The 52,597-nt window shown below is 71.7% G+C and carries 48 protein-coding genes (1 of these 48 running past the window's edge); 33 read left to right on the top strand and 15 right to left on the bottom strand.

Features of this window, described 5'->3' with window-relative positions; all coding sequences use genetic code 11:
* Positions 1-202 precede the first annotated feature (202 nt).
* Together ACIBCM_RS31035 and ACIBCM_RS31030 are read left to right on the top strand one after the other, a co-directional pair.
* A complete protein-coding gene (locus ACIBCM_RS31035; protein ID WP_399249050.1) occupies positions 203-469 on the top strand; it encodes a hypothetical protein in 267 nt (88 codons plus the stop codon).
* A 112-nt stretch (positions 470-581) separates the two neighbouring features.
* The gene (locus tag ACIBCM_RS31030) at positions 582-1,250 is read left to right on the top strand and encodes a lysophospholipid acyltransferase family protein (protein ID WP_399249048.1); all 669 of its coding nucleotides are present in this window, start codon (positions 582-584) and stop codon (positions 1,248-1,250) included.
* 97 nt (positions 1,251-1,347) lie between these two features.
* On the opposite strand, the gene ACIBCM_RS31025 is transcribed toward ACIBCM_RS31030, so the two are convergent.
* On the bottom strand, positions 1,348-2,574 hold the full coding sequence (locus ACIBCM_RS31025) for a S8 family peptidase (RefSeq protein ID WP_399249046.1): 1,227 nt from the start codon (positions 2,572-2,574) through the stop codon (positions 1,348-1,350).
* Between the two features lie 173 nt (positions 2,575-2,747).
* Entirely contained in the window at positions 2,748-4,085 is a 1,338-nt protein-coding gene (locus ACIBCM_RS31020) for a PLP-dependent aminotransferase family protein (protein ID WP_399249044.1), read from the bottom strand.
* A 325-nt stretch (positions 4,086-4,410) separates the two neighbouring features.
* On the opposite strand from ACIBCM_RS31020, the gene ACIBCM_RS31015 reads away from it, so the two are divergent.
* From ACIBCM_RS31015 to ACIBCM_RS31005, 3 genes are all read left to right on the top strand, one after another.
* Positions 4,411-4,905 (top strand): DinB family protein, encoded by a 495-nt coding sequence (locus ACIBCM_RS31015; RefSeq protein WP_399249042.1) that lies wholly within the window; start codon positions 4,411-4,413, stop codon positions 4,903-4,905.
* The gene (locus tag ACIBCM_RS31010) at positions 4,902-5,552 is read left to right on the top strand and encodes a LysE family translocator (protein ID WP_399249040.1); all 651 of its coding nucleotides are present in this window, start codon (positions 4,902-4,904) and stop codon (positions 5,550-5,552) included. Before ACIBCM_RS31015 ends, ACIBCM_RS31010 begins: the two co-directional genes overlap by 4 nt.
* Positions 5,553-5,865: 313 nt before the next feature.
* A complete protein-coding gene (locus tag ACIBCM_RS31005; protein WP_399249038.1) occupies positions 5,866-6,372 on the top strand; it encodes an RICIN domain-containing protein in 507 nt (168 codons plus the stop codon).
* 302 nt (positions 6,373-6,674) lie between these two features.
* Here the strand turns inward: ACIBCM_RS31005 and ACIBCM_RS31000 are convergent, their stop codons facing one another.
* Positions 6,675-8,030: an esterase-like activity of phytase family protein gene (locus ACIBCM_RS31000; RefSeq protein ID WP_399249036.1), complete on the bottom strand. Its 1,356-nt coding sequence runs from the start codon at positions 8,028-8,030 to the stop codon at positions 6,675-6,677.
* Positions 8,031-8,711: 681 nt separating this feature from the next.
* Positions 8,712-11,741, bottom strand: a complete 3,030-nt coding sequence (fxsT, locus tag ACIBCM_RS30995) for an FxSxx-COOH system tetratricopeptide repeat protein (protein WP_399249034.1) — start codon at positions 11,739-11,741, stop codon at positions 8,712-8,714.
* Positions 11,742-11,926: 185 nt separating this feature from the next.
* Here fxsT and ACIBCM_RS30990 point away from each other — a divergent pair, with 185 nt between their 5' ends.
* The 4 genes from ACIBCM_RS30990 to ACIBCM_RS30975 all read left to right on the top strand — a co-directional run bounded on the left by ACIBCM_RS30990 (position 11,927) and on the right by ACIBCM_RS30975 (position 15,429).
* On the top strand, positions 11,927-12,748 hold the full coding sequence (locus ACIBCM_RS30990) for a class I SAM-dependent methyltransferase (protein ID WP_399249032.1): 822 nt from the start codon (positions 11,927-11,929) through the stop codon (positions 12,746-12,748).
* A gap of 38 nt (positions 12,749-12,786) precedes the next feature.
* A complete protein-coding gene (locus ACIBCM_RS30985) occupies positions 12,787-14,133 on the top strand; it encodes a TIR domain-containing protein (protein ID WP_399249030.1) in 1,347 nt (448 codons plus the stop codon).
* Positions 14,126-14,512, top strand: a complete 387-nt coding sequence (locus ACIBCM_RS30980) for a hypothetical protein (RefSeq protein WP_399249028.1) — start codon at positions 14,126-14,128, stop codon at positions 14,510-14,512. The genes ACIBCM_RS30985 and ACIBCM_RS30980 overlap by 8 nt, the downstream gene beginning before the upstream one ends.
* 470 nt (positions 14,513-14,982) lie before the next feature.
* Complete coding sequence (locus tag ACIBCM_RS30975) at positions 14,983-15,429, top strand: MmpS family transport accessory protein (protein WP_399249026.1); 447 nt, start codon at positions 14,983-14,985, stop codon at positions 15,427-15,429.
* A gap of 281 nt (positions 15,430-15,710) precedes the next feature.
* On the opposite strand, the gene ACIBCM_RS30970 is transcribed toward ACIBCM_RS30975, so the two are convergent.
* Positions 15,711-17,021, bottom strand: a complete 1,311-nt coding sequence (locus tag ACIBCM_RS30970) for an MFS transporter (RefSeq protein WP_399249023.1) — start codon at positions 17,019-17,021, stop codon at positions 15,711-15,713.
* 188 nt (positions 17,022-17,209) lie between these two features.
* Here ACIBCM_RS30970 and ACIBCM_RS30965 point away from each other — a divergent pair, with 188 nt between their 5' ends.
* Both ACIBCM_RS30965 and ACIBCM_RS30960 read left to right on the top strand, forming a co-directional pair.
* Complete coding sequence (locus ACIBCM_RS30965) at positions 17,210-17,749, top strand: TetR/AcrR family transcriptional regulator (RefSeq protein WP_399249020.1); 540 nt, start codon at positions 17,210-17,212, stop codon at positions 17,747-17,749.
* A 705-nt stretch (positions 17,750-18,454) separates the two neighbouring features.
* Entirely contained in the window at positions 18,455-19,285 is an 831-nt protein-coding gene (locus ACIBCM_RS30960; protein ID WP_399249018.1) for a hypothetical protein, read from the top strand.
* A 300-nt stretch (positions 19,286-19,585) separates the two neighbouring features.
* On the opposite strand, the gene ACIBCM_RS30955 is transcribed toward ACIBCM_RS30960, so the two are convergent.
* Positions 19,586-20,803: an amidohydrolase family protein gene (locus ACIBCM_RS30955; protein WP_399249016.1), complete on the bottom strand. Its 1,218-nt coding sequence runs from the start codon at positions 20,801-20,803 to the stop codon at positions 19,586-19,588.
* 111 nt (positions 20,804-20,914) lie between these two features.
* On the opposite strand from ACIBCM_RS30955, the gene ACIBCM_RS30950 reads away from it, so the two are divergent.
* The 15 genes from ACIBCM_RS30950 (at position 20,915) to ACIBCM_RS30880 (ending at position 37,215) form a co-directional block, all read left to right on the top strand.
* Positions 20,915-22,318 carry an amidohydrolase family protein gene (locus ACIBCM_RS30950; protein WP_399249014.1) on the top strand — a complete coding sequence of 468 codons (1,404 nt, stop codon included), beginning with the start codon at positions 20,915-20,917 and terminating at the stop codon, positions 22,316-22,318.
* Positions 22,315-22,956, top strand: coding sequence for an orotate phosphoribosyltransferase (locus tag ACIBCM_RS30945; protein ID WP_399249012.1), 642 nt, complete (start codon positions 22,315-22,317; stop codon positions 22,954-22,956). Before ACIBCM_RS30950 ends, ACIBCM_RS30945 begins: the two co-directional genes overlap by 4 nt.
* Positions 22,953-24,272 (top strand): Zn-dependent hydrolase, encoded by a 1,320-nt coding sequence (locus tag ACIBCM_RS30940; RefSeq protein WP_399249010.1) that lies wholly within the window; start codon positions 22,953-22,955, stop codon positions 24,270-24,272. Before ACIBCM_RS30945 ends, ACIBCM_RS30940 begins: the two co-directional genes overlap by 4 nt.
* Positions 24,269-25,684, top strand: coding sequence for a dihydroorotase family protein (locus ACIBCM_RS30935; protein WP_399249008.1), 1,416 nt, complete (start codon positions 24,269-24,271; stop codon positions 25,682-25,684). The genes ACIBCM_RS30940 and ACIBCM_RS30935 overlap by 4 nt, the downstream gene beginning before the upstream one ends.
* Positions 25,681-27,195, top strand: coding sequence for an MmgE/PrpD family protein (locus ACIBCM_RS30930; protein WP_399249006.1), 1,515 nt, complete (start codon positions 25,681-25,683; stop codon positions 27,193-27,195). Before ACIBCM_RS30935 ends, ACIBCM_RS30930 begins: the two co-directional genes overlap by 4 nt.
* A 174-nt stretch (positions 27,196-27,369) precedes the next feature.
* Positions 27,370-27,927 carry a YybH family protein gene (locus tag ACIBCM_RS30925; RefSeq protein WP_399249004.1) on the top strand — a complete coding sequence of 186 codons (558 nt, stop codon included), beginning with the start codon at positions 27,370-27,372 and terminating at the stop codon, positions 27,925-27,927.
* Between the two features lie 196 nt (positions 27,928-28,123).
* Positions 28,124-29,047 (top strand): DUF1028 domain-containing protein, encoded by a 924-nt coding sequence (locus ACIBCM_RS30920; RefSeq protein WP_399249002.1) that lies wholly within the window; start codon positions 28,124-28,126, stop codon positions 29,045-29,047.
* Positions 29,044-30,132: an LLM class flavin-dependent oxidoreductase gene (locus ACIBCM_RS30915; protein ID WP_399249000.1), complete on the top strand. Its 1,089-nt coding sequence runs from the start codon at positions 29,044-29,046 to the stop codon at positions 30,130-30,132. Before ACIBCM_RS30920 ends, ACIBCM_RS30915 begins: the two co-directional genes overlap by 4 nt.
* Before the next feature lie 25 nt (positions 30,133-30,157).
* Positions 30,158-31,774: an ABC transporter substrate-binding protein gene (locus ACIBCM_RS30910; RefSeq protein ID WP_399248998.1), complete on the top strand. Its 1,617-nt coding sequence runs from the start codon at positions 30,158-30,160 to the stop codon at positions 31,772-31,774.
* Between the two features lie 75 nt (positions 31,775-31,849).
* Positions 31,850-32,875, top strand: coding sequence for an ABC transporter permease (locus tag ACIBCM_RS30905; RefSeq protein ID WP_399248996.1), 1,026 nt, complete (start codon positions 31,850-31,852; stop codon positions 32,873-32,875).
* Positions 32,876-32,881: 6 nt separating this feature from the next.
* The gene (locus ACIBCM_RS30900) at positions 32,882-33,730 is read left to right on the top strand and encodes an ABC transporter permease (protein WP_399248994.1); all 849 of its coding nucleotides are present in this window, start codon (positions 32,882-32,884) and stop codon (positions 33,728-33,730) included.
* Positions 33,727-34,533: an ATP-binding cassette domain-containing protein gene (locus ACIBCM_RS30895; RefSeq protein ID WP_399248992.1), complete on the top strand. Its 807-nt coding sequence runs from the start codon at positions 33,727-33,729 to the stop codon at positions 34,531-34,533. The genes ACIBCM_RS30900 and ACIBCM_RS30895 overlap by 4 nt, the downstream gene beginning before the upstream one ends.
* On the top strand, positions 34,530-35,465 hold the full coding sequence (locus tag ACIBCM_RS30890; protein WP_399248990.1) for an ABC transporter ATP-binding protein: 936 nt from the start codon (positions 34,530-34,532) through the stop codon (positions 35,463-35,465). The genes ACIBCM_RS30895 and ACIBCM_RS30890 overlap by 4 nt, the downstream gene beginning before the upstream one ends.
* Positions 35,462-36,640 (top strand): M20 family metallopeptidase, encoded by a 1,179-nt coding sequence (locus ACIBCM_RS30885; protein WP_399248988.1) that lies wholly within the window; start codon positions 35,462-35,464, stop codon positions 36,638-36,640. Before ACIBCM_RS30890 ends, ACIBCM_RS30885 begins: the two co-directional genes overlap by 4 nt.
* Entirely contained in the window at positions 36,634-37,215 is a 582-nt protein-coding gene (locus ACIBCM_RS30880; RefSeq protein WP_399248986.1) for a TetR/AcrR family transcriptional regulator, read from the top strand. Before ACIBCM_RS30885 ends, ACIBCM_RS30880 begins: the two co-directional genes overlap by 7 nt.
* A 111-nt stretch (positions 37,216-37,326) precedes the next feature.
* On the opposite strand, the gene ACIBCM_RS30875 is transcribed toward ACIBCM_RS30880, so the two are convergent.
* Complete coding sequence (locus ACIBCM_RS30875; RefSeq protein WP_399248984.1) at positions 37,327-38,442, bottom strand: serine hydrolase domain-containing protein; 1,116 nt, start codon at positions 38,440-38,442, stop codon at positions 37,327-37,329.
* A gap of 172 nt (positions 38,443-38,614) precedes the next feature.
* Here ACIBCM_RS30875 and ACIBCM_RS30870 point away from each other — a divergent pair, with 172 nt between their 5' ends.
* The 5 genes from ACIBCM_RS30870 (at position 38,615) to ACIBCM_RS30850 (ending at position 42,670) form a co-directional block, all read left to right on the top strand.
* Complete coding sequence (locus tag ACIBCM_RS30870; RefSeq protein ID WP_399248982.1) at positions 38,615-39,172, top strand: YybH family protein; 558 nt, start codon at positions 38,615-38,617, stop codon at positions 39,170-39,172.
* 8 nt (positions 39,173-39,180) lie between these two features.
* A complete protein-coding gene (locus tag ACIBCM_RS30865; protein ID WP_399248981.1) occupies positions 39,181-39,993 on the top strand; it encodes an alpha/beta fold hydrolase in 813 nt (270 codons plus the stop codon).
* Between the two features lie 459 nt (positions 39,994-40,452).
* On the top strand, positions 40,453-40,929 hold the full coding sequence (locus ACIBCM_RS30860) for a hypothetical protein (protein ID WP_399248980.1): 477 nt from the start codon (positions 40,453-40,455) through the stop codon (positions 40,927-40,929).
* Between the two features lie 190 nt (positions 40,930-41,119).
* Complete coding sequence (locus ACIBCM_RS30855; RefSeq protein ID WP_399248978.1) at positions 41,120-41,614, top strand: hypothetical protein; 495 nt, start codon at positions 41,120-41,122, stop codon at positions 41,612-41,614.
* 129 nt (positions 41,615-41,743) lie between these two features.
* The gene (locus tag ACIBCM_RS30850; RefSeq protein WP_399248976.1) at positions 41,744-42,670 is read left to right on the top strand and encodes an SMI1/KNR4 family protein; all 927 of its coding nucleotides are present in this window, start codon (positions 41,744-41,746) and stop codon (positions 42,668-42,670) included.
* Positions 42,671-42,704: 34 nt separating this feature from the next.
* Here ACIBCM_RS30850 and ACIBCM_RS30845 read toward each other — a convergent pair whose 3' ends face one another.
* The 3 genes from ACIBCM_RS30845 to ACIBCM_RS30835 all read right to left on the bottom strand — a co-directional run bounded on the left by ACIBCM_RS30845 (position 42,705) and on the right by ACIBCM_RS30835 (position 46,596).
* Positions 42,705-43,538 carry an ATP-grasp domain-containing protein gene (locus ACIBCM_RS30845; protein ID WP_399248974.1) on the bottom strand — a complete coding sequence of 278 codons (834 nt, stop codon included), beginning with the start codon at positions 43,536-43,538 and terminating at the stop codon, positions 42,705-42,707.
* Between the two features lie 371 nt (positions 43,539-43,909).
* Positions 43,910-45,028, bottom strand: a complete 1,119-nt coding sequence (locus ACIBCM_RS30840; protein ID WP_399248972.1) for a hypothetical protein — start codon at positions 45,026-45,028, stop codon at positions 43,910-43,912.
* Between the two features lie 323 nt (positions 45,029-45,351).
* Positions 45,352-46,596, bottom strand: coding sequence for an MFS transporter (locus ACIBCM_RS30835; protein WP_399248970.1), 1,245 nt, complete (start codon positions 46,594-46,596; stop codon positions 45,352-45,354).
* A gap of 26 nt (positions 46,597-46,622) precedes the next feature.
* On the opposite strand from ACIBCM_RS30835, the gene ACIBCM_RS30830 reads away from it, so the two are divergent.
* A complete protein-coding gene (locus ACIBCM_RS30830; RefSeq protein WP_399248968.1) occupies positions 46,623-47,147 on the top strand; it encodes a CGNR zinc finger domain-containing protein in 525 nt (174 codons plus the stop codon).
* 170 nt (positions 47,148-47,317) lie between these two features.
* Here the strand turns inward: ACIBCM_RS30830 and ACIBCM_RS30825 are convergent, their stop codons facing one another.
* Positions 47,318-47,893: a GNAT family N-acetyltransferase gene (locus tag ACIBCM_RS30825; RefSeq protein ID WP_399248966.1), complete on the bottom strand. Its 576-nt coding sequence runs from the start codon at positions 47,891-47,893 to the stop codon at positions 47,318-47,320.
* A gap of 57 nt (positions 47,894-47,950) precedes the next feature.
* Positions 47,951-49,381, bottom strand: a complete 1,431-nt coding sequence (locus ACIBCM_RS30820; protein WP_399248964.1) for an MFS transporter — start codon at positions 49,379-49,381, stop codon at positions 47,951-47,953.
* Positions 49,382-49,534: 153 nt separating this feature from the next.
* On the opposite strand from ACIBCM_RS30820, the gene ACIBCM_RS30815 reads away from it, so the two are divergent.
* Complete coding sequence (locus ACIBCM_RS30815) at positions 49,535-50,119, top strand: CGNR zinc finger domain-containing protein (RefSeq protein WP_399248962.1); 585 nt, start codon at positions 49,535-49,537, stop codon at positions 50,117-50,119.
* 37 nt (positions 50,120-50,156) lie between these two features.
* On the opposite strand, the gene ACIBCM_RS30810 is transcribed toward ACIBCM_RS30815, so the two are convergent.
* The 3 genes in view from ACIBCM_RS30810 to ACIBCM_RS30800 are tightly spaced (at most 55 nt apart) and all read right to left on the bottom strand, a layout consistent with a single transcriptional unit that may run on beyond the window.
* The gene (locus ACIBCM_RS30810; protein WP_399248960.1) at positions 50,157-51,755 is read right to left on the bottom strand and encodes a polyamine aminopropyltransferase; all 1,599 of its coding nucleotides are present in this window, start codon (positions 51,753-51,755) and stop codon (positions 50,157-50,159) included.
* Positions 51,756-51,761: 6 nt separating this feature from the next.
* Positions 51,762-52,199: a DUF350 domain-containing protein gene (locus ACIBCM_RS30805; RefSeq protein WP_399248958.1), complete on the bottom strand. Its 438-nt coding sequence runs from the start codon at positions 52,197-52,199 to the stop codon at positions 51,762-51,764.
* 55 nt (positions 52,200-52,254) lie between these two features.
* Positions 52,255-52,597 carry the 3' portion of a DUF4247 domain-containing protein gene (locus tag ACIBCM_RS30800; RefSeq protein WP_399248956.1) on the bottom strand. It continues 59 nt past the right edge of the window, so 343 of the gene's 402 nt are visible here — the last part of the coding sequence; the start codon falls outside the window, past its right edge; the stop codon is at positions 52,255-52,257.

Genomic DNA, 52,597 nt, shown 5'->3' with positions numbered 1-52,597 from the left:
CGCTGGGGGTACCGCCCGTGCCCGCAGGGCACAGGGGGAGAGGTGCCGTAGCTGTCGTCGTGCGCCCGCCGGAGATTGCGGGACAGCCCTTAGGGCGTTGTGCGGTGCCCGGTGCCGCTCCCCGGGACCGGGCGCGGATACGGAGGGGGTTGGTCCGCTCCATGTCCGGGCCGGTGTCAGAGGCGGCTGGGAGGCTTGGGGCATGGATGAGCTGATGCGCGGGCGGGTGTACGGAGCCGACCACGACGACCCCGACCCGGGACCCCGCCGGGGGCATGTCTACCGGGAGCTGGTGGCCGGACCGCTGGACGGACTGCTGCTGGACGTCACGGGCTGGACGGAGGAACAACTGCATGAGGGCGCGGCCCTGCGCACGGAGATCGGGAGTTTCGGACCGGGCGGACGGGCGGTGTACGGGCCCAGGGCGGCGGATCCCCGGCGGTGGGACTGGCAGGGCGACACCCACTGACCGGGCCGCCCGCCCCGGAACACCCACTCCGGATGAGTAGGCGTACTCAGGTCCCGGGGCGCCCCCGGTAGGCAGGGTGGGGGCAGTTCACCGACACCGACAGGACACCACGATGCTCAGCAGCGCCGCCCACCGCCTCTACCCCCTCTTCGGCACGATCACGGTGACGCTGGACGACGGCGCCGTGATCCCCCGGGGGAGCATCCTCGCCCCCAACCACACCTCGCTCGCCGACCCGGGACTGGTGCTCGCGGCACTGCACCGGCTCGGCGTACGCCCGGTCGTCCTCGCCACGGCCGGCCTGTGGAAGCTCCCCCTGCTCGGGCAGGCGCTCACCCGTGAAGGCCATATCCCCGTGCACCGCCGGACGAGCCGCGCCGCCGAATCCCTGGAACACGCGGCCGCGGCACTGGAGGACGGGGAGATCGTCCTCATCTACGGGGAGGGCGGCCTGCCCGATCGCCGGGACGCGGCCGACCGCGGGCCCGAGCGCTTCCGCAGCGGTATCGCACGGCTGGCGCTGCGCACCGGTGCCCCGGTCGTGCCCCTGGGACAGACCGGAGCCCGGCGGCTCGCCTCCGGCTCCACGGTCAAGCAGCTGGCCGGAGTGGTGACCGCCCCGCTGCGCCGACCGCCCCTGCATGTGCATATCGCCCGGCCGGTCCAGCTGCGCGGCGACCTCGACAGCGCGACCGGTCAGGCGCACGCGGCGGTCACCGGGGCCTGGGAGAGCGCGGTGCGTCTGTCCGGGGTCAGCGCGCGGTCCCGGGCGGGCGGCTGACACACCGGAGCGCCGGGCACGGAAGGGCGGTGCCCGGCGCTCCTGGTCCTGGTCCGGCCCGGGTCCTGCTCTGTTCCTGATCCAGGTCCCGGGAGAATCAGACTCCGCCGGTGTAGAGCAGACGGTTGGGGGACGACTTGGTCACGGTGAGCACATTCTTGGTGGACTGGTCGGCGAGCCAGTAGGCGATCTCGGTCGGGGGAGCCGACGGCCGCGCGGCCTTGTAGAGGACGGCGACTCCGGCGACATGCGGGCCGGCCATCGAGGTGCCGTCCAGGGCCGTGCTGCCGCCGTTGAGCCTCGCCGACATGATGGCGCGGCCCGGGGCGTAGAGCCAGAGGCAGGATCCGAAGTTGCTGAAGTCGGTCTCCTTGTCGGCGGCGTCGCTGGCTCCGACGGTCAGGGCCCACCGGGCGCGTGCGGGCGACACATCACAGGCGTCCTTGCCCTCATTGCCCGCGGCGACCACCGGCAGGACGCCGTGGTCGGCGACGGCGGTGACGGCATTGTCGACGGCGAGATTCGGTTCGCCGCCGAGGGAGGCGTTGAGGACGGCGGGCTGCCGGGCGTTGCGCGCCACCCAGTCGAAGCCGGCGATGATGCCCGACCAGGAGCCCCTGCCGTCGCAGCCGAGGACCCGTACGCTGACCAGGTTCACCTGACGGGCCACGCCGAAGTTCGCGCCTCCGGCCGTGCCCGCGACATGCGTGCCGTGGCCGTTGCAGTCGGCGCCGGCGCGGCCGTCGCCGATGGCGTCGAAGCCGGGAACGGCCCGCCCGCCGAACTCGGGGTGCCGGTAGTCGATCCCGCTGTCGACCACGTACACCGTGGCACCCGCACCGGTGCCGTTGACGGTGAACTGCTGGTCGAGCGGGAGGTAGGGCTGGTCGATCCGGTCCAGCCCCCAGCTTGCCGCCGGGGCGCGGGCAGCGCTCGGGGTGACGGGCCCCGCCGACGCGATGGCGTCCTCCTCCACGGCCTCGACGGCCGGCAGCGCGCGGACCGCCGCGAGCTGCACGGGGGTGAGCTTGGCGGCGAACCCGTTCAGCGCGGTGGTGTAGGTGAAGAGAGGCTTCACCGCGGGCACGGACTCCTTCATCGCCGACTGGGGCGTGGTGCCCTTCTTCACGGTGATGATGTACTGCCCGGGGATGGGCGCCGCCGCACGCCGCAGGGGTGCCGGGTCGGGGCCGGGGGCACCCGCCGTGACACCCGGGGCCGCCGGAGCGGCCGAGGCGGGGGAGGACAGGGTCAGAGGGGCGGCCGCGGTGACGAGCGCGACGGCCGCCGCGGCACAGGCGCGGAGCCTTGCGTGTGGTGACATGGCTGCGAGAGAACCAAACCAAGATCCACAAATCCACTACCGTGCGTAGTGTTCGGTACTTTCCGTGACGGACAACTCCAACGCCGCCGACTCCCGGGAGGGGGCGGGAACGGGCGGCGGTTCCCGCCCCGTTCGGGCGGTCGCGCGCCCGGGGCCGTCCCGGGCGCGCGGTCTCAGTCGGTGACCAGATCGTCCGGCGCGGACCGGGCGAGTCCGGCGAGCGTCGACAGCGCCTGCGCCAGCACCTCGGTCCGCGGTGACGCGAGGCCGAGCCGGATCGCGTTGGGGGCGATGGAGCGGCCGACGCCGAACGCCGCAGCCGGGGTCACCGCGATGCCGTGGCGCGCCGCCGCGGCGACGAAGGTGTCCGCGCGCCAGGGGCGGGGCAGCTCCCACCAGCAGTAGTACGAGTGCGGATCGCTGCGTACCGCGAAGCCGGAGAGCTGCCTTCCGGCGATCTCCTGGCGTACGGCGGCGTCCCGCTGCTTGGCCCGTACCAGAGCCCTCACCGTGCCGTCCGCCTGCCAGCGGCACGCCGCCTCCAGCGCGAACCGCATCGGGGTGAGGCCGGACGAGCGCAGCGAGGCGGCGATGCCCCCGAGAACGGCGCCGGGCACCACCGCGAACCCGAGGGTCAGACCGGGGGAGATCCGCTTGGACAGGCTGTCCACGAGGATCGTCCGCTCGGGTGCGGCCGAGGCGAGGGGCGGCACGTCGTCGCGGAGGAACCCCCATATGCTGTCCTCGATCGCGGGGATGCCCAACGCCTCCAGCATCCCGGCGAGCCGGCCCACGCGCTCCTCGGGCATGGTGAGTGACAGCGGATTGTGCAGCGTCGGCTGAAGGTAGACGGCGTGCAGTGGTCCCTTGCGGTGGGCCTTCCCGATGGCATCGGGGACCAGTCCGGAGTCGTCCACGGCCAGTGGCACCAGGGTGACGCCGAGCCGGGCGGCGATGGCCTTGACGACCGGGTAGGTCACCTCTTCGACGCCGAGCCGGGCGCCGGGCGGTACCAGCGCGGCGATGACGGCGGAGACCGCCTGCCGCCCGTTCCCGGCGAACAGCACCCGCTCGGGGTCGGGTCGCCATCCGCCCCGCGCGAGGACATCGGCCGCCGCGTCGCGCGCCGCGGCGGTGCCGGCGGCCCCGACCGGCCGCAGTACGGACGCCAGGGTGTCGGGGCGCAGCAGACCGGTGAGCCCGTTGGCCAGCATCCCGGACTGTTCGGGCACCACCGGGTAGGTGAGCTCCAGGTCGACCCGGGAGTCCCCCGGTTCGCTGAGGGCGGGGCCTGCCGGGGGCGGCGCGGCCCGTACAAAGGTCCCGCGGCCCACCTCCCCGACCGTGAGCCCCCGCAGGGCCAGTTCGCGGTAGACGCGGGTGGCGGTGGAGTTGGCGATATTGCGCTGCCGGGCGAACTCCCGCTGCGGCGGCAGCCGGTCACCCGGTCTCAGCCGCCCCGTCCGGATGTCGGCGGCCACCGCGTCGGCGACGCTCCGATAGTCCCTCATACCCCGCTCCTCCCGTAGCGGGCCCATCCCATCACATCATTGCACCGAGTGCAATGTCTGATATTGCGCCGAGTTCGGAGGATGGATTACTCTCATGACGCCTTGATTCCGGTCCCTGGGGTCGGGGTGATGTCCGGAGATGCGACGCCCGAAGATGGTCAAATGGGCGGTATCTCATCTGTAGGAGCGAGGGCGAGGAAGGGGCCGTTGAGTGATGAGCGCGACCTCACGGGCTCCCGTGGGCCGGTCGGCCCGCCTCCATCCCGTGCAATGCACTCGGTGCAATTTCTCTTCCCTGCCGTCCGGGCGGGACCAGGCGGCAGACGTGCTCCGGGAGTACGCCGGGCGGTGGCGGCGGGTTCTGGCCGACCCCTCGGTCACCCGGCGCCGCGTCGGCCCGCTCGCCTGGTCGCTCCTGGAACACGGTTGCCACGTCCGGGATATGTGCATCCTGTTCCACCAGCGGCTGGACACTACCCTCGGCACCGCCGCTCCGGCGCCGCACCCGGGTGAGCCGGGCGGCTCCCCGGAGATTCCCGGGCTCTACCGTGACGAGGACCCCTGGCGGGTCGCCGGGGAACTCGGCCGCGCCGCCGAGTCCCTGGCCCGCCGCTTCGAGTCGCTGAGCGACGGGGACTGGGAGCGCGGTGACCCCAGATTCAACGACCCCGGGCTCACCGTCGGCTTCTTCACCGGCCACTTCCTCCATGACATCGTCCACGACCTCGGGGAGGTGTCCCGCTCCGGCGGGCGCGGGGCGGACACCGGTCCGGGAAACACCCGGCCCGGCACGCCGGGAGCCACGGAGGAACGGACATGACCCAGTGGAGCGCGGTACTCGGCGTCACGGCGATCGCCCTCGGCATGGTGCTCACCCCCGGGCCGAACATGATCTATCTGGTGTCCCGCAGCATCACCCAGGGCCGGCGCGCGGGATTCATCTCGCTCGGCGGTGTCGCCCTCGGGTTCATGGTCTATCTGCTGGCCACCAACCTCGGTCTGTCGGTGGTCTTCCTCGCGGTTCCCCAGCTCTTCGTGGTCGTCAAGCTGGCCGGTGCCGCCTATCTCGCGTACCTCGCGTGGAACGCGCTGCGGCCCGGCGGTCTCTCCGTCTTCGCGCCCCGGGACGTCCCGTACGACTCTCCGCGCAGACTGTTCACCATGGGGCTGATGACCAATCTGCTCAACCCCAAGATCGCCATCATGTATCTCTCGCTCGTCCCGCAGTTCATCGACCTCGACGCGGGTCGTGTTCTGCTCCAGGGCCTGGTGCTGGGCTTCGTCCAGATTGCCGTGAGTGTCGCCGTCAACGCGGTCATCGTGGTCGCGGCCGGAACCATCGCGGTCTTCCTCGCCCGCCGGCCGTCCTGGCTCCAGGTCCAGCGCTATCTGATGGGGACGGTGCTCGGCGGGCTGGCTGTCTCCCTGGCCGTGGACACCTCGGCACCGGCCAGAGCCGGGGGCTGACCCCGGCCGGGGCCGATAACCGGCCCGCGCGCGGTACCGGGCGGCGACCGCGGCTCACGCCGGGCGGGGGACCGGTAGCCCGCTCCGGGCGTGCCCGCGATCCGGCCCCGGGAACTCCGTCTCCCGTATCGGCCCCCGGGAATCCCGCCTCGGGAACCGGCCCCCGGGGCTCGCCGCCGGCGCGGTGCCTTGGCGCTGTTGCCCTGTTTCCCCTTCAACCAGGCGACAGGGAAACGCTGTTCCCGGCCCGGTCGGCACGCCGAACATCGGGACAGACGCAGCACCGCGTCACCGAACCGGCCTGGAGGTCGACATGAACACGTCCCGCACCCGGCGAATCGCCGCCCGCACACTGGTTCCGGCACTGGCGCTCGCCGCCCTCGGCGCCATCACCCCCGGTGTCACCGCGACGGCGGGGGCGTCCGCCCCGGCCGCCGCGACGCAGCGCGCCGAGGGGGAGGAGACCTACCGCAATCTGCACACGGGCCTGTGCATGGACGACAGCGACGGCGGGGGGCTGCGTGGCTACCACTGCCTCAACAACAATCACCAGAAGTGGGTCCCCACCCGGCACGGGGACGGCACGCGCCAGATCGTCAACGTGGACACCTCCCGCTGCCTGGACGACAGCCGCGAGGGCTTGCGCACCTGGCGCTGCAACGGGCTGAGCTACCAGCGGTGGACCATCGTGGACATGCCCGGCGGCGGCATCGGATTCAAGAACCAGTCGACCGGCGCGTGCATCACCGATCCCGGCGGGCACAGGCCGCTGATCGCCCGTCGGTGCTCGGCCGGTGCGGAGGACCAGAACTGGAGGTGATCCGGCGGCGGGCCGCCACCCACTGACGGCCCGTCATGACCGGGCGCCGCCCGCTGTCCGGACCGCCCGTCCCGGACACCGGCGGCTCCGCCCGATGTGCCACCGGCTCCCCGGCCGGTGGCACATCCGTGGGTGCGGAGGCGCGCCCGGGGCACCTCACCACGCTGAGCCCGCGCCGTCACGAGGACCCGGTCTCACGGGGCGCCGTCCCGGACGGAGCCGTACCGATCGCCGTAACCCGGCCGGATGGAGCCGTACCGATCCCGCCGCAGCCCGGGCGGCCGGACCACCGCCGCCGGACGTCAGCGGCGCAGGGGACGAGGCAGCTTCACATGGGTGATGCCGGTGTTGAGACCGCTGTCCACCAGCCGGCCCCGGTCGTCGAAGGCTCCGGGACCGTCCGTCATCCCGAAGTCGTTGTCGTTGATCAGCGCCAGGGTGTCGCGGCCGACGACCGCCACACCCTCGATCTTCCCCGGCACCCCCGGGACCTTGCCGAGATCGACGACCAACTGCTTGGCCAGCACCGGTACGCCCGCCCCCGGAAGGTCCTCGATCTGCTCCAGACTCGGCGAGGTCCGCGGATCGTCCCAGCGGCTCCCGAGGATGCCCTCGCCCTCGGGCAGCCTCACCCGGTGCAGCCGTGACGTCCTGTCGGTGCGCTCCTGCACCAGGACCGTGTTCTCGCCGACCGCGACGAGCGCGGAGAGCTTCAGCTCCGAGGGATCGGTCTGGGCGGGATCGACGACGTCCACCGGGTCGAACCGGTACGAGTACTCCGCCGTCACCTCCGCGTCCTCGGGCGAGAACCGCAGCAGCCGCACATTGCGCGACGCCTCGCCCGCCGCCGCGTCCGGCACCAGCAGCGGACTCTGCAACGCCATCACCAGATCCCCGCCGGGCAGCAGGGTCAGCGCCTCCAGACCGCGGTTCTGCTTGCGCTGGAGCAGGATCGACGGCAGGGCCTCGACGACCGGGTAGTCCGCGCCCCGCAGATTCAGGCCCTCGGGCACATAGCGCGCCAGCACCCGGCCGCGGGCGGAGACGTGCACCAGCGAGGGCCCGTACTCGTCGACGAGCCAGAACGTGCCGTCCTCGGCCCTGACCATGCCCTCGGTGTCGAGACCGTTCGGATCGAAGGCGAGCGGCACACTCGCGTTGTAGTTGAACGGGGCCTCGTCCCGCGACCGCTGGTTCGGCAGACCGGTGACGGGTTTCCCGGACGCCGTGGTGACGGGGATCGCCCGGAGCACCCGCACCCGCTGGCCGGTGACCCGGACCCGGACGATCGCCGGGTTGAACTCCGGTACGGCGAAGGTGCGGCGCTTGACTCCGCCGACGGTGATCAGGCCGTTGGGGCCCCGGTCGGTCAGGGCCCAGAACTCGTTCGGTTTGCCGGTCGGGTACATATCGCTGCCGGCGCCCAGATGAACACCCCGGTCGTTGTCGACCGACCCCGGGATCAGGGAGTTGCTGAACTCGGCGAGGGGAATCTCGTCGAGCACGGCGGAACTCACCACCCGCGGCTGCGCCGACTTCCCGGGGGTGGTGGTGCCCGTGGCGGTCGCGGCTACTGCCATGGCCACGACACAGGCGACCGGTACGCCGAGGGTGATGGAACGGCGCAGCGGCTGCGGCAGACGTACGTGGGGGGACATCGGGCCTCCTGGTGGGGGTCAGGTGGTTCGGTACGGGCGGGCGCACGGGAACCAGGGGCTCCCTGCGGACACGGGAGAGCTGTGGGGGTGAGTACTCCGTGTGTGTTCCGCGCACCCGTGGGAGAACCCTGCCCTGCGCGCACCACCCGCGGGGTGCGTTCCGGCAGTTTCGGCCCGATCTCTCATGTGGGGGCGGGGTGATTCGGGCGTTGCCCGACGGTGCGGGCAGGGGTGTTGTGACGCCCGTCCGTGGTTCTGCGCGGCGTGTGTGAAGGGCCGGCTCTCCACCCGGCGGCGGGGTGGGCGGACGGGCGTCCGGGGGATCGGCGGCTCTCCGGAACCCTCGCCGACCGGGCCGTTCCGCACGGCGGGCCCGTCGCGCGGCGCACGCGGCGACGGTTGGCGACGGCCACCGGGGGCCCGGGAAGCGGATCCGGAACCGGTCCCTCACCCCGGGACTCACCGGACACAGGGCTCCCCTGACGGGGTGGCGGGCCCCCGGGGAACGTGAGAGGGATCACGCGGTTGACTCCCGGACGCCCCGGGAGGGGCCAGTACCAGCCGTAAACCGCCGGAGCCGGACACCTCACGGCGGGCGGAGCCGACCGTGGGCGACCCCCGTGCCGTCGTCCGCGGGCCCTCCCGCTCCCCGGCCTCGCCCGGGGTGCGCGTGCGGCCCGTTCAGCGGTCGATGGTGGTGGCCTGCTGGTGGATGTGGAGCGGAATGTACAACGGCACCGGGGCGCCGGACGGTTCCATGGACTCCGGTTCCCTCCGCCCGGTGCCGTTCGCCCGGATCACCGCCGTGCGGGGGTGATCCGGGCCGTAGGCGGCCACGGCGATCCCCAGAGCGCGCGCGAAGTGCTCACCGGCATGGTCCCCCGGGCCGGCGGCGGACGCCAGGACGCCGAGGTTGTTCTCGATCACGGCGGCCCGGCTGTGCCCGGAGCCGTACACCCGTACGGTGGTCTCCCGCGCCCGCAGCAACTCCGCGCGGGCGGCGCCCGGGTCGTCACCGCGCCCGAGGAGAACACCCCGGGCATTGCGGATCGCGGCCACCCGGGGGTGATCGGCGCCGTAGAGCCGCGTGGCGCTCCGCAGGGCCGTTTCCAGAAGGGCCGCCGACTCACCGAGGTCGCCGACCCGTTCCAGGCAGGCACCGGCGTTGGAAGCGATCACCACCATCCGCGGATGGGAGTCGTCGTAGAGGTCACGCCCCGCCGCCAGGGCTCCGCGGTGCTGGACGAGCGCGCGGGGGAGGTCGCCGTCGTCGTGCAGGAGATTGCCCAGCCCCGTACGGATCATGGCGACCCTCGGGTCCCCGGCGAGCCCCAGCCGGGCACAGATACGGTCCGCCTGCTCGTACTGCCTGCGCGCGGCGCCGTGGTCGCCCCGGACGTGCAGGGCGGCGCCCAGATTGATCCGCACCGCCACGGTCCGGTCGTGGTCCTCGCCGTAGACGGACTCCAGGGTCGCGAGCGCGCTCTCCAGCTCCTCCCGGGCCCGTGCCGTCTCGCCGCCGAGATGGAGCGCCCCGGCGAGGCTGTTGCGGCGCAGGGCGACCCGGCTGTCCCCCTCGCCGAACGCCTCGGTGCTGAGGACGAGCGCACGGCGGAAGCGGTCGCGGGCCCGGCCGATATTGCCCTGGTCCTGTTCGACGCGGCCGAGGATGCCATGGGCCTTCGCCAGGACCTCGACCGGGACATCGGTGGCGTGGGCGTGGGACAGCGCCTCCGTGAGGCGTTCCTTCGCACCGCGCAGATCACCCTCCTCCTGTAAGAGGCGGCCCATGTCGATGAGCGCGGTGACCAGGAGCGGTGAGGGGGCGGAGGAGTCGTCGGCCCGCAGCGTGCCCTCCACCTCCTCGAAGGTGAGCCGTGCCTGTGCCGTTCTGCCCAGGTCCTGGAGCAGCCGTGCGTAACCGATGCGGGTCCGCAGCAGGTTCTCCTCACCGCCGGGCTCTCCGCGCAGGTCGGGGGAGCGCCGGATGCGGTACGCGGCCTCGAACAGGTCCTCGGCGGTCTCCAGGGCGGCCCGGGCGTGCAGGAAGACGGCGGCCCGGTCGAGAAGGGCCGCCAGGTCCCGGCCCGCCGCCCCCTGCGGCGCGGCGAGGTGCCGCACCGCCAGCACATGCGGGAGCAGGCGCTCGCACACCGTCATGCTCCGGGGCTCGCCGCTGTCGGCGGGGAAGACCTGGAGCAGCCAGGCGACCGCGTCAGCGGCGACGGCCGCGGGCGGGCGGTCCGTACCCTCCGCGCGCCGGCGCACGATCCACTGGACGAGCCGGTGCATCGAGAGCGACTCGGGCGTGGCGTTCACCATGGAGAAGCGGCGCAGCGCCTGAACGGCGGCGTAGTAGCGCGGTGGTGAGGACACCGTCGCGGACAGGGGCGCGGGCAGAGACGGCGCGCTCTCCCGCAGAATACGGCGGGGAACCCCGTCGGGCGCCAGCACCGAGCAGAACAGCAGCAGCCCGTACGCGTCCGGGGACTTCTCGTGGATACGGTCCAGCGACAGCATCCAGGTGTTGGCGACCGTCTGGCTGTAGCCCAGCGGCGGCCTGGTGGGAAAGGCGTCCGCCGCGCTCGACGCCAGCAGGTCCAGATACTCGGCGACCGTGATCTGCGTGGCCTCCACGAAGGCCGCGGCCTGTTCCAGGGCCAGCGGCAGGAAGCCCAGCCGGGTGGCCAGATTCCCCCGGTCCTCGTCGCTGCTGTCTGCGATGCGCTTCGCGAGGAAGATCATGGCCTCCTGACGGGTCAGCACATCCAGGGGCACGGGCGCGGCGACCCCGCCCCAGTTGGGATTCCTGGAGGTCACGAGCACATGCCCGCCCTGCGGCAGGGGATAGAGCGCCTCCGGCTCCTCGGCGTTGTCGAACACGATCAGCCAGCGCCCGAGCCGGGCCAGTGCGGCGAACAGCGCCTCGACCTGGCTGCGCCGGCCCCCGGCGACACCGATACCGAGTTCCCCGGCGAGAGCGGCGAGGTCCGCCGCCAGCACCGCGGGCTGCTCGGCGGCCACCCACCACACGAGGTCGTAGGACGTGGCGTGGCGGTGGGCGTACTCGATGGCGATCTGGGTCTTGCCGATGCCGCCGAGACCGTGGAGGGCGGCCTGCACCACCGTGGCCGAGTCGTCGAGCTGGGCCGCGATACGGCGCAGGGTCCCGAGCCTGCCCGTGAAGTTGGGGTTGCGCGGGGGCACCCGGAAGATCCTCGGCGGTTCCGCCGGGAAGCGCGGCCCCTCGGGTGCCCGGTGGACGGCCCGGGGGAAGGCGGGCGCCCGTTCGGGGCGGGCGCTGCGCTCGGCCACCCCGCGCAGCAGGGCCGTGACGGCCTGCCCCTCGTCGCAGTCGGCGAGATCGATGTGCTTGCGTGCGCGCAGCACGAGCGGCAGTTCGCAGTCCTCCACCCGAAGACAGATCAGCCGTTCGGCGGCCCCCGAGTCGTCGAGGAAGGCCGCCGTCCACTCGTCCCGGCTGACCGGACTCGCCAGATAGGCGACGGTCACCACGGCGAGCGCGTGATGACAGCGCTGGAGCGCGTCGTTCTTGCGTTCGACGAGATTGTCGCCGGGCCTCAGGTCCCAGTCCTGGACCATCGTGCGATAGCCGTTCTGTTCGAGCTGCCACGCCGCCCACTCCGCCCACGCCTGGTCGGCGGGGTGATAACTGATGTAGAAATCCAGCCGTTCCGGGACTTGCTCCACTCCGGGACCCCTTCTCCCTCAGCGCCCTGCCCCGTACGCGTCGAACGCACCGGGCCGGAAAAATGGAACATCCGGCCATGCCCTCCGAGGACGCTGCCCGCGGAGCGCGGAACCATTACCGTGGGGGGCCATGGACGCCGAGTCGTGACCGACACGGCCTGTGACGATACGGGGGCACCTTCGGCATGGCCCATCGTGACAAGGACGACCAGCCCGCCGCCTACACTTTCGGCGATTCCGACATCGCGGCCCGGCGGCTCTCCACCGTCGCGGACGTCTTCGCTCCCAGCAGCGCCGCGTTTCTGCGCCGGTCCGCGCCACGGACCGTGCGACTCGCGGTGGATCTCGGCTGCGGCCCCGGCCACTCCACGCGGCTGATCGCCGGCACCGTCACGGCCGAGCAGGTCGTCGGTCTCGACCGCTCACCCGCCTTTCTCTCCCTCGCGGAGGCCGACTCAGCCGCCCGGATCGGCTTCGAGCAGCACGACGTCACCGAGCCGCGGCTGCCGCTGGCGCAGAGCCCGGACCTGATCTACGCCCGGCTGCTGCTGTCGCATCTGACCGACCCCGTCGACGTGGTGCGCAACTGGTGCGCCCAACTGGCCCCCGGAGGGCGGCTGTTGCTCGACGAGGTTGACCGGATCGCCACCGAGCACCCCGTGGCCCTGGACTACCAGCGTGTCGTCGACGGCATGCTGAGGCACAACGGCCAGCGGCTGGAGATCGGCAGCACCCTCGCCCGTATGCCCGACCCCGACGGCACCGTCCGCAGGGACGAGAGCCTGGTGGCGGTGCGGCCCCCCTCCCGCAGCGTCGGCCGGATGTTCGGCCTCAATCTGCGGGTCTGGCGCGAGGACCCCTATGTCGCGGCGACCTTCGGCACCTCCTGGCTGATGGAGCTCCAGGAGCGCCTCGACGCCGCGGCCGAGGGGGAGATGGAGCTGCCGGTCACCTGGACCATGCGCCAGCTGGTTCTGGAAACCTGTCTCCTGGGCATGCTGAGGTAATCGCGGGTCCGGTTTCGCGTCTGCCCAGGGAGGGGGATGTGCGGCGTGAGTTCTTCGTCAGTCATCACCCCCGGGACGCCGTCTGGGCCGACTGGATCGTGGCGGAGTTACGGGCCTCGGGACATGACGCCGAGCTGGACCGCGACTGGGAGGCCGGGAGCAACACCCTCCTGAACATCGTCGGCGCCGTCCGGCGGCGCGAGGGCGTCGCCGTCCTCTCCGCCTCGTACTACGAACCCCTGTGGGACACCACCCTGCACTGGACGTCGGTCCTGGCCGCGCAGAAACGGCTGATCCCCCTGAGGATCGACGACGCCGAACGGCCGCCCGTGCTCGGCGCGCTGGTCGCCCCCTCGCTCGCCGGGCTCGACGAGAGCGAGGCCCGCCGGGTCCTCCTGGGCGCCGTCGACCCGCGGCGGCGCGAGAGCGGCCCCCGTCCCTTCCCCGGCCGCGCCCGGGCGGACGCCCCCGCACCGGTCCCTTCGCCCGACGCCGGCCGGGCGGCTCCTCGTACGACCGGCCCCGGACCATCGGACGCCCCGTCAGAGGACGGCGGTACGACCGTCTCCGCCGGACTCGCCGACGGCACCGCCCTGCTGGTGGGCGTCGACACCTACGATCTGCTGCCGGACGTCCCGGCGATCGCCCGCAACCTCACCGGGTTACGGGAACGGCTGCTCGCCGCCGGGATGCCCGCCGGTCACTGCACGGTCCTGCGCAACCCGGGCGACCCGCGTGCCGTCCTCGACGCACTCCAGCACACCGCCGACCGCGCCTCACTGCACAACGGGACGCTCATCGTCTACTACGCGGGCCACGGCGCGCCGCACCCGGTGGACGGCACCCTGCTGCTCTCGGTTCCGGACTCCCGTCCCCATACGCCCCACAGCCATCTGCCCTTCGCCCAACTGCGCGAACTCATCGCCGCGTGCGCCGCGCCCCGCCGGCTGGTGGTGCTCGACTGCTGCTTCAGCGGAGCCGCCCTGGACGTCCTCGCCGGGCCTCCCGGCGTGCCGGCCGGCGTGGAAGGCGGCTTTGTGATGACCTCCTCGGCGGCCACGGAACTCTCCCACGCCCCGGCCGAGGACCCGCACACCGCGTTCACCGGCGCGCTGCTGTCCGTACTCATCCATGGAATTCCCTTCGGGCCGCCGGTCCTGGACGCGGAGAGCCTCTACCAGGCGGCCAAGAGCATCTGCCGTCGGTACGGACGGCCCCTGCCCCACCGCCAGTCGCGGAACGCGGGCGACCGCATTCCGCTGATGGACAACCCCTGGCACCGGGGAGCCGGGCCGTCCCCGGTGCCACCCCGGCCGACCACCCCGGACGCGGTCCACCGGGGCACCGCGAACCCGCCCCGGGCGGGAAGGGACAGCCATGGATGAGCGGTTCGAGATCCGTGTCGACGCCCCACCGGGAACACCGGCCGCGCTGCGGCGCTGGCTCTCGCGCGACCCGGGGCTGACCGGTCTGCTCTCCACCCACTGGACGAGCGAGGCGTCCCCACGTGATACGGAGACCCTCGGCGACTCCCTGACGGTCCTGGGCATCGTCCTCTCCGGCGTCCTCGCCCTCCCGGCCTTCGCGGACAGCGTCCGCCGCTGGTTCGCCACCCGGCCGCCGTCCTCCCCGGCGATCACCGTCCGCCGCGGCGACACGGTGGTCACACTGCCGTCCGGTGCCTCGGCGGACGAGATCATCGCGATTCTGAGTGCTCTGGACGGCCCGGCGCCCGATCCCGGCGGCGCACCGGACGGCGACTGAACGCGGGTGAGGACAGCGGCCGTCCGGGGCGCGGCGGTTCCGCGCAGCCTCGCGTCCCCGCGACGGTGGTTGTACCCCTTCGGCCGGGGGTTCCGACAACAACCCCTTCACGGCTGATGATTGACTCTGCGTCAGTTGGGTGGCGGTCACCGGGCTGAGCAACGTACCGGATGGCCGGGCGCCCGGTCTCGGCGCCGGCGCGGAGCTGAGGCGGGACCCCGGCGAGGCCCGGCGGCTGTGCGACGATCCATGAACCATGTGCCCCGCCGCGGCCCGGTTGGGGGGCGCCGGCCGGGTGCCCGGACCGGCTCAGCACCGCGGCGGGGGTGGCCTCCCCGGGGCATGGACCGGGAATCACCCGTCTGACCTGGTACTGAGCTGGAGCGGTGGGTCATCGGCCCGGTTTGACTTCCGCCTGTGCCGTGCGGTTGTGTGCGCATTCCAGTGTCACGAATTCCGGGGGGTAGCTCATGCGCCGTTCCATCCGTTCCATCCGTTCCGTCACCGTCGCGACCCTGGCCGCGGCCGGGCTGGTCTTCGGCCTCAGCGGCTGCTCCGATGTCAAGGAGGCGGCGAAGGACGAGGCCGTCGACCAGGTCGACAAGGCCGTGAACGAGACGTACGAGGTCACTTACGAGGTCACCGGCAAGAGCGTCGACTCCATCGAGTTCACGGCCGCCGGCGGTACCGCCTCCAAGCCCGCGATGGAGACCGTGGACAAGCCCGCGCTGCCGTGGAAGAAGACCGTGACCCTCAGAGGGATCGTTCCTCCGTCCGTTATGCCCATCGCCCTCGACGCGGGCGCGGACGCGCAGGTCACCTGCAAGATCACCTACAAGGGCAAGACGATCGCCGAGCAGTCGGGCGCGGGCCTGGCCGCCGCCGGGGGCTGTGTGGCGGTGTCGCCGATCGTGTAGGCCGTGCCGTCGACGGGTCGGCGACGTCCCGTCCGGCCCGCGGCCCCGTCGCACATGTGTGCAGCGTTGCAGGACCACTCCCGTACGTCCCGTGCGGGGGTGGTCCTGTGCCGTGGGCCGCACGCCGCCCGGCCTTCGGGCGGACGGCACCGTCGTGAGGCAGCGGTCCAGGCGGTGGAACGCCGACGCCCCGGTCGTGCGTGCCCGCCGGGGCGCCGCCGGGGCGCGGGCAGCCATTCACCGTCCCGGACAGGGCCCCGCACCGCCCCGGCCCGTAACGGCTACCCGTCGGCGCGGGCCGTGGACGGGGTTCCGCCGTCCACGCCCGCCGGGGGCCGCCCGGAGGCCGGCCGGCGGGACAGCCGGTGGCCCAGCTCGGAGATGAGCAGGGCGACGGCCGCGAGTCCGGCCGCGATGAGCGGCAGCGAGCCGGCACCCGCCCAGACGATGCCGACCGCGCCCACGACCCCGGACAGCGAGATCGCGAGGTACAGGATCGCGGCGTTGAGCGCGATCAGCACCGGGGCGGAGGCCGGATCGAGCGTGATCAGCCGGTGCTGCTGGGGTGTGGTGATGGCGAACGCGCCCACCCCGTACACCGCGATCACCATGAGCGCCGGGAGGAAGGCGCCGGTGGCGGGCGGAAAGAGCAGCAGACTCGCGGCCGTCCACAGCAGCGCCACCGTGACCACCCCGCGTCCGCCGAAGCGGTCCGCGAGCCATCCGGCACCGAGGTTTCCGAGGGTGCCGATGACGCCGAGGGTGAACATGAGTACGGCCAGCCGGTCGCCGCTGCCGCCGGTGGCGGGTTCGAACACGACGGCGATGTACGTGTACGGGATGTAGACGGCCGTGAAGCCGATCAGCGTGGTCGCCAGAATGGCCGGCACCCGGCGGTCCTTGAGCGGAGCGAGGCGCTGCCGCAGCCCCAGGGGCGCGGACACCGCCACCCGCGCGGGCACCAGGGCCCGGATACCGATCAGACCGAGCAGGGCGAGTACGGCCACGAACCACATCGTCGCGCGCCAGCCCAGGATGCCGCCCACGGCGGTGCCGAGGGGCGCGCCCATCGCCGTGGCCGCGGTGAACCCCGTCGTGACCACGGCGATGGCGCGGCCCTGACGGTCCGGCGGGACCAGCGCCGCCGCGGTGACGGCGGCGGTGGGGACGAAGAGTCCGGCGCCCGCGGCGGCGATCATCTGGGCCGCGAGCACGGTGGCGAAGGTGGGGGCGAGCGCGGTGGCCGCATTGCCCACGAGATAGACGGCGACGGCGAGCAGCAGGACGCCGCGCCGTGCCCGCCGGGCGGTGGCCGTGGCGAGTACCGGCGCAAGCACCGCGCAGGTCAGGGCGAACGCCGTCACCACCTGGCCCGCGGTGGTGACGGAGACACCGAGGTCGCTGCCCAACTCGGGCAGCACACCGGCCAGGACGAACTCGTCCGTTCCGACGGCGAAGGTGGCGAAGCCCAGCACGGGCACGGCCCAGCGGGAGGCTCCGGGCGCGGGAGGGCGGTCACGGGGTGTGCGGGCAGGTGGCTCCGGGGCGTTCTCGGATACGGCTCGGGTGGTGCCGGGGAGCTCGTGGTCCATAACCGTCCAGTCGTGGGTGCTTCGCGGGTGTCCGGGCGAGGTGCGGCCGACCGGGCGGAGCCGGGCGGCGGGCAGACGGGCATGGGCGGGGCGCGGAAGCCTCCGCCATATTTCGGTACCGATCGGTACCGTATTGAGGACGGTACTGAATGGTTCCGTTTTTCGTCAAGGTGGACTACGGTGGGCCCATGGCCACACACGCCAGAGAACGGCTCATCGAGACCGCCAAGGAACTCTTCTTCGCGGAGGGCATCCGCGCGGTAGGGGTCGAACGCCTGCTGGCCGACTCGGGCGTCGGGCGCGCTTCCTTCTACCGCCACTTCGCGAGCAAGGACGAACTGGTCGTCGCGGTCCTCGAAGAACGCGACGCCGCCTGGCGCCACTGGCTGGCGGAGGAGGTGGAGGCCCGGGGCCGCGAACCGCTGGCCGTCTTCGACGCCCTGGAGCAGGACAGCGAGCAGGGGAACTACCGGGGCTGCGCCTTCATCAACGCCATGACCGAGTCCGCGGACGCCGACGGCCCGGTCCACCGCCTGGCGTCCGAACACAAGCACGCGGTCGCCGACTACATCGCCGAACTGCTCGCCGAGGCAGGGCAGCGTGACTGCGACGCCCTGGCACGGCAGTTCGTCCTGCTGATGGACGGCGCGACCGTCACCGTCGTACGGGAGCGCAGCGCGGAGCCGATCCGCAACGCCAGGGCGATCGCGGCGGGCCTGCTGACCTGACACCCGGCGGGGGCGCCGCTCGGTGAACGGCGCCCGGTGCGCGGGCCCTCCCATGCCCGGGGTGCGACTTCCGGAGCGAGGGGAACCGTGGTCACAGCGGGGGCGTACGGACCCGTCGAACGCGTCTGCGTGAGACCGGCACCGCCGGGGGCCCGGCATCGGGAGCCGTCCGCGCCGGAGGCGGTGAGGGCTACCCGCTGGTCGCCGGGGGCCGGGGCGCGCGGCAGCCGGACCGCGCCGAGTCGCGGAAACACAGCGACCGGGGCCGTCCCGGGTCGTGATGTACGGCGTACCGGAGAGGCGGTTCTGGCGGCCAGGTGTTCGGTTCGCCCGGACGGGCCGGGAGTCTCCTGCCCGCCGGCGATGTGTGTCCGGGAGCGCCGGGGGCAGCGCCGTGGCGGAACGAACAGCGGGTGTGTGTACGGGCGGAGGTACGGCCGACCGGTGTCGGTGTGGCGGGGCCCGGGAAGTCCCCGGGCCGTGGGAGACCGGTGAGGTCAGTAAACCACCGGCCCGTCGCCGCCCGGTCACCGGCCACTGACGGGCCGCCGGATGAAGACCGTCAGCCCGCTCCGGGGGCAGTTGTGCGGGGAGAAAACGGCGCCGGAGCGCACGGTCGCGGGAGGCCGAGATTCCACACGAGTATGTACCGGTCCCCGTTGGTGAGTAGAGTCCGGCCCGTAACCACACACAGAGGAGCCCCCCGTGCCTCAGCAAGAGAACACCGACCTCAAGGCCGAGTACGCCGACAAAGTCCGCGCCGACCTGGAACGGAACACCGCGGAGCAGGACCGCATCCGTGCCGAGATCGACACCCTCCAGACGGAGTTGACCACCCTGGAGAAGGACCACGAACTGCTGCGCAGCATGAGCGCGGCCCTGGGAGACGCCACGCAGGTGTCGGCGGTGCCCTCACCCCGCCGTGGCAGGAAGGCCGTCGGCGGCGCACCAGCCGCGAAGTCCCCGGCCGCGGGCAAGCCGGCGGCCGCGGGCAAGCGTGCCGCGAAGAAGGCACCCGCCAAGAAGACGGCCGTGAAGTCCACGGCGGCGAAGGCGACGGCGGCGAAGCCCGCGGCCGAGCAGTCCGGTGCGAAGAAGCCGGTCGCCAAGAAGCCCGCGGTCAAGAAGCCCGCCGCGAAGAAGTCCGCGGTGAAGAAGCCGGCGGACGCCAAGGCCGCGGCGAGCACCGCAGCGGTGAAGGCCGGAGCGGGGAAGGAGCCGGCGGCCAAGGCACCGGCCCTCGGCGATCTGATCCACGGTCACCTCGGCACACAGACCGAGCCGCGTACGGCCCGCGAGATCGCGCAGGCTCTCACCGACGCCCACCCGGGCCGTAACATCAGCGACAACCTCGTGCGCACCACCACCGAGCGCCTGGTGGCCCGCAGCCGCGTGGAGCGGGTCAAGCAGGGTGCCACGGTGTACTACACGGCGGTTCGCGCCGACGCCGCCTCCGCCGGGACCAACGGCAGTGCCGCCGTTGCCGGCACCGGCACCGCGTCCGTCGAGCCCGCCGGGGAGACGGCCGCCGCCTGACACCTGTGCCGGCGGTGCGTACGGGGGACACCGCCGGCCACAGTCGCTTCGTCGCGCGGGAGGACCGCGGACACGGCCGTGTGATGCCCGCCGCCGTGTGACACCCGGGAACGGGCCCGCTGCGCCTCCTCGCCGCCGGACGGTGGCGACGGGTACCGCACACACGGCCCCCGCGGGCCAGGCCGGTTGCCCGGACGGGGTTCGCGTGGACGCGCTGAACGGTCGCCCGGCCCGTCCGCACCGGGCTCACCCGGGTACGGCGGCGCCCGCGGTGTGATGTGTCCGGCCCTCAGGAGCCGGTCAGCCGCCGGACGTGGCGAGGGCCTTGCGGCCGTCCGGGTCTCCCCTGCCGGGCTCGTAGAGCGACATGGCCACCGGACGGCCGTCCCGGACCACATGGCGGCCGCGTGCGATCACCTGCTCGATGGCCATGTCGGCACCGATCACCAGGAGATCGGCGTCCGTCCCCGCCCGGATGCGTCCCTTGCGGGCGTCGAGTCCCAGGGCCCGGGCCGGATTGGTCGTCACGAACGACAGGGCCTGCGTCAGCGGCAGTCCGCCCTCCCGGACGAGTTCGACCACCGCGTCCCACAGCCAGGTGAGGCTCTTCTCGTACGGGCCGCGGGTGCCGTCCTCCAGGGTGACCGGGACGCTCGCGTTCCCGTCGGTCGTCATGGTCACCAGGCCGCTGTCGACTCCGGCGTCCAGACTCTCCAGGATCGCCCGCGCCACCGGAACGGCGGTGGGGTGCCCGAAGTCGGGTGTCAGGATCGGGTTGAAGTCGACGAAGCCACCGGCGAGGGCGACCTGTTGTGCCGCCTCCATGGTGTCGGGTGTGTAGTTGCAGTGGGTCGCCTGGAAGCGCTCCGCCGGGACGCCGGACGTCCGCATGGTGTGCAGCAGCTGGCCCGCGGGATCCTCCGTACCGCCCAGGTGGGCGTGCATGACACACGCCTTGCCGGTGGTTCCGGCCAGCCACTGGAGCTGGGCCGCCAGTTCGACCAGCTCGTGCTCGCGAAAGCGCGAGGCACGGGTCTCGCCCAGGGCAACCTTGACGCCGAGGATCTTCTCGATGGTGAAGATGTCACGGAGCACGGACCCGGTGAAGGTGCGGAAGGGCCGCTGGAATCCGCCCACCATCATGTACGCCGAGACGCCCTCGCTGTCCAGGGCGTAGGCCTTGGCGAGGATGCCGTCGAGGTTCTTGGCGACCATGTCGACGCCGGGTGGTGCCACGGCGGTCGTGATGCCCGCCGCCACCAGTTCGCCCACCCACAGTTCGGGGATCCGGGACGCGTACCCCTCGTTCCCGCCGCCGCCGATGATGTGCAGATGCCCGTCGACCATGCCCGGGACGACCCGCCGCCCCGAGGCGTCGATCTCCCGCACGGGCAATCGCCCCCATTGCAGGCGTGGGCCGACGACGACGATCCGCTCCCCGGCGATGAGGATGTCGCACACGCCCAGGTCCTCCGGGGCGAAGACATGCGCGTTACGCACAACGGTGAGGTCGCTCACTGGAGCCTCCAGGTGTGTGGATGCGGCCCGGACGGGAGTGTTGACGGGGCCGCCGCGGTGAGTAGGGTGCAATGTAATTCGATTACATGCCCTTCTGCAATGGAGGTCGCGATGTCATCTCCCCTCACCGCGCTGAGCCCCCGCTGGACCGTCGTACCGGATGGAAGGGACGGCCTGCGGGCCGTCGAGGACGCGACCGTACTCGTCCGGGGCGGGCGCATCCTCGACGTCGTACGGGGTCCCACCGAGGTCGGCGCACGGCGCGTGGAGCTGGGCGAGGCGGTCCTGATCCCCGGCTTCGTCAATCTGCACAACCACGCGCTCAACGGACCCGTCTTCCGCGGGATCGTGGACGACGCCGGACCGGAGACGGCGGCCGACAGCATCGTCTACGGGGTACTGCTGCCGCTCGGGGACCACGCGGGCGAGGTGCTGTCCGAGGACGAGATCCGGGCCGTGTACCGCCTCGCGCTGATGGAGATCCTCCGCAGCGGGACCACCACCGTCCTCGACATGCCGCGCGCCGTGCACCGGCAGTACTTCGCCGTGGCCCGGGAACTGGGCCTGCGCGCCTGGGGCGCGCCGTACATCTTCTCCACACCCACGCGGGGGCTCGACGCCTCCGGCAGACCGGTGTACGGCCGGACCGACGAGAACCGCTCACTGCGCGACGCGCTGGAGATCGCCGACGCTTTCGACGAGGGGCCCGGAGGTCTCATACGCGTCGGGTTCGGACCCCACGCCACCGACACCTGCTCCCCGGAACTGCTGCGCCGCATCGCCCGTGAGGCGAAGGACCGCGGCACGATCGTCAGCGTCCATGCCGCGCAGAGCCGTATCGAGGTCGACACGGTCAGGGAACGCCACGGCCGTACCCCGGTGGAATTCCTGTACGACAACGGCGCGCTCGGACCCCATGTCGTGGCGGCGCACTGCGTCTACGCCGAGGACGGCGACCTCACCCTTCTGAGGGAGACCGGGACCACCGTCGCCCACTGCCCGCTCACCTTCGCCCGCAGCGGTGTCACCGTGTCCTTCGACCGCTTCCACCGCCAGGGTGTGCGCACGGGCATCGGCACGGACGCCTACAGCTTCGACTACTTCGCCGAGCTGCGCGCCGCGGGCTTCATCGCCAAACTCACCAGCGGCGAATCCGGTGCCGGCGATGCCGCGACACTGCTGCGCGCCGCCACCGAGGTGGGTGCCTCGGCGCTGCCGCAGCCCGGCCTCGGGCGGATCGAGGCCGGATACGCCGCCGATCTGGTGGCCGTCGATCTGAGCGCCCCTCATCTCCAGCCCGTACGGGATCCGCTGAGGAACCTGGTGTGGAACGCGACGCCCGCCGATGTCTCCCTCGTGATGATCGACGGGAAGGTCGTCGTACGGCACGGCACGATCCTCGGGTGCGACGAGGCCGCCGCCGTCCGGGCCGCCACGGCCGCGGTGCACCGGCTCTGGGAGTCGGCCGAACGCAAGGGCGTCCTGGCGGCGCGCGGAAACGGACACCTGACATGAGTACCACCACAGCAGACCACCACCAGCACCACGACCGGCAGGACGCCGGGGACGAGATGTCGGCCGACTTCCCCACCGCACTCGCCGCGGGCGACCCGCGTGCCTTCCAGCCGGACGGGGTACGTCGTACCGAACTCCTCGCCGACGTCGTCTCGGCCGCCTGGGGAACCCACGGCGAGTTCATCGACGCCGACCAGTTCCTGACCAAGCCGACCGTGCTCCGCAGGCTGGTCTCCCTGCTCGCGGGCCGGGTTCCCCCGGACGTGGACCGGATCGTCGGCCGCGAGCCCCATTCACTCGTCCTGGGCACGGGCCTGGCCCTGGAGACCGGACTGCCGCTGGTGATCGCCCGTACCGCGCCCGCCCCGTCCGGGGAGGAGCTGCGGTGCTTCGGCGAACTGCACCCGGGCGAGCGGGTGCTCGTCGTCGAAGGCGTGACCGGGACCGGCGCCTCCGCCGAGCGCGCCGTCCTCGCCGTACGCGAACGGGGCGCCACGGTCGCGGGGGTACTCGCGGCCGTCGACCGCGACCGGGGAGCCGAAAGCCGTCTCGGCGCGCTCGCGGTCGGCCTGGACCGGCTGTTCGACGACAGGGAACTGCGCGCGGCCGCCCGACGGGAACAGGAGACACCGCGATGAGCCCGTCAGCACTCCCCGAGGCCGATCCCGACCGCATGTGGTCCACCCTGCGGAGCATGGCCGCGCTCAGCGAGGGCGGCCCCGGCGTCAGCAGGCTCGCCTACACCCCGCTCGAACGCGAGGCCCACGCGCTGTTCGGGACGTGGATGACGGCCGCCGGCTGCGAGGTGCGTGTCGACCCGGCGGGCAACACCATCGCCACCCGTCCCGGCCGGGCGGACGGCCCCGCCGTCGGCACCGGCAGCCACCTCGACTCCGTCTACCACGGCGGCCGCTTCGACGGCATCGCGGGGACCATGGCGGCCGTCGAGGTCGCGCGCATGCTGGCGGAGTCCGGAACCGAGACGGAACTCCCGCTGCGCTTCGTGGCGTTCGCCGGTGAGGAAGGCGCACGGTTCGGACAGGCGTGCTGCGGCTCGAAGCTGGCAGCCCGGCTCTCCTCCCGCCGTGAGCTGGACGAGCGCCGGGACAGGGACGGAATCTCCCTGGCCGAGGCGATGAACTCGGTCGGCCTCGACCCCGATCTCGCGGTCGCGACACCCTGGCGCCCCGAGGACTGGTCCGCCTTCGTCGAACTCCACGTCGAACAGGGGTCCGTACTGGAGACCGCGAAACTCGATGTCGGCGTGGTCGACCTGATCTCGGGGTCGACCCGGCTGGAGCTGGTGATCACGGGGCAGGCGTCCCACAGCGGGGGAACTCCCATGCGGGGCCGGGCCGACGCCCTCGCGGCCGCCGCCGAGGCCGTGCTCGTCGCGGAGCGGATCGCGCTCGACCCCCGGCACCGCGGCACCCGCGCCACCGTGGGCCGGCTCGCGGTGGAACCGGGCTCGATCACGACCATCCCCGGACACGCGGCCTTCTCGCTCGACGTCCGGGACGTCGACGCGGACCGCCAGCGCCGTACGGTGACCGAGATTGTGGGCCGTACCCGGGACGTGTGCCGGCGGCGCGGCACCCGGCTGTCGGTCCGGCTGCTGGCCGACACCTCGGCCGTGGTCCTCCCGGACTGGGTACGCAACGAGGTGACCGCCAGCGCGGGCACCCTGGGCATCCCGTACCGCGTACTGACCTCCGGCGCCTCCCACGACGCGCAGATGATCAACCGGGTGACCCCCACGGCGATGATCTTCGTCGCCAGCCGGCGCGGGCTGTCGCACGTCCCGGAGGAGTGGACCGACCCCGCGCAGCTCGCCGTGGGGACCGACCTTCTGCTCGCGTCGATGCTGCGGCTCGACGCCCGGGCCGCGCGGGAGCCGGCCCGGGCGGCCGGTCCGCACACCAGTGACAGAGAACCGAACGGAGCCCCCGTATGAAGCTTCTGGTCAGCAGTGGCACGGTCGTCACGGAGCAGGGCCCGGTCGAGGCCGATGTGCTGTGTTCCGACGGCCGGATCCGGGCGCTGCTCGCCCCCGGCGAGCGGGTGGCGGCCGACGAGCGCGTCGACGCCGCCGGGCAGCTCGTCTTCCCCGGGTTCATCGATCCGCACGTCCACTCCCGCGACCCCGGCGCCACCCACAAGGAGACCTTCGCGCACTCCACGCTCGGCGCGCTCTGCGGTGGTACGACCACCCTGCTGGAGATGCCCAACGCGGTCCCCGCGGTGACCGACGTGGCCACCTTCGAACGCCGCCGGGAGGAGCACGCGGCCAAGGCGTGGACCGACTTCGGCCTGTGGGGGATGGCGCTCGGACCGGCCAATCTGCACGAGATCGCCCCGCTCCACCGCGCCGGTGCCGTCGCGGTCAAGTTCTTCTGGGGCTACGCGCTCGACCGCAGGACCAAGGGCCTGGTCTACGACTTCGCCGCCGCGCCCCCCGATTCGCTGCTGCTGCCGCCGGAGAACGGCGAGGTGGTGGAGATGTTCCGGGAAGTCGCCTCCTGCGGCGGGGTGCTGGCCGCCCACTGCGAGGACCGCCACATCCTGGCGCGCTCCGCCGAACGGCTCGGCCACCCCATCGAGACGTACGACGATCTGCTGCGCGCCCGCCCCGCCCTGGCCGAGGCGACCTCGATCGCGGTCGGAGCGCAGTTCGCCCGCGCCACCGGATGCCGATTCCACGTCGTCCACATGGGCTCGGCGGCCGGGGCCCAGGTGGTACGCGAGGCCCGGGCGGCGGGGGCGCCCGTCACCGCCGAGACCTGCCCGCAGTACCTCACCCTGACCGAACGGGACGCCGAGCGGCTCGGCCCGGCGCTCAAGGTCTATCCGCCCGTACGCTCCCAGGCCGACCAGGACGCCCTGTGGGCGGCCGTCGCCGACGGTACCGTCATGTCCGTCGGCTCCGACCACGCGCCGCACCTCGTCGAGGAGAAGATGCGCGGTTTCGGGAGCGCCCCCGCCGGAGGGCTCGGCGTCGAGACCCTCGCGCCGCTCATGGTGGACGCGATGGTCCGCGGGCGGATCTCCCCGGCCCGGCTCGCCGGGGTGCTGTCGACGGAGACAGCCAGGCTGTACGGCCTGTGGCCCCGCAAGGGCACGGTCCGGCCGGGCGCCGACGCGGACCTCACACTCGTCGACCCCGAGGGGAGCTGGCATGTCTCCAATGACCGGATGCACGCGCTCAACCCGGTCACGACCTGGGACGGCTGGGATCTGAGAGGCCGGGTGACGGCGAGTGTGCTCGGTGGTCACCCGGCCATGAAGGACGGCGAACCCGTGGGGGAGCGGCGGGGCCGGTTCGTCGCGGGTGACCACACGGCCGGCCGGGCGGCGGTACGAACGTGACCGCGGCCCTTCGGAGACAGGTCGAGGAACTCATCGCACGGGCGGGCGCGCTGACACCCGCCGAACTGCCCCCGGACACCGTCGCCCACGCGGGGCTCGTCCTCGCGGACAGCGTCGGGGTCATGTGCGCGGGAGCCCGCTCGCCCGAGGTCGTCGCCCTGGCGGACGACCCCTCACTCGGACTGACACGGGCCCCGGCGGGCCCGCCGTCCGCACGGGCCCTGGTCCCGGCCGCGCTCCACGGCACCCCGGCGACCGTCGCCTGGCTCAATGGAACCGCAGGCACCTTCCTCGAACTCGACGAGGGATTCAGGCCCACCGGGCACCCCGCGATGCATGTGGTGCCCGCAGCGCTGGCGGTGGCCGAGGCGTCCGGCGCGTCGGGGGCGGCACTGATCACGGCCGTCACCGCCGGGTACGAGGTGGCCGCCCGCCTCTTCGAGTCGTTCGTCCTGCCCCACGCCATGCACCCGCACGGGCACGTCGGCGCCCTCGGAGCGGCGACCGCCGTCGCCGTGCTGAGCGGCGAGGACCCGGTGGCCCTGGCGCGGATCGCCGCCACCCAGCCGCTGCTGACGGGGTGGGACGCCTGCTACGCGGGAGCGAGCGCCCGCAACACCTGGACCGGGCACGCCAACCGGGCGGGGGTGCAGGCCGGCGTTCTGCACCGGGCCGGCTTCACCGGCTCCCTGGCCTCGCATCTGTCCGTGATCGCGCCGTACGTCCGCGAGGACAGCACGCTCACCGAGCCCGTCGCCGCCGACACCCTGCGCATCCGGCGCAACTACTTCAAGTTCCACTCCTCCTGCGCCCTGAACCACAGCGCTCTCGACGCGCTGCGCACGGCGTGGGACGGGCTCGCCGAACGTGATCCCCTCGCCGTCCGCCGTATCGAGGTGACGACGGTGTCGGCCGCCCTCCGGGTCGACCGGCAGGCGGAACCGAACGCGCTGTCCACACGCTTCTCGCTGCCGTACGCCGTCGCCACCGCCCTGCTCACGGGGTCGACCGGGCCCGCTTCATTCGCCTGGGACCCCCGTACCGCGGACTTCGCGCGGCGGGTCACCGTGACCGCCGATCCCGCGCTGGACGAGAGGTGGCCCGACGAGTCACCCGCGCGCGTGATCCTGCGAACCGCGACCGGGAGCAGTGAGGCGTCGGTCGACAACCCCTACGGTCATCACTCCCGACCCGCCACCCGGGAAGCGCTGCGCGAGAAGTTCGTGGCCCTTCTCACGGGCGGTGCGCCCCTGGCGCGGCAGGAAGGCCGTGATGGGTCGGAAGAATCTGCCGGGTTGGAAGAATCTGCCCGGTCGGAACGGTCCGCCGGGGCCGCCGGACCGTTCACCGGGGAAGAACGAGCTCTGCGGGGCGGTGCCCCGGCCGCCTTCGTGGACCGGCGTGAACAGCTCGGGCGCGTCTTCGACGCCCTGGCCGACCCGGGGACGACGGGCGACTGCGCCACCCTGCCCCTTCCGCCGGCTCTCCCACGGCCCGGGGTGCCCGACTGATCCGCAGGCCGCCGTTTCTCCGCCATGACCGGCCCCGGACGTCACGATTTTCCGCACGGGCAGGCATCGATCCCCGGTGGAATATTTTTCCCCGCACGTATCTAGCCATGGCCCACCGGCGTATGTAATTTAATTACACATCGCCTCTCTCCTTGAAATGGAAGGGATTCCACGATGGCGCGAGAGCTGTCCGACGAAGAGCGGATTCTGCAACTCCACAGCGATTGGTACTACGCGAACTACAACATCAACATTCCGTTGATGCGGACGGTGTTCCCCACCGGCGACGAGAACTTTCTGATGTTCAATCTCAATGACCATCCCTACTTCGGCGTGGACGACCTCGCGAAGCTGTGGACGTTCTACGCCAGAACCGACCGCTGGGGCCTGTGCGAGGACCATGTGATCCGGGTCGACGTCTGCGGCGACATGGCCTACGTCGTCTCCGAGGGCAACTTCCCGGCCTGGCGGATCAGGGACGAGGACGGCAACCCCCTCGCCGAGGAAGTCGACAGGCCCGCCTACTACCGGTCGACGGAGATCTACCGGCGGGACGACGGCGAGGGCCGGCCCGAGTGGCGGATGTGGCACTTCCACTGCTCGACCCGCCCCGACGACGACGAGGCCCCGCCCGCCAAGACGGACAAGGACTCCGCCACGGCACGCGGCCTCGGCAACACCCCCTACAGCACCGGAACCCGCTCGGAGTACCGCCAACCGGCCGAGCGCTAAGGGCTGTCCCGCAATCTCCGGCGGGCGCACGACGACAGCTACGGCACCTCGCTTCGTTGTCGAAACGCCCAAATACGCCCAGTATGCGGGCGCTCCTCCGCCTTGCGATGCACCGCATCTGACGCCGCGCGCTGATCCACCGCCGATTACGGGACAGCCCTTAGCCCGAGCCCAACCCTCGAGAGCGGAACGCACAGTGACTTTCTCCATCGTCGCCAAGGACGAGGCGACCGGCCGGTTCGGGGTCGCCACGGCGACCCACGCCTACGGCGCCGGCATCGTCGTGGGCCACGCGCGCGCCGGTGTGGGCGCCGTCGCCACCCAGTCGTTCGTCGAAGTCTCCTACGGCCCCCGCGGCCTGGACCTGCTCGGGATGGGAATCGCGGCGGACGCGGCGCTGACCGCGCTCCTGTCGGCCGACCCCGACCGGGACATCCGCCAGGTCGCCGTCCTCGACTCCTCGGGCGCGGTCGCCCACCACACCGGCGCGCGGTGTGTGCCCTCGTGCGGAAGCGTCGTCTCCGGGTCCATGGTCGCGATCGGCAACATGCTCGACAACGACCGTGTGCTGCCCGCGATCGCGGACGGATACGAGACCGCCGGGGGCGAGTTCGCCGAACGCCTCCTCGCCGCGCTCAGAGCGGGCGAGAGGGCGGGCGGCGACGTCCGGGGGCGGATGTCGGCGTCGCTGCGCGTCGTCGCGGCCGAGCCCGTCTCCCACCCCTGGGAAGGCGGGGTGTACGACCTCCGGGCGGACTTCGACCCGGATCCGCTCCAGGCGCTCACGACGAGCCTGCGGATGAGCCGGGCGTACGGCGTGTTCTTCGAGTCCGTGTTCGCCCCCGGGCTGGTCACCGGCTCCGAGCCCGTGACGGGCGACGCCCTGGAGGACGCGCTCGCCGGTCTGCGTGCCACCCAGCGCGAACTGGGCGACGACCCGGAGCCGACCGTCTGGCAGGGCGTACTCCTGCTGCGCGCGGGCGACACCGGGCGCGGCTGCGAACTCGTCGCCGAAGCCATCGCGGCCCGCCCCGGGCTGGCGCGCTTCGTCGACGGGCTCGCCCGCGTCGGCACCATCGCGCTGACGTCCGAAGAGATCCTCGGAAGGGTGAAGGAATGAGCGGGCCGAACCGGAACGACGGACAGCTCGACCAGAGCGCCGCGAACCCCCCGGGCACCACGGGCACCACCGGCACCGCGGCCGGAGAGAGCACCGCGGGCGGGGGCGGCGCCGACGGCACGCCGTCCGTCGGGTTCGTCCTGGGCAGCGGCTTCCACGCGTCGCAACTCGTCTCCGTGGCACGGGTGATCGAGGAGCACGGCTTCACCAGCGTCTGGTCGACGGAGGACTACTTCGCCACCGGCGGCATCGCGGGCGCCGCCGCCGTCCTCGGGGCGACCGAGCGGCTGCGCGTCGGCACGGGCCTGCTCTCGGTGTACGCCCGCCACCCCGCGCTGACGGCCATGGAGAGCGCCACCCTCGCCTCCGTCCATCCGGGCCGGTTCCGCCTCGGGCTCGGCTCGGGTGGGCTCGGCTGGCTCGACCAGCAGGGAATCGGACACGCCCGTCCGCTGGCCGCCGTGCGCGCGAACGTCGACACCGTACGCTCCCTGCTCGCCGGTGCCGAGGTCACGGGGGAGTACGGCGGATTCCGCTTCGACCGCGTCCGGCTGGAGTTCCCGCCCGAGCAGGCGCCCCCGATCCTCGTCGGAGCCACTGGCCCGAAGATGACGGCCCTGACCGGCGAGATCGCCGACGGTCTGCTGCTGTCGGTCTTCAGCACCCCCGAGTTCGTCCGCACCCAGCGCGAACTCATGGCCGCCGCACCCGGCGGCAGCGCCAAACCGGTGTCCACCTTTGCCTTCTTCGTACTCGACGAGTCCAGGGAGCGGGCGCGTGCCACGGCCCGCCCGGTCCTCGCGGCCTATCTCGCCGACAGCGAGAGCTCCGTCATGACCGATGCCATCGGCATCACCGGGGAACTGCGGGACCTGGTCGCGAAGGGCGGCGAGGCCCACCTCGCCGCCCATATGCCGGACAGCTGGATCGACCGCCTCGCCGTCTGCGGCGATCTGGACACCTGCGTGGCACGGATCCACGAGCTGACCCGGGCCGGCTCCGACGAGGTGGCGCTCGCCCCGATCGTCGTCGACTCCCTGCACAGCGACATCACCAGGCTCGGCTCGGCCCTGCGGACCGGCTGACACCGTGAGAGGAGTGGCCCCGCACATGAAACACCGTTGTCGAGTCCTCGGCGCGACGGCGACCGCCTCACTGCTCCTGGTCACCGCCGCCGCCTGCGCGGATCCCCCGTCCGAACGGGGCCGGAGCGGGGCGGAAACCGTCGTCGCCTTCTCCTCGGAAGTGGACACCCTCGACCCGCACCAGTTCCGGTCGGTCGCCGCCTACGGAGTGGTGGGGAACATCTACGCCTCCCTCCTCCAGGAGGACTACGCCGCGCCCGCCGGAGGCGTCCTGGAGTACACCGGGAAGAGCACGCCCTATCTCGCCCGGTCGGCGACGTGGAACGCCGCCCGGACCACCCTGACGCTGAAGCTCCGCGAGGACGCCGAGTTCGCCGACGGCTCCCCGGTCACGGCGGACGACGTCGTGTACTCGCTCCGCCGGGCGCTGTCCGACGTGGGCTACGCCTCCGCCATCGGCGCCTGGCTCAACATCCCCGACGCGAAGAAGGGCGTCGTCGCCGTCGACCGGTCCACGGTCGAACTCCGGGTGACCCACTACTCGCCCCTGATCGAGCAGTTCCTGACCTTCCAGATCTTCCCCGTACTCGACGAGTCGACCGCCACGGCGGCGGCGACGAAGGACGACCCCTGGTCGGCCGGGTTCTTCGCCAAGGACGCCACCGAGTCCGGCCCCTACGCCGTCTCCTCCCAGGTCAAGGGCCAGAGCATGACCCTGAAGAAGAACGGGACGTACACGGCGACGGATCTGACACAAGCACCCGACCGCATCGTGGTCCAGAACATGCCCGACCCCCACCAGGGTTTCCTCGCCCTCCAGAACGGAGCCGTCGACCTCGCCGTCGGCCTGACCCCCGACCTCGCGAAGGCCGTCGAGAAGGACCCGAGGCTGAGGCTCTACGAACTCCCCTACAGCGACATCGTGTACCTCGGCTTCAACAACCAGGACCCCGCGCTCAAGGACCCTCGCGTACGCAGGGCGATCTCACACCTCGTCCCCTACGACGCCCTCCGCGACGACGTGATGAACGGATACGCCGGCCCGGCCTACGGGATGGTGCCCCATCCGATGACCGACGCCCTGGACGAGAAGGGCGAGAAGGTCGCGTACCCGACCGACGCGGCCGCCGCGAGGAAACTCCTCGACGAGGCGGGCATCCGGGACGGGGAACTCTCGCTCACCCTCTCCGTACCCGCCGCCGAGGTCACCCTCCGGCAGTCCGCCGTATTCATCCAGAGCGCACTGAAAAAGGGCGGGATAAACGTGAAGGTGAACGAGATGAGCGACGCCGAGTTCAACTCGAATCTCGGCAGGATGCAGATGTTCGTCGACTCCTGGTATTCCTGGGGCCAGGACTCCGTATACCAGCTCTACTTCCTCCTCAAGACCGGTCTCTTCACCAACTACACCAAATTCAGCAACCGGGAAGTCGACCGGCTGATCGAGAAGGCCAAGGCCACCCCGGATCCCGGCGAGCGGCGTGAACTGTCCCGGCGCGCCCAGCAGATCGTCATCGACGAGGCACCCGCGGCGTTCCTGTTCACCCGCGATGTGCTCATCGGCGCCCGGAAGGGCGTCTCGGGGATCACCCACTCCAACGACGCCAACCTGCGCTTCGACCGGTTGAGAGTCGCTCCATAGGCCGACGTGCGACGGGCGGCCGCCGCCCCGCACGTCACCCCGCTGGGAACAGCGGTTCGCTCAGAGGAGTCCCACATGCTCAGGTCGGTCCGCACACGACTCGGGGTCGCCGTCATCAGCGTCGTCGGCGTCGCCGTGCTGATCTTCTTCATCACCCAGCTTCTCCCCGGCGATCCGGCACGCGTCGCGGCAGGTCAGTACGCCAGCGAGGAGCAGGTCGGACTGATGCGCGAGCGGTACGGTCTCGACCGGCCCGTGGTGGAGCAGTTCGGCGGCTACATGGCCGACTTCTTCCGGTTCGACCTCGGTACCTCCATCCGTACGGAACAGCCGGTGCGCGACGACCTGCTGAGCCGCCTCGGCGCCACCCTCGAACTGGGCGCCCTCTCCCTGCTGATCGCGGTCGTCCTCGGTGTCGGCCTCGGAGTGACCGCCGCCGTCCACCGCTTCCGGAGCTCGGACCGGCTCATCCAGATCTTCGTGGTCCTCGCCTCGGCCACGGCGGCCTTCTGGGTCGCGCTGGTGGCGATCTCCCTGTTCGTCAACGAGTGGGGCGTCTTCAACAGCCCGACGGGACGCCTCCCCCGCGGATACCCGCCGCCCGACAACGTCACCGGTTTCCACGTCGTGGACGCCCTCCTCGCCGGGGACCCGGCCACCGCCGGCGCCGCACTGCGCACCCTGCTGCTCCCGGCACTCCTCCTCGGCACTCTCGCCTCGGCCTCCATCGTCAAGATCGTGCGCTCGTCGACGATCCGCGCACTGGAGTCGGACTACGCCAGGACCTCCCGGTCCTTCGGCTACTCGCCCGCCTCGATCCTCTTCCGGGACGGCCTGCGCAACGCCCTGCTGCCCGTCATCACCAACATCGGCCTCGTCGCCGGCTTCGTCCTGGCGGGCGGAAACGTCCTCATCGAACAGCTCTTCGCCTGGCCCGGGATCGGCGGCTACGCCTTCCAGTCCCTGCGCGAGAACGACCTGTTCGCGCTCCGGGGATACGTCGTCTTCATCGGTGTGGCGTACGTCCTCATCAACACTCTCCTCGAATTCGCCTACCGCTGGGCCGATCCACGGGTGGCGATCACGGAGGAAAGGAGCTAGCTGCACATGGCCGTGATCGACACTCCCCAGGCCCTCCGCGGCAACTTCGCCGCACGCATGAAGCCCGGCGACCCCATGGCGTACGCCGCATTCGCCGTCCTCGGCCTCCTGATCCTGCTCGGCGTGGCCGTGCCCCTGTTCGCCGGATACGGCGACGTGGCCCAGGCCCACGACGGGCTGCTGCCCCCGTCGTGGGAGCACCCCTTCGGCACGGACCGCTACGGACGCGATGTCTTTCTGCGCTGTATGGCGGCGGTCCGTATCGACATCGCCCTCGGCCTCGCCGTGGCACTGGCGGTCCTGGTGATCGGATCGACCGTGGGCGCGCTGAGCGCGACCTTCGGCGGAGCGGTGGACGCGGTGGTCATGCGCGTCACCGACATCCTCCTCGCCTTCCCCGGTGTGGTGCTCGCGCTGATCATCACCGCGTCGCTCGGGAAGAACGCCTGGTTCGCGGCGGTCGCCGTCATTGTCGCGTTCGTTCCGCTCCTGGTACGGCTCGCCCGGGCCAAGGCCCTGGAGGTCAGATCGGCGGACTACATCTCGGCCGCGCGGCTGAGCGGTTCGTCGACCGCCCGGGTCGCCTTCCAGCACGTCCTCCCCAACTCGTTCAAGTATCCGCTCGTCCAGTCCACCCTGGTCGCCTCCCTCGCCATCGTGGACTTCGCGGCGCTGTCCTTTCTCGGGGTGGGGGTGCAGACGCCCACGGCGGAGTGGGGAGCGATGATCGCCGAGGGCGTCGGCGACAACCTGCTCGGTTCCTGGTGGCCGTCGTTCTTTCCCGGGCTGATGATCCTGCTCGCGGCCGCCTCCTTCCAGATCATCGGCGACTGGCTCGACAGGAGGCTGACATGACCCTCTTGACGGTGGAGGGACTGGACATCGACGCGCCCGGAGGACGGGCACTCGTACGCGACTTCTCCATCGAGGTGGCGGCGGGCGAGATCGTCGGGGTCGTGGGGGAGTCCGGTTCCGGCAAGACGATGACCGCGCTCTCCCTCCTCGGCCTGCTGCCCGACGGCGTCGCCGTCGTCCGCGGCGAGGCGAGCCTCGGCGGACGCCCGTTCCTGCGCGGCGGATCCGTGCGCGAACGGCCCAACGCCACGATGGTCTTCCAGAACCCGACGGCCGCCCTCAACCCGACGATGAGGATCGGCGCCCAGCTCACCAGGCTGCTCACCTTCCTGGAGAAGAAGACCGCCTCCCCGGTGAACAAGGGCCGGCGGGGCCGCGACGGCCGGCGCGCCCGGGCGGAGGAACTCCTGGACTCCGTGGGCATCGCCGAGCCGGGGGCCGTCATGGGCCGCTATCCGCATCAGCTGTCCGGCGGTATGAACCAGCGCGTGGGCATCGCCATGGCGATCGCCGCCGCGCCGGCCCTGCTCATCGCGGACGAGCCCACGACGGGCCTCGACGTCACGGTGCAGGCCCAGATCCTCCAGCTGATCCGCACCACGGTCGCGGACCGGGGGATCGGGGTGCTCTTCGTCTCCCACGACATGGGGGTGATCGCCCAGATGTGCCGCCGCGTCGCCGTGATGTACCGGGGCGAGCTGCGCGAGTGCGCCGACGTGGACGACATCTTCCACGCGCCCCGGGACGAGTACACCAGGGAGCTGCTGGCTTCGACGATGGAACAAGCCGCGGGAGGCCGATGATGGAACTCGTACTGGACGGCATCGAGGTCGTCTACCGCCGCCGGGGGGTCGAGAACCGGGCCGTGCGCGGGGTGAGCCTCAGCGTCCGCAGGGGCGAGACGCTCGCCGTGGTGGGCGAGTCCGGCAGCGGCAAGACGACCGTCGCCAAGGTCGCCGCGGGACTGCGGAAGGCGACCTCGGGAACCCTCTCGTGGCGCGACGGGCCCGCTTCCGGTCCGCTGCCGCCCGGCACCCGCGGCGGCCGGGGCCCCGACCGGCGGGTGCAGATGGTCTTCCAGCACCCGGTCCAGTCGCTCGATCCGCTGTGGCGGATCCGGCGCGTGGTGCAGGAGCCGCTGGCCCGGAGCGGTCTTCCCCGGACCGAGGCCGCCGAACGGGCCGCCGGGCTGATCACCCGCGTCGGCCTGGACGCCTCGGTGCTCGACCGCTACCCGCGGGAGCTCTCGGGCGGGCAGGCGCAACGGGTCGCCATCGCGCGGGCCCTGGTCGCCGACCCGGACATCGTCATCCTCGACGAGCCCACCGCGAGCCTGGACCAGACGGTCAGGGCCCGGATCCTCACCCTGCTGGCCGAGCTGCAACAGGCCACCGGAGTCGGCTATCTGATGATCACGCACGACATCTCCAGCGTACGGAGACTGGCGACGCGGATCGCCGTCATGCACCGGGGGGAGATCGTCGAGTGCGGTCCCGCCGCCCAGATCCTCGAGGACGCCCGCCACCCCTACACCCGTGCCCTGATCGCGGCCGTACCGGTCGCCGATCCGCGCGTCGCCTGGGACGGCACCCTCCACCTTTCGGCCCACCCGGCCGGGACACCTGCCGGGGAGCCTCCCGGCGCGGCTGCGCGGACCACACCGGGTCCCTCCCACACCGAGCCGCCCGCACCGGGCGGCGCCCCCTCGACCGAGAAGGCGGCGGATACCCCGTGACCGACCTCATCGCCCTCCGCCGGCGTCTGCACCGGCAGCCCGAACTGGCGCTCCGGCTCCCCGAGACCCGCGCCGTCCTCCTGGAGGCCCTGGCACCCCTGGGGCTGCGGGTACGCGACAGCGACGCGTCCTCGTCGTTCGCGGTCGTGGTGCCCGGGGCCCGGCCGGGCCCGACGGTGCTTCTGCGCGCCGACATGGACGGTCTGCCGGTGGCAGAGGAGTCCGGGGTCGCCTTCGCGTCGACCAACGGGAACATGCACGCGTGCGGCCATGACCTCCATATGGCCGCACTGGTCGGCGCGGTCCACCGGCTCGCGGGGCGCCGGGAGGAGTTCGAGGGCGATGTGCTCGCCGTCTTCCAGGCGGGGGAGGAGGGGGCCGGCGGAGCGGAGCTGATGATCGCGGAGAAGGTCCTGCTCACCACGGGCCGCAAACCGCTCGCCTCCTTCGGTGTGCATGTGCTGTCGTTCGCCGAGTCGGGTGTCTTCCACTGCCGGGAGGGAGCCGTGATGGGGGCGACCGTCAACTTCGATCTGGAGGTCGTCGGACGCGGCGGGCACGCGGCCCGGCCGCACACCGCCCTCGACCCCATCTCGACGGCCGCGCTGATCGTCCAGGGCATCCAGACCTTCGTCGCCCAGAACAGCTCGCCCGCCGATCCCATCGTCGTCACGGTCGGATCGCTGCGCGCGGGGACCGCCGCCAACGTCATCCCCGACAGCGCGCTGCTCAAGGTGAGCCTGCGGGCGACGTCCTCGGCCATGGCGCGGGACGCGTACCGGAAGATCACGGGGATCGGCTCGGCGATCGCGAAGGCGTACGGGCTGCGGATGACGAGCGAGGTGGGCCCGGACCTCGGCCCCACGGTCAGCGACCGGGAGGGCGCCGCGCTCGTCCGGGAGACCGTCGCCGATCTGTACGGCGACGGGCGCTACCGGGAGCTGACCGTCCCCGAGATGATCTCGGAGGACTTCTCCCTCTTCCTGGAGGAGACCGGGGGAGCGTTCGTGCTCGTCGGTGCCGCCGTGGCGGGATCGCCGCATCCGCCCGCGACCAATCACTCGTCGCGGGCGCGATTCGACGACGCCGTGGTACCCGATGTCGCTAACCTGCTCGCGGAACTGGCAGTGAGGCGGTTGAACATCGCATCGAAGACGAATGGGACGGCATGCTGACTCCTGATCCGAGGGCGAAGCCCAGGAAACCCGCTCCCAAGGCGGACGAACTGCTCGGCCGGATCATCGAGATCGTCCGCAGAACCGGGCTCGCGGGGTTCTCCCTCGACTCCCTCGCACCCGAACTCGGGACGAGCAGCCGTATGCTCGTCTATTACTTCGGCAGCAAGGACGAATTGCTCGGCCGTATCGTCTACGCGCTCCGCGACGATATCGTCACCGCCCTGGAGAGTCGCCCCACCGGCACGATCATCGAAGCCATCGACCTGTGGTGGAACCACTACCGGGCGAATCTGACGGATATGCAGTTCTTCTTCCATCTGACGTCCAGGAGTTTCGAGGAACCCGATAAGTTCCAGGAATTCTCCAGTACGGCCGTCGATCTGTGGGCCGCGTATTTCTACAGAAGTCTCCAGAACGAGGCCGCCTCCGACGAGGAGGCCCGGGCCGTGTCCCGGCTGGTGCTCGCGACCCTCCGGGGTCTGATGGTCGATCTGCTGATCACCGCGGACGAGCAGCATGTGGAGAAGTCGCTCGCGGAATTCAAGAGTCTGCTGCGGCAGCGGCTCGGCTGAGCAGTTCGCGCCGCCGCATTCCCCATTCCCCGTTCCCCGGGCTGCGGCCGGTACCGGCACCGCCCCGGGGCCGCCCCGGGGCCGCGGCACGTCCGGCCCCGGGACGGCCGGCTACTCGCCGGTGGCCTCCATATTGATGTCGTCGTCCAGCGCCAGCGCGATCTCGGCGACACGGGCGTGGTCGTGGAGCCGGCGGGTCACATAGGCGACCGCGTGCCCGTGCCGGTACGACCACCAGGCGGCTGACCCGCCGAGCCCGCCGAGCCCGATGAAGGAGCCGGTGCGCAGGAACCCGGCCGTCCAGTTGACCTTCTTGCCCACGGTCTCGTCGTGGTCGCAGACCTGGGACCTCAGGTACTCGTGGTGGAGTTCCTCCCCGAGCAGCCGTCTGACCGGGCCCTTCTCATCGGTCAGACCGGCGTAGAACGCGGCGAGGGCGGTCGCGGACGCATGCAGACCGACCGCGCCGAACACGGCCTGCCGCCACGCCGTGGAGTTGAGCCGTGCCGGGTCCAGCAGCCCGGCCGGTACGGCCAGGACCCGCTCATAGGCGGGCGCGACCTCGGTCAGGAACTGTTCCGCGCCCCCCGGGAGCGCGAACTCGACGTCCGCCACCCGTTCCAGGGCGCCGTCGGGTACGCCGAACCAGGCGTCGACGCCCAGCGCGGGCCGCACCACCTCGGCGTACAGCTGTCCCAGCGAGCGGCCGGTGGCCGCCCGCAGCACACCGTCGATCAGATGGCCGTACGTCCCGGCGTGCTCGGCGAGGGTGGTTCCGGGCGCGGACTCGGGGCCTGCGGCGGCCAGTGCCCGCCGCAGGCCGTCGTCGTCCAGCAGATCGTAGGAGGCCGCAGACGGCGGGAACGCCGGGAGACCCGCCCGGTGGGTGAGGATGTGCCGCAGCGTCGTGGGCTCCTTGCCGAGGCGGGCGTACTCCTTCCAGTACCCGCCGACCGGTTCGTCGAGGGAGAGACCGCCCTCGGCGACGGCGGCCAGCGCGGTGAGCGCGGCGAACGGCTTGGACGTCGAATAGGTGTGCACGAGCGTGTCGTCGTTCCAGGCCCGGGTCCCCGCGGCGTCGGCCCACCCTCCGGCGAGCCGGACCACTTCCCTGCCTCCGGTCCACACCGACACGGCCCCGCCCGTCTCCCGTCCCTCGTCGACGAGGCGGGTGAAAACGGCGCGGACCGGCTCGTAGCCGCTGGCGGCGAACCCTCTGACACTCATGGATGTGCCTCCCGAGGAGAGGTTGTAATGAGATTACGCGAAACCTGACACGTTCCACAGGGTGCGTCAAGAGTGCGTCGGGGAACCTTTCCCGGATCGGGGTCTGGTCGGTTGCCGTACGCGTATGTAATCTAATTACATTCCATCGCCCCGAACGGAAGAGGTCTCTTTGATGACGGATCAGCCGACGGACGAAGAGCAGATTCTCCGACTGCACCGCGATTGGTACTACGCGAACTACAACATCAACATTCCGTTGATGCGGACGGTGTTCCCCACCGGCGACGAGAACTTTCTGATGTTCAATCTCAATGACCATCCCTACTTCGGCGTGGACGACCTCGCGAAGCTGTGGACGTTCTACGCCAGAACCGATCGCTGGGGCCTGTGCGAGGACCATGTGATCCGGGTCGACGTCTGCGGCGACATGGCCTATGTCGTCTCCGAGGGCATCTACCCCTCCTGGGTGATCAAGGACGACGAGGGCAATCCGCTGCCCGAGGAGATCCCGGTGGTCATGAACTACCGGTCGACGGAGATCTACCGGCGCGACGACGGCGAGGGCCGGCCCGAGTGGCGGATGTGGCACTTCCACTGCTCGACCCGCCCCGACGACGACGAGGCACCGCCCGCCAAGACGGACAAGGACTCCGCCACGGCACGCGGCCTCGGCAACACCCCCTACAGCACCGGAAAGCGGACCGTCTTCGCCACCGGCACCGAGGGTTAGGCCCGGGGATGCTGCGCTACGGAACGGTCCGCACGCGCCGGGACACCACCCTCATCTACACGGCCATCGGCTCCGGCTCGGGCGAGGGCGGACCGTCCCCGGTCCTTCTGCTGCACCCCATCAATCTGCGGAAGGAGTGCTGGCTCGGGGTCGTACCCGCGCTCGCCCGGGACCGGCTCTGTGTGAGCGTGGATCTCGCCGGTCACGGGGAGTCGGGTGACGACGGGAAGTTCTCCCTCGGCGGCTGGGCGGAGGACTGCGCCGACCTCGTGGCATCCCTCGGACTGGGCCGCTTCCATGCCGTCGGCGGCTCCCTCGGCGGAACCATCGCGCTGGCCCTGGCCGGAGAACTGCCCTCACAGGTCCTGTCGGTGACGGCGATGGGCAGTTCGCTCGGCGACGAGCGGGACCGGGCCGACGGCGACGGGCGCGACGAGGCACAAGCCCTCGACTCGGTCACCGTGGAGGAACTGTTCGCAGAGCTGGCCGCCGAGGCGGTGGCACCCGGGTCCCCCGACTCCCTCGTCACGACCGTCCGGCATCTCACCAACACTCATGGCGAACAGGTGGTCCGCCGTGTCCTGCGGGCCGCGCGGGACGCTGACGCCACCCCCTGGGTGTCCCGGGTGCGGTCTCCCGCGCTGGTGCTGACGGGCGACTACGACACCACCTGCACCCCGCAGGCGGGGACGCGCCTGGCCGAGAGCGTCGACGGCCGGCACCGGGTGCTGTACGGCGTCGGCCACCTCCCGATGCTCGAAGCCCCGGCCACCCTGCTGCGCATCCTGCTCCCGCACCTGGAGACCGCGGAGCGTCGGTAACGGGCGGCCGGGCCCGGCGAAGACCCTGCTCGGCCCCGGCCACCTCCGCCGCCGCCGGTCCTCAGCCGTCGAGTCCGGCCGCCCTCTCGGGTAACTCGCGGAACCCGTAAGGGAGTCGGGCGAACAGCCCGGGGCAGGGCCGGAGACAGGGCCGGGATGCGCGGGACGAAGGGCCCGACTCGGCGGTACGGGCCCGCCCGCGTGCTCGTACCTCTCGCTCGGGCATGCCTCTTTCGGCATCATTGGGCCACTGCGGCCTGAGAGAGCCGCTGTTCTGCGGAGGGGTGTCCTGTGCGCGTTGCTGTCTCTGTTCTCATCGCGGTGCTGGCCGTTGCCGTGTTGGGCGGCTGTTCCCAGGACGGCGACGGTGACCGGACCGAACGGAAGCCTTCGTCACCGGCTGCCGCCGCGCCGGGGCCGGACCCCTCCGAGTCTGTCCCCGCGCACGTTCCCCGGCCCGTGGCCCGCCCGGTGAAGATCGTGGACGAGGAAGGATTCCGGTTCACCGTCACCGGATCGGGCGCCGGAACCACGCCCCAGGAGGCGGAAGGCGTCTCCGCCAGGCCCGGGTACACCTTCGCGTTCGCCGAGTTCATGATCACCAACGAGCAGACCGACCGGACGGCGCCGCTCCACGACCTTTCCCGGAACTGGTACGTCCAAGTGCCCCGCGGCGCCTTCGGGCGGGACTACGGCCGCCACTGGAGCTGCGGGGTCGCGCAGAGCGACTACTGCGGTGGCCGCGCGCGCTGTGAGAAGGCGAGGCTCGGGGAGTTCGAGGTGGAACCCGGAGTCCTTCGACCCGCCGAGTCCCAGCGCTACCGGTGCATGCTGTCCGAGGAAGTCCGGATGAAGCTCGATCCCCAGGACATCCGCCTCGTACGGTGGATCTCGAGCGAGGAGCGAGGCACAAGGGTGCTGATACCCCTCAAGTAGCGCCCCGAAGGGATCGGGTCTCATGGCTCCGCGGCTCCGCGTTCCGCACCCGCGGGGTCCGGGCGGCCCCCTCCGGTCGCCATGCCCGGGCCGGACGTCCGGGATGCGGTCGTCGGCGGCCCCGGCGACGGTGGCCGCCGTCAACGGGGCCGTACGGGAGCGTGTCAGTGCCATGCGTTTGAATGCCTCCATGGACGACTCGGCGCGTATGTGGATCACCACCGTTCCCCCGTTGCACCCGGACGATGTGGAGGTGGTCCTCGCCCTCGACCACGCCTCGCAGGATCCCGGTGAGCGTATGACCTCCGTGTTGCTGAACCGGGGGCACGAGGGTGAGGAGGGTGTGTTCTACTTCCTGGCGTCGGATCTGTCGGCCCGCTACGAACGGACGGCCGACCGCCTCTCGGTGAGTGTCACCGCTCCCCGGCACCTGCTCGCCCGGGAACTGCCCGTCCTTCCCGAGACCCTGCGCGAGGAACTCTCCGAGCTCCCCGGCGGCGCCTCGGACCACGACCGGGTCACCCTGCTCAGCCGTGCGATCGCGACCGACTTCGTCCCGGCCGAACAGGACGGGGAGAAGCAGCCGGTGCTCCTCATGGGCTCCGTCGGCCCGGCTTCCCTCACGGAGCTGTTCTCGCGGTTCGAGAAGGGCGAGGCCGACATCGCGGTCCTCAACGCCGAATGACGGTGACAGGGCCACCACACCCGTGACTCCCCGACCCGATCCGTTCCCCGGTGGACCTGATGGGTGAGTGGACGAGGGCCCACCCCCTTCCCCTCCGCCCGTTTCCCTCCCCCTGGCAGACTCTCCCGGGTGAGACCTGATCTGACACAACTGCGGGATCTGGTGGAGGCAGAGCCGGGATACCGCCGCGTACCCGCAGCCGCCGTACCGGAGGCGGCGATCCGGGGAGCCGAGGCACTCGTCGGTCCCCTGCCGCCGTCGTACCGGTGGTGGCTGGCCGAGTTCGGCCGGGGGCGGGCCGGGCGCGCGGACATCGCGAGCGTCGTACCGCCCGAGTTCGCCGACGACGCTCATGACGCGATCACCACGGGATGGCGGCTGAGTGGCGACAGGCTGTGCTTCGCCGAGGAACCCGACTGCGGTGACAGCCACTTCTTCGCCCTCGATCGAGCGGGAGAGGCCGGGGAGGGGGAGTACCCGGTGGTCCGCCGTGACGGTGCGGACGGCGAGGAGTATCCGGTGGCGGAGTCCTTCGCGGGCTTTCTGGCCGTTGAGTCGGCGCGGTTCCGGGGGCTCGGGGACGGCCCGAATCCGGCGCTCGCCCGGCTGTGGCGGTCGACGCCGGGTGTGCTGCTCGACAACGGTGTGCTGGTGTACGGGCCGCACCGCATCCAGGAGCGCAACGAGTCTTTCGCCGTGGCCCGTCACGCGCCCCACTGGGTGCTGATCGGGGACGACGGCACGGGCGGCGGACTGTTCATGCGCCGCCACGGCCGCGACCGTACCCGTGTGTACCGTCTCGATCCCGGCGCGATCGGCCAGGACATCGAGGCCCGCGGCGAGCCGCTGACGGACGATCTGTTCGGGTGGCTGCGGGCGGGAGCCCCCGTATCCGCTCCGGCCGCCGGGGAGCCGCCGCTGGAGGGCGCCGCCGCCCGGCGGCCGGGGAGAGGGCCGCTCCACCCGGCTCCGAGGGCACGAGGGATCCGGAGTCCCGGTGAGCGGGTGACCTCCCCGTCACCGGACCTGTCCGGACGCAGCCGCCGGGGGGCGTGACGTCCACACCGCCCGGACGGCACCCCGCCGTCGGCTACGTCCGCGTGTCCCCGGCCCCTTCCCCCTCACCAAGGTCCCCCGGCCGGGCACCCACCGAGGGGACCCCCACCGCGGCCTCCCCGGGGCCGCGGAGGAACGGGCGGTCACGAGGGGTGGTGGCGTCCGCCGGGGCCGCCGCCCGGAGTACGACGTCCAGGGCCCGCTCGGGGTCCGCCTTATACATGCCGCTGGCCCAGGCGGCGTTGGCCTCGATCACGGCCCAGTGCCCGTCGGCGGTGGAGCCCACGTCCACGACGATGGCCGACGGCAGAGTGCCCCCGCACTCGGCCAGCAGATCCGCCCCGAACGCGATCGCGTCCGCGCTCGGCGGGCCGGGACTCAGACGGCCCCGCTCGGCGTAGCGGCTGCCGGTGTGGACCGTACCGTCGAGGAGATAGAGCCGGAACTCGGTGTCGAAGGCCATCACATCACTGACCAGCACCGGTGTCCGGGGATCCACCTCGTCGGGTCCCGGCAGCCGGGATCCGTCGGAATAGACCAGTGCCGGGATCCCCTTGTCGTTGGGGGACTTCACGAACGCCGGGCGGCGCAGCCCGTACGCCTCGCGGATCGGCATCACGACGATCTCGCGTCGGGTGTACGACCGAGGCAGCCGTGCCAGCCAGTCCACCGGCGCCTCCAGCAGGGCGATCCCCAGGACGGGTGCCACGGCGTCGGCGAAGCCGGGACCCGCGTGCAGATGTCCGGCCCGCAGGTCGGGAGGTACGCCGAAGTCCGGCAGTTGGACGGTGGGCAGCCCGCGTCGGCGCGCGGCCTCGCGCAGTGTCTGCGCGGATGCGGTGAGCCGTGGTGGCAGTACGAGAGTCACAGGGCCCGATGATGGCGCACGGCCGGCTCCGGGCGCACCGGATATTCCGCGCCCCACCCACGGAGCCAGGCCGGGAACGACCGACGGCCACGGCTCGGGACCCCTCAGGAATGGCCGAGTGTCCCCGTCCTCTCGCGCCCTGTGCCGTCCCGGCACCACGGTCTCGCGGTGCCCGTGCCCCGTGCGTGCTCCCGCCCGAGCACGGCACCGGGCCCCGGCGTACCGCTCCCGGCCGAACGGGGGCCGGGAGCGGCCGGGAGCATTCCCCGGAGTCCACAGCCGACCGGACCCGGCGTTCCGCACCGGCCCCGACCTCGGTGCTCACCACCGGACCGGCCCCCCCGGGGCACCCAACCGGGCCGGACCCCGGTCTACGGCGCCTCGGACCCGGCGGGCGCTCCCTCGCTCCCGCCCTCCACCGCCGGGGCGTTCACCGGGGGGTGCGGAGCGGGCCGGGTGGGGGCCGCGAGGCTCTCCAGGGAGATCTGCCCGGTGGACCAGTCGCGCGCCAGGGCGAACACCCTGCTGCGGTCGGGAGCCCAGGCGAGTCCGCCCGGCTGGAGGGTCGGACCGGTGCTTCCCCGGCTGAACTCGTAGTTCCGGACCGGAGAGGAGCCGCCCGGCCGGAAGATGAACAGATCCGGCCCGTAGGGGGCGTCCACCCCCGCGGCCACGCTGCCGTCCGGGGCGATGTCCACCGCGTTGGGGTAGTGGGCGGTGGGGTACCGTCCGGCCTCGGCCAGGTCCGAGGTCCGGTACGCCTGGTGGTGGTAAGGCCAGCCGCTCGCCACCACGACCTGATCGCCGTCGGGGCTGAGCGCCAGGTCCCGGGTGTTGGCGGCATCGGACCACAGATGAGCCGTGCGCTTCGCCGTCCCCCCCGACACGTCGTACACCGCGAGCACGGACGGACTCTGATGCGGGGCACCCGCGGCCAGCACACCGGGCCGACCGGGGGTCGATGCCAGGACGGGCGCCGCGTACCAGTGACTCCACGGGACCTGGTTCAGGGTGACCACGGGCGGCCCGTCGCCCGACAGGTCGATCGAACCGATGTTGCCCCTGGCCGAGCCGCCGTAGCCGAACCAGAGTGTGTCACCGTCCAGTGCCGGGTGGCGGGGCTCGCTCTCCGGTCCGGTGGGGTAGCGCGCGGACTCCTTCAGACGGGCCGTGTCGATCGCGACAACGGCGTCGGCGCCGGCGGCAGCCGCGTACACCGTGTCGGAGTCCTCGGACAGCTCCAGGCCCGTCACCCCCGGCAGGGAGGGGATCGTACGGACGACCCGGCCCCGGTAGTCGGTCACGACCACCTTCCCGCCCAGCGGGTCGCTGATGAAGACGCGCCGGTGGTTGCCGTCCACCACGATGTCGGCGCTCGACTCGACGGGAAGCGTACGCGGCGGCTTCGCCCCGCCGGTGCCGGCCACGGCCGCCGGAGCCGCGGCCCCGGCCGTGACAACGGATCCGAGGACGGCCAGTAACGCTGTCACGGTGGACATGCCACGGATACGCACATTCATGGGAACCCCTGTAGGTCGGCGAGGCCGCATGGCGTCCGCCGCGGCCGGAGTGCTCGGTCGCCCGAAGGTTATGGCATGACTCTGACATGTGTGCCAGGGAAACGGCCCGGGCGCCGATGGTTGGACGGATTCAGGACTGTTTCCCCGCACACCGGGTTCCGGCCACTCCGGTACGGCGGTGGGGCGGGCCGGAGCGTGGGGTGCGGGGCGGGGCGGCTGTCGGTTCCCGGCCGCACCACCCCGGCGCGTGCCGACGAGGGCGGTCGGCGGCTCAGTACACGGACGGGCCCAGGTCAACAGGTACGGCGTTGCGCGACGGTTGTGACCGCCAGGGCGACGGCGGTCAGCAGGGACAGCAGCGCCCAGGCGGGGGTGAAGCTGCTGGTGCGGTCGACCAGCAGGCCGAGCACGGGCGGCGCTGTGACGATGGCGATCTGGTTGACGGACATGGCCAGGCCCAGGGCGAAGCCGGTCTTGCCCGGTGGGGCTGCTTCGGCGAGGCAGGCGACCCACGGTCCGTACCAGCCGAAGCCGAAGAAGCCGAGCCAGATGAAGGCGCCAGAGGCGACGACCGGTGCCCGTCCGGCCGGTGTCATCAGTACGATCAGCCCGGCGATCACGGCGACCATGCAGACCAGCACGATGGCATAGCGCCCGGAACCGCTCCGGTCGCTCCAGGCGGCGAGGCAGATCCGGCCCGCGACGCCGGCACCCTGGGATACCACCAGGATCAGGGCCGCCTGTCCGGCGCCGACCGATGACTCCTGGTGGAGGTGGAGCACCATCAGGATGCCCACGCCGTACTGCACGGAGATCAGGCTGGTCCCCGACAGCATGATCTTCACCATGGACGGCTCACGCAGCATTCGTCGCCGGGCGCGGAGCCGCGCAGCGAACCGGTGCTGTGGTTCCTTGTCCTGCGGGGAGGACAGCGCGGGCGGCTGACGGTAGCAGCCCATGAAAAGGCAGGCTCCGATCAGCGCGACGAAGCCTCCGGTCAACAGTGTCGCCCGCCAGCCGAACTCCTCGGCAACAAGCGGGAGTACGGCCGAGGCGAGCGCTGCTCCGAGCGGCAGCCCGGCCTGCCGGACACCCATCGCGAAGCCGCGCTGGGACGCGCCGAACCAGGAAGCCACCGACTTGCTCCCGCCCGGCTGGACGGTGCTGTATCCCGCACCGACCGCCAGCAGCGCGACCAGCAGGCCCGTGTATCCCGGCGCCAGGCTCCCCGCGCCCAGAGCCAGCGCCACCACGCCGGCCCCGATTCCGACCACCCAGCGCTCGTTGTAGTGGTCCAGCAGCTCACCGGCCACCAGCAGCCCGGCCAACGGCACGAACTGAGCTGCCGAGACCAGCAGACCCAGCTGCGCCGTGCTCAGCTCCAGGGCGCTCTGCAAGTGGATGCCGAGTGCTCCGATGCCGCCCACGAAGAAGCCGGACGCGGCCTGGGTGAAGGTGGCGATGCCCAGCACGATCCAGCGATAGCGCCACCGGTCGCGTTCCTGGGACCGCGCGTGTCCGCCGGATTGTTGCGTCATGGCGACCAGACTGTTGTCATGGCCTTATGCAGCTCAACCCTTACGGCGAGGATGTGGTGAATCTGGCCGCGGACCTGGTCAACCGCCGGCCCGAGAACACCGATGAGCTGGCAGAGCGCTGCCGCGCCGCCGGGCTTACGCTGGAGCGTCCGGTGACAGAGGACGATTTCGGCCGCGCCCAGGCCGCATTGAACGCCTGGGAAGGGGTGGTCGACGCGGCCGGGGAGCAGGAACGCGCCGATCTGCTGAACCGGATGCTGGCCGCGGCCGGGGCCTACCCGCGGCTGACCTCCCACCCCGGCACCGGGTGGCATCTGCACTACCGGGACGAGGAACAGCCCCTCGGCTCCGTACTGTTCACGCTGTTCGCCGTCGGTACCGCACTGCACCTGACAGGCCGGGGCATGCACCGGCTCCGGCGCTGCGAGGTGACCGGATGCGACCTGGCCTTCGCCGACACCTCGCGCACCGGACGGCAGCGCTACTGCTCCCAGCGCTGCGCAAACCGCGACGCCGTCCGTAGACATCGGGCGCGGGCCACGGGCACCTGACCGGTTGACACTGCCCCCGGTGCATCTGTGCGGCACGCCTGGGCAACGCCGCCGTACGGGAGGGACACGGCTGAGCGTTTGAGCCATTGAACTGGGGAAACGGCGACCAAGTTCGAGCCTTGTTCGACGTCGGACGTTGAACGGCAAGCCAGGGAATCGAGAAGCAACTGTCAGTTGCCGGCGACCGTACGGCGCATCGCCGGGCGGTCCTTCCTGCGGCGCGCCACTTCGGTGAACCCCGCTTCCCGGAATGCCGAAGCGATGCCGGTCATCGCGTTGTCCGCGCCCGCGACCCGTCCCGGCGCGGGGTCGACGGGGAAGCCCTCGACGGTGTGCTGCCCGTTCTCTGCGGCGAAGTCGCACGCGGCGGCGATCATCTTCGTCTGCAGTCGCCGGTGGCGGTGGTCGCGGCGGACGAACAAGCAGGTGATCACCCATGCCGGGGTGGCATCGAGGGCTTTGGTGACCGGCGAACGCCGCAGGCGCGGGTACTCCGAGCGGTCGCCGATCCCGACCCAGCCCACGGGCTCGTCCCCCACGTAACACACCAGCCCGGGAGGCGGCTGCTGTTTCGAGCACTCACGCAGTGCGTTCCGGTTGCCGTCCCCCGCGCCGGCTTCCCACTCCTTGAACGAGAGTCGCCAGTGCATGCACCAGCAGCCCCGCGCGCCCCCGTTCGAACCCATGACCTGCTCGAAGTCCTTCCATGTCCCGGGTGTGAGCGGGGCCGTCCTGAAATCCGTCATTACGGGTGCTTCTCCCTTGCCTGTCGTCACTTCCGGAACCCCTACCCGGGGGAGGGGTCACATCCGCAGCCTCTTGCGCAGTGCCAGGGCGATCGGAACGGCCGACAACGCCATGACCGCGCTCAGCGCCAGGCTCCACCGCCAGCCGGTGACCAGCGCCTCCGCGGTGTCGGGATGTGGCTGGGAGGCGGTGACGGCGGCGGCCAGTGATGTCAGCACGGCCACACCCAAGGCGATGCCCAACTGCTGGCCGGTGTTCATGACGGCCCCTGCGACGGCCTTGTGATCGTCGGGCACGCCGTTGTTCGCGGCGACGCTGGAGACCACCAGCACGATGATGTGGCCGAAGGCATTGACCGATGTGGCCGCGATGACCAGCCACAACCCGCCCTCCTCGGGCAGGAGGACGAGCGGGAGCAGGCCCGTCGCCGCGATGACGATGCCGGTCAGCAGCAGCCGGTCGAGGCGTCGGCGTTGCAGAAATCTGCCGGTGAGCACGCTGTTGACGATGCCGATGACGCCAGGGACGGCGAACACCATTCCGGTGGCCAGCGCGCCGTAGCCCAGTACCTCCTGCACGTACAGCGTCAGGATGATGAGCATGCCGCCGTAGGAGGCGACCATCACCAGGCCGATGAGGTTCGCCCCGGCCACGGCTCGGATCCCGAACAGCGACAGGGGCAGAATGGGGTCGGGACTCCGGCGCTCGACCCTGAGGAACGCCACTACCAGGCACGCGCCGACGACGAGAATCAGCGCCGTGGACGACCACGGTGTGTCTGCCCCGAGTTCCTCCAGCGCGTAGATGACGCACAGCTTGGCTCCCGCCGACAGCAGGCCGCCCGGGATGTCCAGCCGGCCCGCTCCGCCGACGCGGCTCTCGGGCAGGAAGCGCACAGCCAGTGCCACGGCCACGATCACCACGGGCACGTTGATGTACATCGTCCAGCGCCAGTTCAGGAACTCGGTGAGAACGCCGCCGCCGATCATGCCGCTGACGAATCCCGCGGACATGATCGCGCCGAAGATCCCCAGGGCGCGTTCGCGCTGGGGCCCCTCGGGGATGGTCGCGGTCAGCAGACCCAGGGCGGAGGGGGCGATGAAGCCCGCGGCCAGCCCCTGCAGGACACGTCCGGTGAGCAGCGCGGCCGGATTCCACGCCGCGCCCGCCAGGACCGACGCGGCGCCCAGTACCAGCAGGCCGGCGACGAAAACCCGCTTGCGCCCGTACAGGTCGGCGATACGGCCGCCCGGCAGGAGCATCGAGGCGAACGCCAGCGCGAAGGTGGACAGGACGAGACCCGCCGAGTGGGGCTCGAAGCCCAGCTCGGCGGTCATGCTCGGCATGGCGATATTGGCGATCGATAGATCCAGCGCCACCAGGAACTGCGCGGCGCAGATCACCAGCAGCCCCGGCTTGTGACGGGTGGGCAGTGCCGCGGACCGCCCGGTGTTCACGCCGGTGATCGTGTCTCTGTCCTGGGTCATCGAAGACTTCCCTCTGGGTGTGCACCGCCGATGCTCGCGGCACCCTTTCGTTCGTCACCTTCAAAAGAGTTACGATGGTGACGTTAGGAGGGGGTGCCGTTACCGTCAAGTGGGACACGATGGTGATGCGAGCCCGGCCAAGGAGGCTTCAACGTGAAGAACGACCCCAGTAACGCGGCGCCCGGATCGCTGGAAGCGGTCCGCAGGTTCGTCGACACCCACGACATCTACAACGGCCGTGACGCCCTGGCCGACGTGGAGAGCGCCACCGCGTGTCTGGTCGCCGAGGGGCTGCTGGGCAAGGGGCGGCCGATGACCGCACACGACCTGTCGGTGCTGCGCGACCTGCGCGTCGCCCTGCGTGAGATGGCCGCGGCCAACACCATGGGTGAGCAGCCGCCTCACGAGGCCGTCGACGCGTTCAACGATCTCACCGCGCCGCATGCCCTCTCGGTCCGCCTGGATACGGGGCACGGCTCTGTGGCCGCCTCCCTCCAGCCGCGCGAGGACGGCGTCGGAGGCGTGGTGGCGGCGCTCGCGGCAGCCGTGCACGAGGCCGTGCTCATGGGGACGTGGACGCGGCTGAAGTCGTGCGACAACCCCGAGTGCCGATGGCTGTTCTACGACGAGTCCCGCAGCCGTACGGCCCGGTGGTGCAGCATGCGCGGCTGCGGCAGCATGGTGAAGGCCCGCCGCTACCGCGACAGGCAGCGCGGGCGTGCCGCGGATGCCCTGTAGCGGATCCGCGTCGCACGCCCGGCCGGTGAACGCTCGGTCAGTAGTTCTGCCACTCGTGGCGGGTGTACTCCAGCACCGCGGGATCCATGAGCGTGCTCGCCCGTACGTTCCGGGGGCGGCGGTCCACGGGGAACACCGTGGCGGCCTCCAGGACGGCCCGGTCCAGGAACCGCAGGGGCGGAGCGTCCCTGGCCAGGCGCAGGGGCGGCGCCGTGCCGCCGTCGCCGCGGGTGGCGAGGACGTACCCCCAGTTGCCGAAGCTGGGCACGTCCACCTGGTACTCGGTGGTGGTGTAGCCGGCCTTCTCGACCGTGGTGGCGATGGACCAGTACGACTTGGGGGCGAAGAACGGTGAACCGCCCTGCACCACGACCCGGCTCCCGGGGTTCAGGACCCGGCCCAGCAGGTGGTAGAACTCCACGCTGTAGAGCTTGGCCAGCGCGGCGGTGTCCGGGTCCGGGAAGTCGACGAGGACCGCGTCGTAGCGCCCGGCGGCGTCCCGCAGCCAGTTGAAGGCATCGGCGTTGACCACGGTGACGCGCGGGTCGGAGAGCGCGTGGCCGTTGAGTTCGCGCAGCGGTCCGAAGGTACGGGCGAGCCTCGTCATCGCCGGGTCGAGGTCGACCAGGGTCACCTTCTCGACGTCGTCGTAGCGCAGGACCTCCCGTACGGCGAGCGCGTCACCGCCGCCCAGGACGAGCACGGACGAGCGCCTGCCCGCGAGGGCCGGGTGGACGAGGGCCTCGTGGTAGCGGTACTCGTCGACGGAGGAGAACTGGAGGTCCCCGTTGAGGAACAGCCGGGTGTCCGGCTCTCCGGTGAAGGCGGTGGACCGGGTGACGACGATGTCCTGGTACGGCGTGGTCTCCGCGTGGATGATCGGGTCGCGGTAGAGCTGCTGACGTGCGGTCACCTCGATGTCGTCGGCGAGGACGTACACCGTGCCGAGCACCGCGAGTACGGCGGCCATCGCGGCCAGCAGCGAAAGCCGCACGACCCTGCGCGTCTCACGGCGGAAGATCCACAGCACGACGACGACACCGGCCACGGCATTGACCGCCCCCACCACCAGCGCGCCCTTCAGCTGACCGAAGGCGGGGAGCAGAAGCAGGGGGAAGCCCAGGCCGCCGACGAGCGCTCCGACGTAGTCGAAGGCGAACATATCGGCGACCGCGCTGCCCGCCTCCTGCCGTCTGATCCGCTGGAGCAGCGTCATCAGCAGCGGGATCTCGGCCCCGATGAGCAGACCGACGGCGAACGAGACCACCACCGTGGTCGGCATATAGATGCGCAGCCAGGCGAACGACACATAGAGGATCAGGACCGACAGACCGCCGACGAGCGCGAGCAGCACCTCGACGAGGGCGAACGCGCCGACCGCCCGCCGCTGGAGGGGCTTGGCGGCGACCGAGCCGATGCCCATGGCGAAGACCATGACGGAGATGACCACGGAGGTCTGCATCACGGAGTTGCCGATGAGATAGCTGCCCAGCGCCGTCAGGGCCAGTTCGTAGACCAGACCGCAGGCCGCGCAGACGAACACCGCGAGCAGCAGCAGGAAACGCGCCCAGCGCGAAGGGGCCGTGGGCGCGCGTCCGGTGGCGGGTACGGCGCGTTCCGCAGTGGTGGTGCTCATGGAGCGTCAGGAAACGGCGGCGCCGACCATGAAGGCCGTGCCGATGTACATGGCGGCCTGGACCCAGGCGGCGGGATGGGGACGGTCGCCGTTGTCGTCCAGTACGGCGGCCCCGAGGCGGCCGGGGGTGAGCAGTCCGACGACACAGGAGACCAGCGTCATGACGACGACCCCGGCGAGACCGTACAGCAGGGTGCTGAACAGACCCTCGGCGAGGCCCTGCTCGGACTCGCTCGCCATGATCGACTGCTGGATCACCAGGCCGATCGCGATCGTCTGGCCGGCGAGGAGAACGGCGGCTCCCCGGTTGCGCTCCGTCCACACCACATGGAGGAGCTTTCCGGGGGTGACGAGGTCGAGGGCGATGAAGCCTGCCGCCATCACGACGAAGCCGGTCAGGCCGTAGAGCAGGGCCGTGCCCGCCGACTCGAAGATCTCTGCCACGGGGGTGCCTTTCGGGGACGTCGTCGTGGAGTTCGGTTGCGTGTGCCGAGGAGGGTCACTTGCCGGAGCCGGGGCCCCCGCCGCGGAACTCATTGCTGTCCGGACTGGGCCAGACGGACCGCAGATGCTTCTGCCACCGCTGGTAGCCGGTGCGGTAGTCCGCGATCTCGATCAGACTGCCCTTGAGGTAGGGGCTGACGGCGACGATGTCGTCCCGGTAGCGGAGGAAGACCTTGTCGCCGTCGCTGGTACGGCCCCTGGCCGAGGCGTGGTCGTCGATCTCCGTCGCGACCCGGGACGAGGTGTCGGTGGTGTCGACATAGCCCGCGGCGTCGGCGGTGTACTCGCCCTGGATCCAGGCGGTCGGCACGTCGTTGACCTTCTCGGGATCCTTGGAG

The organism is Streptomyces sp. NPDC051018, from assembly GCF_044456085.1.
GTDB lineage: Bacteria > Actinomycetota > Actinomycetes > Streptomycetales > Streptomycetaceae > Streptomyces.
This window is presented reverse-complemented; position numbering and strand designations above follow the sequence as displayed.

Coding starts and splice junctions, on each gene's coding strand:
- ACIBCM_RS31035 (WP_399249050.1), top strand. CDS start 203: ATGGATGAGCTGATGCGCGGGCGGGTGTACGGAGCCGACCACGACGAC.
- ACIBCM_RS30950 (WP_399249014.1), top strand. CDS start 20,915: ATGTCATCTCCCCTCACCGCGCTGAGCCCCCGCTGGACCGTCGTACCG.
- ACIBCM_RS30865 (WP_399248981.1), top strand. CDS start 39,181: ATGCTGCGCTACGGAACGGTCCGCACGCGCCGGGACACCACCCTCATC.
- ACIBCM_RS31025 (WP_399249046.1), bottom strand. CDS start 2,574: ATGTCACCACACGCAAGGCTCCGCGCCTGTGCCGCGGCGGCCGTCGCG.
- ACIBCM_RS30945 (WP_399249012.1), top strand. CDS start 22,315: ATGAGTACCACCACAGCAGACCACCACCAGCACCACGACCGGCAGGAC.
- ACIBCM_RS30900 (WP_399248994.1), top strand. CDS start 32,882: ATGGCCGTGATCGACACTCCCCAGGCCCTCCGCGGCAACTTCGCCGCA.
- ACIBCM_RS30975 (WP_399249026.1), top strand. CDS start 14,983: ATGCGCCGTTCCATCCGTTCCATCCGTTCCGTCACCGTCGCGACCCTG.
- ACIBCM_RS30870 (WP_399248982.1), top strand. CDS start 38,615: ATGACGGATCAGCCGACGGACGAAGAGCAGATTCTCCGACTGCACCGC.
- ACIBCM_RS30905 (WP_399248996.1), top strand. CDS start 31,850: ATGCTCAGGTCGGTCCGCACACGACTCGGGGTCGCCGTCATCAGCGTC.
- ACIBCM_RS30915 (WP_399249000.1), top strand. CDS start 29,044: ATGAGCGGGCCGAACCGGAACGACGGACAGCTCGACCAGAGCGCCGCG.
- ACIBCM_RS30820 (WP_399248964.1), bottom strand. CDS start 49,381: ATGACCCAGGACAGAGACACGATCACCGGCGTGAACACCGGGCGGTCC.
- ACIBCM_RS30940 (WP_399249010.1), top strand. CDS start 22,953: ATGAGCCCGTCAGCACTCCCCGAGGCCGATCCCGACCGCATGTGGTCC.
- ACIBCM_RS31005 (WP_399249038.1), top strand. CDS start 5,866: ATGAACACGTCCCGCACCCGGCGAATCGCCGCCCGCACACTGGTTCCG.
- ACIBCM_RS30925 (WP_399249004.1), top strand. CDS start 27,370: ATGGCGCGAGAGCTGTCCGACGAAGAGCGGATTCTGCAACTCCACAGC.
- ACIBCM_RS30835 (WP_399248970.1), bottom strand. CDS start 46,596: ATGACGCAACAATCCGGCGGACACGCGCGGTCCCAGGAACGCGACCGG.
- ACIBCM_RS30980 (WP_399249028.1), top strand. CDS start 14,126: ATGGATGAGCGGTTCGAGATCCGTGTCGACGCCCCACCGGGAACACCG.
- ACIBCM_RS31030 (WP_399249048.1), top strand. CDS start 582: ATGCTCAGCAGCGCCGCCCACCGCCTCTACCCCCTCTTCGGCACGATC.
- ACIBCM_RS31010 (WP_399249040.1), top strand. CDS start 4,902: ATGACCCAGTGGAGCGCGGTACTCGGCGTCACGGCGATCGCCCTCGGC.
- ACIBCM_RS30810 (WP_399248960.1), bottom strand. CDS start 51,755: ATGAGCACCACCACTGCGGAACGCGCCGTACCCGCCACCGGACGCGCG.
- ACIBCM_RS30875 (WP_399248984.1), bottom strand. CDS start 38,442: ATGAGTGTCAGAGGGTTCGCCGCCAGCGGCTACGAGCCGGTCCGCGCC.
- ACIBCM_RS30890 (WP_399248990.1), top strand. CDS start 34,530: ATGATGGAACTCGTACTGGACGGCATCGAGGTCGTCTACCGCCGCCGG.
- ACIBCM_RS31020 (WP_399249044.1), bottom strand. CDS start 4,085: ATGAGGGACTATCGGAGCGTCGCCGACGCGGTGGCCGCCGACATCCGG.
- ACIBCM_RS30880 (WP_399248986.1), top strand. CDS start 36,634: ATGCTGACTCCTGATCCGAGGGCGAAGCCCAGGAAACCCGCTCCCAAG.
- ACIBCM_RS30830 (WP_399248968.1), top strand. CDS start 46,623: ATGCAGCTCAACCCTTACGGCGAGGATGTGGTGAATCTGGCCGCGGAC.
- ACIBCM_RS30970 (WP_399249023.1), bottom strand. CDS start 17,021: ATGGACCACGAGCTCCCCGGCACCACCCGAGCCGTATCCGAGAACGCC.
- ACIBCM_RS30965 (WP_399249020.1), top strand. CDS start 17,210: ATGGCCACACACGCCAGAGAACGGCTCATCGAGACCGCCAAGGAACTC.
- ACIBCM_RS30825 (WP_399248966.1), bottom strand. CDS start 47,893: ATGACGGATTTCAGGACGGCCCCGCTCACACCCGGGACATGGAAGGAC.
- ACIBCM_RS30855 (WP_399248978.1), top strand. CDS start 41,120: ATGGACGACTCGGCGCGTATGTGGATCACCACCGTTCCCCCGTTGCAC.
- ACIBCM_RS30990 (WP_399249032.1), top strand. CDS start 11,927: ATGGCCCATCGTGACAAGGACGACCAGCCCGCCGCCTACACTTTCGGC.
- ACIBCM_RS30935 (WP_399249008.1), top strand. CDS start 24,269: ATGAAGCTTCTGGTCAGCAGTGGCACGGTCGTCACGGAGCAGGGCCCG.
- ACIBCM_RS30895 (WP_399248992.1), top strand. CDS start 33,727: ATGACCCTCTTGACGGTGGAGGGACTGGACATCGACGCGCCCGGAGGA.
- ACIBCM_RS30910 (WP_399248998.1), top strand. CDS start 30,158: ATGAAACACCGTTGTCGAGTCCTCGGCGCGACGGCGACCGCCTCACTG.
- ACIBCM_RS31000 (WP_399249036.1), bottom strand. CDS start 8,030: ATGTCCCCCCACGTACGTCTGCCGCAGCCGCTGCGCCGTTCCATCACC.